Raw genomic sequence first — 57,671 nt, forward strand, 5'->3', positions numbered from 1 at the left:
GGCGTGATGCGGCTGCCGGCCCAGTTCAAACGCAGGCCGCTCTCGCCATAGGCTACGTTGTAGTTGCCACTGTAGTCGGTGGATACGCCCTGCGTGCCCGTGCCCAGCAGCAGCTGGCGGCTGACGTCCTGCTGGAAGTAGCCGAAGCCGATGCGCCCCTGCGTGTACCAGTCGCCATTGCGCCAGCCGGCATACACCATGCCTTCCGTACTGCGGCTGTGGTTGCGGTCAAAACTCTGATCGAGCTGCTGTCGACCCTGGCTCTGGCCGAAAGCGAAACCCGCCACGCCGGAACTGCCGATCTGCCGATCGTTGCCGACCAGCCATCCGTTCAACTGGAAGCCGACACCGTCATAGCCGGCGCGGGCCATATCGCCACCCACGTTGACGTCGTGCGTCCACATGCCGAAACCGGAATTCTTGCCCAGCAGATCGTCGAAGCGATCCGCCAGCGCACGGCTGGATGCATCGATGGCCTCGAAAGTCATCGCCGCGCTCGCGGCGTGCAACTGGCCAGAGAGGCTTTGCAACGATGTTTGTGCCGCCTGCAGGGTCGGCGCCTGCTGGAACTCACCGGCGGCCTGCACGAAGCCACTCGGCACGCTCGAGAGATTGCCCGCGGCGATCTTGCTGTCCAGCTGGGTGAATGCGCCCTGCACGCGTTGCGCGCTGACGAACGAAGATGGCGTGTAGGACACGCCATTGCCGGCAGCGGCGGTCGTCACGTTGAGGCCGGTGGTATCCAGCCACACGCTATTGGCGTCGTAGTTGATGGTGGTTGCCGTGAACACCACGCCGGCGTCCTTGACCAGCTGGCCGAAGGTGCCGGTCAGGCCACCGGTTGCGGTAAGGACATTCGTGTGCGCGTTGCCGACGTAGCCGCTGTCGGCGCCAGTGATTTCGAGCGTGCCTCCGTTGAGCGCAGCTGTTCCGCTGACTGCAAGCTTGCTGCCGAGGCTGACTGCCAGGGTGCCAGTGGCTGGCTGGCTGTAATTGCCGCCCACGTTCGTATCGCCGCCATGGACGGCGATCTTGCCGGCGTTGGTGAGATTGCCGCCAATGCCGGGTACGCCAGGATGCAGCGATGCGCCCGAGTAACCGTCGAGGGTGCCCGCCGGGTTGATGGTTACATCGCCAGGCAAGGCATTCATGGACATGACCGAACCGCTATTGATCGTCATGCCGCCCGTGTAAGTGTTGAGCCCCGCAAGGATCAGTTCGGACGAGCCATTCTGCGTGACGGATCCTGTTCCGGTAATGGTCCCGCCGAAAATGGCCAGCGAGCTATCGAATACGAGGGAGCCGTTGTTCAGGATATCTGACCCAAAAAACGTACTGCTGATCGGACTACCGGGCAGGTTGCCTGTGTTGTCGATCTGCAACGTACCGCTCTGGATCACGATGTGCGAGGGACTGATGTTGGCCCCCGACAGCGGTAAGGTGAGGGTGCCCGCGCCGGCTTGCACCAGCGTGCCGTCGTACGCTTCCGAGTTGTAGCTCGTAATCGTGCCGCTGAACGTCACGTCGTCGCTGCGGTCAAATACCAGGCTGCCGTGGTAGAGGCTGATAAGAGTGCCCTGGCCAATGGAGCCCGTCGTACCTCCGTTGCCAATCTGCAGGGTGCCGCCGCTGATGGTGACCATGCGCGGGCTGAGATCGTCGTTGTCGATGATCCAGGTGCCGCTGGTGGGGCCCCCCAAGAAGCCGGCGAACGTGGTTTTGCCGGTGACTGCCTGCGAATACAACTGCACGGTGCCTGGGCTGCTGTTCAACGTCAGGAGAGACGTGTCGTTCGAGCCGATGTCGAGGTCGCCATGAATGGAGCCACCGGGCGAGAGCGTCACGTAGTTGACTGCGGTGGGATTCATTTGCACATTGCCGACGATGGTGCCCGCATTTGTCAGCGTCAGCGCTCTACTCATGCCCCCGGCAGTCTGGCTGTCCGGGACCACAAAAATGGCGCAATCGCCGGCACCCGCGCAGTCCCCTGCCGTTGTCCCGGTGGTTTCGATGGTGGAACCGGCAGCGTTTGTCACGCTGCCTCCCTGCTGCAGGTAGAGAGCTGTCGTCGCCCCCGAAATGGTTGCGCCCCCGGTATTTTTTACCACCGCGCTGTCGCCGCTCACACGGATGGCAAAACCGTTTGCGGAACGGATCGAGCTGCCGACGCCGTCATTGGTGATGCTGCCGCCGTATTGCAGGTCGATCGCGCCCGCGCCACCTGCAATGGCGCCGCCTCCCGTATTTTTAACGCTGCCCGCCGTCAGCAGCGTCCGGATCGCGATGCCGCCGACGGAGCGAATGTTGCTGCCGGGACCATCGTTGGCGATCGAGCCGCCATAGCCTGAGTCGATGCCGATGTCCCCGCCTTCTATCAGTCCGCCGCTGCTGTTTTGGACGGTAGCCACATAACCATAAAGCGCGATGCCAGCATGATTTCCCTGAATGATGCCGCCGTCATGGTTCTGCACCGCAGGGGTGTCGAAATAGGCGCCTCCGGCATCCACGGCAACGCTCGTGTTGCCACCTAGCACGCCCGCATTGTCCAGGCCCCCGCGACCTTGCAGCGCGATGTGGTTCGACAGCGAGGCCCCTTGATCTACCTGCAAGGTGGAGGTGGGACCATATGACACATTGCTGATGCCAACGGTGATGTCACCGGCCCCCAGCGCTGCTCCCGCAGCAACCTCCAGGGTGCCGGTGTTCACCATCGTGCCGCCTGCATAGGTATTGGCGCCGGTCAGGGTCAGCTTCCCCATGCCGAGTTGGGTCAATGCGCCGCTGCCACTGACGATGCCGCTGAACGCCAGGTTGTCACTGCGGTTGAACGCCAGCGACGCATTGTCCGTCACATTGCCAAGGATCGAACCGGTGGCGCTGCCGTTGCCGATCTGCAAAACGCCGCCGCTGATGATGGTGCCGCCGCTATAGGTGTTGTTGCCGCCCAGCACCAGCGTGCCGGCGTCGGTCTTGACCAGCGCGGTGCTACCGTCGAGCACGCTGTTGATGGTGGCCTTGAAGCCTGCGCCGGCCGAGGTTCCGTCACCGACCCGGAGAATGGACTGCGTCGTATCGTCAACGCTGCCGACGAGGTTTATCGCATCACCCTGGATAACGTAACCGTCGCTGGCGAACTGCATGCCTTGCGCATGGACGATGCCGTTGCCATCGTTCACGGTCACCGTGCCCGGTGCACCCTGGAACACGGCAAAAGAGCTGTCGCTGAAAGGCGCGTTGATGGCACCATCAGCGCCGGTCCAGTTGTTGTTCGTGCCGCCTATCGCCCAGGTGCCATTGCCACCATTGATGACATTGTCTCCCTTGGGACCGGCATCGCCGTCCCAGAAACTGAAGACCATGCCCTTGGTGTCCACCAGATTGACCTCATGGGCAACGCCGGTCTGCACCGCCCAGCCCGTGGATGGCATGACGCCGAGCGTCAGGCCGTTGTCGACCAGGGACCCGTCGTAGTTGAACAGGCGGTGCACGCCGGGGCCCAGGTCGCCGCCCGACGCGACGTCGATATTGAGCACGCCATCCAGAGTCAGGTTGCCTTTGACGTTGATCAGGTCGCCGGGCTGGGTGCCGCCCGTGGCTTGTCCAAAGCCGAAATTGAGCAACGAGCCGGAAGACAGGGTGAGATTGCCATTGACGGTGAGCGTGCCCGTGGCCCCCTTGTCACCTGGCGCCAGCGCCGCGCCATCGGCCACGAAGACATCGCCACCCAGCGTGCCATAGCCGCCGAGCGTGGCACCGTTGAGAACGGTGGTCGCACCCGTTGCGGCGGACTGGTTACCGTTCACGTAAAGTGCGCCGGCATCGATCTGCGTGGTGCCGGTATAGCTATTGGTGCCGGTGAGAAAGAGAGCGCCGATGCCGGCCTGGATGAACCCGCCGGTGCCCGTGATCGCATGGGTGAAGCTCACGTCGTCAGCGCGGTCGAAGGACAGCGTTCCGTTGTTGAGGACGTCGCCGATGATCGATCCGGTCGTGCCGCCACCGCCGATCCGCAGGAGGCCGCTGCTGATCGTGGTGCCGCCGGTATAGGTGTTGGCGCCGGTGAGGATAAGTGCGCCGTTGCCGGCCTGCACCAGTGCGCCGCTGCCGCTGACGATGCCATTGAACGTGATGTCGTCACTGCGATTGAACACCAGCAGCGCGTTGTCCACCACATCGCCGGTGATCGAGCCGGTCCAGCTGCCATTGCCGATCTGCAGGACGCCCTGGTTGATCGTGGTGCCCCCGGTATAAGTATTGGTGCCGGTCAGCGTCAGAGTACCTGCGCCGCCTTTGACCAGATTGATCGAACCGCTCAGGTTGTCCGGCCATACGGTGACGGTGTTGGCGCCCACGTCGATGTTGCCGCCGGTGAAGCCGGTTGGAGCTACGGGGGGAGACGTTGGCTGCGTGGGTTTGACGTTGCCGCCGCCACCGCCACCGCCACCGCCGCAGCCTGACAACCCAACTGCCACGGCCACAGCCAATGCGCATGGCCTGACCCACACACGCACGATCCTACGACCGGGTGCATCTGCACCGCGCCATGCTTCCATGTTTTCCCCCCCCTGTGGTCGCAGCATCTTGCCGCAAGAATGGTCGGTGGGCCAGTACGGCCAGTCCGGGCTTCCCAGGTCGCCAGAAAAAGGGGGGCGCGAACAAGACGCGCGAAAACGGGCATGCGCATGTACCTCGCTGCTGCGCCTGGACCGCCAGCACTCGCGTACGCAAACGGGCCGCGCCCGCCTGCTCGACGTCGAGTAGTGAACCTGGCCCGCTTGTCGATGGCTGCGCGTTGCGCAGGGCCTGAAAAGGAAATGGGCGGCGCTTTCACCACCGTCCATCTGGATCCACCCAGCGATGCTCATTGACTGGTGGCACTCCGTCAGCATGGCGGTCGCTCACTCTCGTCAGTCGTCCAGCCGACTGGAGAGCAACTTCAGATTAGGTGGTCGACCGTTGGGTTCTATTTGGCGGACCCTAAGTAGGTTGTGAAAGCGGAAGGCCGAATCGCTCTTCGGGAGAAATTTGCCTGGCCTTCGACACGCGACGGGGCCGGTGCGGAAGTGGGGTCGGAGTGCACTTTTCTTGAAAGCGAGCTCTGGCTCCGACTGTTCGCGAATCCAAGACGATAGACGCCGAAAAGTCGGTCCTACATCCTTCACTTCGCAGACAGAGCGATCGCTGTGGCTAGGTTGGTGAGGTTGTGCAGCACAAGACTGCTTAGCAGGCTGCCCGTCCGCAGGCGGACATACATAAATCCGCATGCACCGACGGCTATGTACGCGAATGTGCCCCAGGAGAAGACGAAATGCTCGCCATGGAAACGCCACGCGTGCATGAGCGCAAAGGCCATGGTGGGTATGGAGAAGGCCAGAAGTGCGTTTGCTTTCCGGGTTTTTTCCGGTGATTTGTCCTGCGTACTCAGGAGTGAGGGCATGAGCCCTCTGAACACGACTTCTTCATCCGAGCCGGACACAAGCGCCATGAAGAGCACTTTGTTCAGCGAGAGCTCCTGGTGGATCGGGATGAAGTGAGTTGCACCCAGGTCCATCATCAGAAGGACGGCAAATACCACCAGGGTCGGCCACCAGCTATTTGATCGTGGTGCGCATAACCCGATGTCTACGCGGCTGGATCGATTGAGGGCTGCTTTGACGAAGAAGCCCAGTCCGGCCAGGGCCAGCATCTTTCCAATCCATGGTGTGGCTGGATTGCCGTAGTGTCGATCCAGAATCATCCCGGCAGCGAGGCAAGCGCACTCAACAAGCAGCACGCCAACCGCTAGAAGAATATTTCCGTACCCGGGAAGAATGCTCTTGAATGTCGTCTTCAACGCCAGAAGAAAGACGAGCATCATGGCGGCGATGCACAGTGACGGAACGACGAATGGCGGCACGAGGTGACCTTTGGATCCGTCATCTACTAGAAGAGTGGCGGCCCACCGAAGGGCCGCCATGCAGAACGCGGTCTTCAGCAGGCAAAGCAGAAGAATAGCCACAGCGCCGGCGATGGCCGTCAACCGTGCGACACATCTCAAGGCTACCGCTTGCCTGATCGATCTCGACCTGTTCCAGCTCGTCCATGTTGTATCTCCTTGCATCGTCAACGACGGAGCGTCTCCGTCAGGCAAACGCATGTGCGTTTGGAGTCATGGCGGACAACGGCGGCATCTTGCTCCCAGGTTCAGCGAATCGGCGCTGATAGATCAGGCCGCGGCTTGGCATCATTGAAGTGGCGGTCCGGGGATTGCTATCGGCGGGCATCGCGCGATGTCCGCTGATTTGACCCTCTTGAACGTACGAAACTCGCCTCGGCGATAGCTGAAGAGTGCTAACCCTCCATCAGAAACGGGCATTCGGCCAAGGTGAGTCGTCGAGCCTGGCATCCGGGACGGATTGGAAGGCCGCGCCAATCCCTTTACCATCCAGCTCGGGGACGTATTCCTGAGCTGTAACCCGTTAAACCCGGGTCGCACAGCATTCGCCGCACGTTCGCTAGCCAACATCCAGAAAGGGCATTGCCATGGTCGCTGTCCTGCGTCGTCGTGTTATTCCTTTGGCTGTACTCATGGGTCTTTCGTCGCTGGCGGCGGCGCACGACGTGGTGATCCGAAACGGCATGATCTACGACGGCTCTGGCAGCAAGCCTTATGCCGGCGAAGTGGCGATCGACGGCGACCGCATTACCTATGTGGGTCCGGCGCGCAAGGACACGAGCCGCAGCAAGGACAAGACCGTCATCGATGCGCATGGCCAGGCGATTGCACCCGGCTTCATCAATATGCTGTCGCATCCGGAAGACTCGCTGTTCGTCGACGGGCGTGCGCTTAGCGACCTGACACAGGGCGTGACGCTGGAGGTCATGGGCGAGATGTCGATGGGGCCCTTGAACCCCGCCATGCAGCACCTGATGGCCGAGCGTCAGATCGACATCAAGTATCCGGTGACGTGGACGACGCTGGGCCAGTATCTGACGCAGCTCGAACACAAGGGGATTTCGCCGAACATTGCATCGTTTGTCGGTGAAGGCACGGTACGCACCAACGTGCTTGGCGAACGAAACGTGGAGCCTGATGCCGCGCAGCTTGCCACCATGCGTGCGCTGGTACGGCAAAGCATGGAGGAGGGCGCGTTGGGTGTTACCACGGCCCTGATCTATTCGCCCGAGACCTATGCCAAGACGCCGGAGCTGATCGCCATGGCGCAGGAGTCAGCTCGCTGCGGCGGCATCTACTCGGCCCACATGCGCAGCGAAGGCGACCGTATCGAGGGCGCCATCGACGAGATGATTGCCATCGCCAAAGCCAGCGGAGCACCGGTCGAGATCTACCACCTGAAACTGGCGGGCAAGGACAACTGGCGCAAGATCGACAAGGTGATCGGCACCATCGAGCAGCAGCGCGCCCAAGGCGTGCGCATCACCGCCGACATGTACACCTACACGGCAGGCGCTACAGGACTGGATGCGGCCATGCCCTCCTGGGTGCAGGAGGGCGGCCTGGAGGCATGGATCGCGCGCCTGCGCGACCCGGTCGTGCGCAAGAAGGTGCTGGCGGAAATGCGCAATCCGCACCCGGACAACTGGGAAAACCTGCTAGCCGCCGCGGGGGCGGAGAACACGGTGCTTCTGCAATTCAAGAATCCCGCGCTCAAGAACCTCATCGGCAAAAGCCTGGCGGAAGTCGCGCGCGAACGTGGTGTGAGTCCGGAAGATGCGGCAATCGACCTGGTGATTGAAGACGGCTCGCGCGTCGGCATCGCCTATACGCTGATGAGCGAAGAGAATGTGCGCCGCATGGTCGCGCTGCCGTGGGTGAGCTTCGACTCCGACGAAACAGGCGCGGCACCGGAAGGCGTGTTCCTGAAATCATCCCCGCACCCACGCGCCTATGGCAGCTTTGCCCGCGTGTTCGCGCAGTACGTGCGCCAGGATCATGTCCTGACCGTGGAACAGGCGGTACGCAAACTGAGCACACTGCCAGCCGACGTCCTGTCACTGCCTGATCGCGGCCGCCTGAAGGCAGGCGCCTATGCCGACGTGGTGGTGTTCGACCCCGCAACGATCCAGGACCACGCCACCTACGCCAAACCGCACCAACTGACGACCGGTGTCCAGCAAGTACTGGTGAACGGCCAATTCGCCATCCGCGACGGCAAGGCCACCGGCGCGCCTACCGGCCGCTTCGTCCGGGGCCGCGCCGCCAAATCACTTGGCGGCAGCTGCAAGGATGCGGCTAGCGAATGGACTTGGGCGTGGACGAAGTAGAGCGCGTGCAACCCCGAGTCACATGCGGTGAGCGGAGCTGACATCTTGTCTGCCTGACACCATGACTGCGCATGGCCGAGCCGAGAGCCATCTGCCCGGTCTGACAAGCGATGCCCACTCGTTCCGCCAAGAAATTGGGCGGGGCGTGGGTCGGCGTGCACCAATTCGGAAAGTCGACTCGGACCTTTGCTTTCGCATTGGAAGCTTGAGGCCACTTCGCTCATCGATGTGAGCATCGGTCTCCACGTGTAGGTGAACTTCGCGGGCAGCCGTGGGTGGCTGAAGTCAATGGATATAAGCGTCTAGCGCTTCATTCGAATCTCCGCAAATGTTGACCGGTCTTTAACTTGAGGTGCCATCCCATCGGGGGGCGCAATGCCTGCGCCTGTCCCGGGGCAATCCAGTCATCGATGCTTTCAAGCGTGCCCGGGCCGTATCCCGTACTGACGTGCCGTATCGAGCACGCCAGCCCGGCGCATCACCAAATAGGGAGATCGAGCCATGAACCTCAAGTTGAAGATCGTTGCCGCCTGCGCCCTTGCCTCGCTCGCATTCACTGTTCCAGCAGCCGAGACGCCGCAGCACACATCCACCGTTTCCGCAAAGGCACAGAACGTCGATTTGGTAGCGACGGTGGCCCGCCAACATCAACTCGACTTCATCGCAGCGCCCATCAAGTCATCGAGCGATCTGCAGTCGTATCTGACCTTGATGCCCAAGGCGTTATCGCCGATTGAGAAGCTGTCGCCCGGTGCAAAGAGGCGATTTCTCGCGAGCCTGGTGTTCAATGAGAACGGCCTCGTTGGCTATGACTACTCCGACATTACGGCGGAACTACCTGCATCCGACGTGTACCGCCTTATGAGCCTTTTTGGCGCCCAGCGCACCGTTCATCTCATCGATGGGCTAAGGGTCGAAGGGGAGTCGGACAAAGTCGTGGAGGAGACGTCCGATATGCCCATGGCAGATCATAAGGACTTTCGCTGCGTCGGTGGGCACAACTGCGCTCATTACACCAGCATGATTTGCATGTCTGGCTGCTGACCATCCATGGGTGCGGCCGTATGTTCGTTGGTCGCGCCCATTCCTCTGCTTATCACGATGGGACCGCGAGTTATGTCCAGATGGCTATTCTTGCTCGTCGCTTCATGGTCAGCCACAACGGATGCCGCAGAGATTTTGGGTAGCATCATTGAGGCAGGCTACGACAAGGTCTATGCGTTGAATCTTGCCGACACAGGTACGGACATTGATCAGAAGAGGCGGAAGATCAGTGAGTACTACGATGCCCATTTAGCCCGCTTTCAAGCGCCATCTGCGCTGGCGGGTCGCGCGAGTGCCGAAGTGGATCTCCTGTTTCGATCCGCTTACTTGGCGGGTTCCTATACATTTGATGCGAAGTACCTTTCCGATATGCGTAGGGATATCGCTGCGCTAGAGCGCCGAGGCGTTGCGTCGCAACGTAGCCTGAGCGACTTCTACCATTCGCTGGTCGCCTATCGCCGTTTTGATGAGGCTTCCAGCTTTCTGCGCGCGCATCCCCTGACTGGTGTACCGCCGCTACCGAGGGTCGAGGATGAAGTTCCGGACGGCTATTCGGGGCCATCTGCGCTTTACTTGGTCGACGCGAGTGGCGGCCCAATCCTTCATCGAAGAGCATCGCCCCTTGCCGTCGTGTCGCCACAGATCGTCGTCGTTTCCCATCCGAACTGCCACTTCTCGCGTAACGCTTCGGATGCCATTGAACGTAGCGACGTGCTGCTCCCTATCTTCCAGGCCCACTCGACATGGATCACTCCCCAGGACGGATTCATTAAGATCACTAGCCTGGCCCGCTGGAATCAGGCCAGCAAGTTGCCTCCAACTGCCGTGGCTTACCGCCAAAGCGAGTGGCCCATGTTCAAAAACTGGGCAACCCCGACGTTCTACTTTTTCAAGGGCGGAAAGTTGGTGCGCGAGGTAAGTGGGTGGCCACCCGAGGGAAATGAAGAAGCGCTCAAGGCTGCGATGCGAGAGGTAGGCCTCCTTGATTAACAAGCATGACGGCGTAGCGATTTCCGGCGTCGAGCGGAAAGTTGGATGGAAATATGACCTTCAACGTCGGCGCGCTTGTGGTGGCGGGCCTACTTTCCTCCGAGAAGAGGCCTGACTGTTCAGATCTGGAGGCGGATTTGAAAAATGAGGGGGTCTGAACTTGTCAGATGCCGCGGAGCCTTCCTCATGCGTCGCCACCTGATTTACCTGCTTCTGCTTGTGTCCATTTTCGCTCATGCCGCGACGTCGCTGCGGGTCGGCAACAAGGTGCTCACGGTTGGCGACAGTGCGGCGCGGGTGCTTCAGTTGATGGGCGAGCCGTCGATCCGCGCGTTCAAGCAGTTTCAGGTTGGCGGGATGCCAGATAACCAGCTTGCCAACGGAGAAGAATGGCAATACCTGCAGGACGGTAAAACGATCATCGTTACCGTCGTAGGCGGCAGGGTTGTCAATTTTGAAACGGTCTACGATTGATTGCGTGAGGGGTGCGGCCTCTTTCCGGGAGGGGCTGCAAGGACAATCTGGCCAGGTGAAACGTCAATGCGTCGACGCTGTTTCCAGCTCTGGCGTGGACTTCTCCAGAATCTTCATTGCCTCGCGATGCCACTTCGAAGAACCGGTCCAGGTCCACTTCTTTTGAGGGCGAAGTAGACCTGGCGGCGCTTGCTGGATCAATTAGGCATCATTCCGCGTCTAGTGGTGTGGTAAGAGCGAGCCGGTGATCGACGGGTTGCAGGGTGCCGGCGGGCAGCGCGTCATTGTCCATCTCCGGCTTTTCATAGCCATATTTGGCGAGCCATGCGGCGTCTTCCTTTGGGCCAGGCACATAGACGAGCCACTTGCCTACGTTTGCGTCTGGTTTGCCAAACTCCTGCATGGCAAAGGTGGCGGGTATCCGTACAACCCAGGCGCCATCCGGCTGATTGCTCAGCCGGTGCACCGTAAACGTCCACGACTTGGCCGCTCTGACAGAGCTTTCGGCGAATTGCTTCCTGATCTGCTTGATGACTGATTCGGTGGCAACGGTGTCGAGATCAACTTCTTCGGAAGTTACATCTGTCACGACGCCATTTCGATCTACTCGTACGAGCAAATGAACAGTGCCTTGGATCCTGTTCCATATCGCATAAGGAGGGTACTGAGGTCGTTGTATGCTCTTGGCTTCGAGATCTTCATCTGACGCGTGTGACCCGAAACTTGCTGCGACGATCCTTGTCTTGTAGGTGCCGTCCGTTTGATGCCTCGCGACGATCCGCAACGTCATGTCTGTATGACGCGCGGTCGGGCTCTTGGTCAAATCTTCCTGGAAATGCCAGCGCGCGGCGGCTCGGTCGACCAGGTCTGCCACGATGGCCGGAAGCTTGTCGCGGTGATCCAGAGTATGCGACGTCACCGTGCCATCGGGCGAAATGTCGACGGTGCCCGTTACTACCATGCTGGACTCGGCTCTCCGCTGCATCTCGGAAACCGTTTCTGCACCGGCATCAAGGGTGATTGCCCACGCGAGTAGGCAAAAGACGAGCTTGGTCATATCAATTCCCTGCTGGGTTTGAATGAAGTGTTCTTGATCGAAGGCGACTACTTCGAGATGTCCGCGAAAGGGGTGTTCTTCGAGTCCATGGATAAATGGTGGGCGGGATCATTTCATTCGAGTTGAGGGTTGCACATCGGGCTCATCCCTTGTGACTGCTCGTGCACTTCAATGCGTCGGCGCCGTCTCCAGCTCCGGTGTGGTCTTTTCCAGGATCTTCATAGCCTCGCGATTTCGCTTCTCCCACTCGCGTTGCTCTTCGTTCGACATGGGCGGATCCGCTTGGTAGGTCTTCTGATTTGGCGATGCAGTTGCCTGGAGTGGAGTGGGCGGTATCCGTATCACTGGGGCGTCTTGCGTGGCAGCACCGCTTTGAATTGGCGCAGGGGAGGGTGCCAATGAGGCACCCGGCACGTTGGCAGGATGCCCTGGGTACTGCTTAGGCAGTGCAGCTGCAACCAGCAGGCAGGCCAACACGCCGCTAGCGAAGAACAAAGGATTGTCCAATGCGAGCTCAGGCTCTTTCCTCGCCTGAATGCTCCTGACGGTAGCAAGCAACGCGCTGCCGTCGACCAGCTCGATACGCTTGCCGCGAGCGAATGCGGCGGCATCGAGCGTGTAGCCGCCGAGGGCGACGATTTTCACGGCGATGGCGCCCCTATCCACCAGAATGCCGAACATCTCGCGGACGGTCTGCACGCCTACGCTTTGCGAGCGCCACTGCTTGCATTGAACCAATGTGATCTGGCCCTCTTTGTGCAGCTCTAGATCGACACCCCCGTCAGCGCCTCCCTGGCCGGTCTCCTTCACAACGTAGCCTTGACGTCGAAAGGCTTCGCCGACCAATCGCTCGAATGAACGCCAATCCATGCTGCGAAGGCTATCCATGCGTGTCTGGGATTCCAGTAGGTGTCGACGCTTGCGTCGTCCGAGGAATGAAGCCAGCGCCGCGATGCAGCAGCCCACAAGGGCGAGCCATGCCAATGGCGCGTAGATACCTGTCGATGAAACCCTGGCGAAGGCCGACAGAAACGGATTACTGCTGGATCCCCACAGCCAGCCGATGCCGTACTCGATGCCGATGAAGCCGATCAGTCCGAGAACCAGACATGCTGGCCAGGGCATCGACGCCAGAACGTCGAAACCGCTTTCCTTGCGCTTTCCCATGTATCCCCCTGAGTAACGGCCATCCCGGCATGCCGGGGCGGCGGTATGCCCGAAGGCTATCGCTGCGTGGATATCTGCGCCAGAGCCATAGGGGGGAGGGGCCAGGCAGGGGCACTTTCCAGAACGCAAATCGGAACCTGGTTTTGGGCGAGCCAGATAATTCGTGGCCTGTCTAGGTGCCTCCGCCGCCAACAGCTATGCTGGGCCTGCTCGGCGCGGGGGCGCCGATCTTCAAAACAGGGGAAATAGATGACGACACGATCCAATGGACCGTCGGCTGGCTGGGGCTGGCTGACGAATGGTTTCAGTGTGGGCTTCCGCCATCCGAAGCCATTGCTGGGCGGGGCGGCGATGCTGATGGTGGCGTGCCTGTTGCCGTCGCTGGTCACGCTGCCGATGCAGTACTACGCGGTGTCCACTGGTACGCCACAGAGCCCGGCAACCGTTGCCTGGATCATGGGCTTCTCCATGCTGGCCGGTCTGCTCACCGTGCCGCTCTATGCGGGCTATTTGCAGGTAGTTGATGCGGCCGAGCGCGGGATGCCAGCCCGTGCCATGGACACCTTCAATCCTTATCGGAATGGCGAAGCTCTGCGCGTGATGGGCTTCGGGCTGGCGAACCTGGCGCTCTACGTCCTGTTGATCGGTATCGTCGTCGTGCTGACAGGCGGTGGCATAGCCAGTTGGTACATGCAGACGCTGGCGGCACAGGCCGCCCATCAGGCGCCGCCGGGACTGCCGGCGGGTTTTGGAACCATCATGGCACTCTTCTTGGTGGTGGGCCTTTTCATGATGGGTTTCTACGCGATCAGCCTGGGCCAGGTCGCGCTGAGCCAGCGCAGCGTGTTCGGCGCCATCGGAGATGGCATGGTGGGCGCCCTGAAGAACCTGCTGCCGTTGCTGGTGTTTTTGGTGAGCAGCGTGCTCGCTTCGATCGTGGTTTTGATCGGTTTCCTGGTCGTGGGTCTGCTGCTGGTTTTTCTGGGCAAGCTACTTACTCCATGGCTGATCCTCGTGCTGATCGTTCCGCTCTATATCGCATTGTTCCTGGTGATGTTCACGGTGATGTTCGGCGTGATGTATCACCTGTGGCGTGATGTATGTGGCGATGACAGCATGACGGACATGGTCGCTGCGACCGCGGCCTGACCGGCATCAGCCGACAAACCGTCGTTCAAACAGGGGCCAGGTTGGACTTTTCAACGAAGTCGACTCTGGCCCTGTTTTTTTGGGCAGTGCTTCCATGCGCGCATAGATGCGAAACAAGGGGCAGGCGAATGTTCCAGGGTGGATAGGGGTTTTGCTTCTCCTTTCGATCCGAAATGGAAAGCCTCAAGTGCGCCAGTCCCCGTCCTGGCTCACAATAGTCGCCAACGGGGCGACGCGAGCCTGAGCCCCTTGCACAGGTAGCCCCATGATCGTCCGTCCCCACAAAGCCCACTCGGCGCCGACACTGCTGTTGGCGTGGCGCGGATCCATCGTGCCCATCATCTGGCCGAGCGTGCTGTACACCATGCTGCTCTCGCTCGCGGTGGTGGTGGCGGAGCGGAATGGCATCGCCGTGTCGTTCACCCTGAACTCGGCGCCGTTGACGTTGCTTGGCCTGACGCTGGCGATCTTCCTGCAGTTTCGAAACAGCGTGGCTTACCAGCGGTGGTGGGAAGGGCGGACGTTGTGGGGTGATCTCATCATCGCGGTGAGGAATATCGCTCGACAGACCGATTCGTACATGCCCAATCTTCCCGCCGATCAGCGGCGCGCGCTGGTCTTTGGCCTGATCGGTTTTGTGCATGCGTTGCGACATCGCTTGCGCGGTACGCCTTCCGATGAATCACTGAAGGGTTGGTTGAAGCAGGATGTACTCGATCGAGCGGCGACAGCACCGAACCCGCCGAATCTGATCCTGGGTTTCCTGGGAAAGGCTTACGTTGATGCGGCGCGCGAAACGGGTCTGGACAGCATCCTGCTGGCCCAGATAGAAAATGAGCTCAGTGCTCTGGGGCGCGTGCTGGCTGGTTGCGAGCGGCTCAACAACACGCCGATCCCGTTTGCGTACATCCTGCTTCTGCACCGTACGGTGCACGTGTATTGCCTGATGTTGCCGTTCTGCCTCATTGGTCCGCTGGGTTGGTTCACGCCTGTCGTGGTTGGTGTCATCGCGTATACGTTCTTCGGGCTCGACGCGATCGGTGGGCAGATCGAGGATCCATTCGATGATCTGCCCAACAGCCTGCCGCTGATGGCCATGAGCAGGAATATCGAGATCGAAATGCTGAGCCTGCTGGGTGAGAGCGAGATCCCTGCGCCCATCGAGCCGGACAATTTCGTCTTGCTTTGACGCTGAAACGAGGGCGGGAAACCGCTTTCGAGGTCAACAGAATCGGGCCTGGCGCGTTCTACCTCTCTTCTTCGCAAAAAGGCAGTCTGGCCCTCCCTCCTTTCCTCTCCCTCTTGCCATCGAGCAGGAGCTGCGCGGCACACCCCTTTCTGGGTTGCCGACAAGGGGAACCCGGAACGAAAGAACCTGTCTACCGTGGCTCGCCTCAACACGCGCCGACGGCAGGCGCCGGTTTCGCAGGGGGTCATGGGTTTGCATGAGGCAGTGTGGTGGAACGTTCTGGGCAGGTCCGACATCGACAGGAAGGCGATAGTGCTCGCGGCCTGGTTTGGCTCGACAGCGAAACGCGCGAGAGCCTGGGTCGCAGGCGCTGGCGACAGCCGCCGCTGACGCGCCCAGTGCTGGCGCTCGCGCTGGTTTTTGTCTTCGTACTGCATGCCTTGTTTGCGCTGGCGCTGTGGTACGAGATGCAGCCCCAGTCGCGGCATCCGGAGCTGGCGCAAGTCGATAACGATCGAGCCTTGATCGTGCGTCTGATCGACCACCCCGCCAAGCCACGCGTTGCGCAGCCGCCCGAGCCTGCTGCGTTGCCCGAGAAGCCGGTAGCGTCGCCGCAAGTGGCGCCCCCGCCGGTGCCGGTGACGCACGAGAAGCCGCGTCATGACGCCATGGTCGTGCAGGATCATCAGGCGGCGCCTGCGCCTGCGGCCTCCGCGGCCTCCGCGGCTACGCCGCCCGACATCCATCTGTACGGACTGCACCTGCCGTCCTCGACGACGCCTGCACCTGCCACGGCAAACACCAAGGCCGAGCCGGCCAAGCCGGCGGATGATCGCCAGATCATGCAGCACGACAGCAACCGCATGCAGTACAAGGCCACGCGCTTCGAAAAGTATTTCCCACCGCCGAATGAGACGGCCGGCGGTGCGATGGGGCGCCATATCGGCGATGCGCTCAAGGCGATCGCCAAGAGCGTGTGCGATCCCGACAAGAAGAGCACGGCCTCCAATCCGTTGTGCGCCGCGCCTCCGCCGCCCGCTTCGCCGATGGATCGCGACGGGCGCCTCAACCTGCCGCCGGCGCCGCTGGCCAACAATCCGGATGCGCCCAAGGGGCCGTCCATCGAGAGCTGTATCGCCGAGTACAAGTCGGAAAAGCCGCTGTCGGCTGGCTGCCCCGCGAACACGCCGGATCTCGCTTTCAAGGCGGAGATGCGTGAATGCATCGATCTGTTCCGCGCGGGCAAGCGTCTCAAGTCCTGGTGCCCGGCCGACACGCCGCAGCGTGCAGCGGCCGAGGCGTCGACGCCGGCAGCCTCGGCGAGCGCGGGTTCGCCCTGAGCACGATCGGCAACACCAGACGGTTTAGGCACGGGATCAGGCTTGCGTCGTTCGCGTGCGGAAAGGGCCTGACCCGCTGTGGTTAATCAATGTTGTCGCGTCTTCACAGGATCGTAGCGGTTCGCTCAGCGTTGTCGCCGAACAATGCAGTGGCCCGGCAATGGGCCAGCTACAGCTTCTGGAGAGCGGTCATGACCAGCAAAGACACATTCGGCGGTTCGGACGCGAAAGCGAAGGGCCGCGGCACAGCGAGCCAGGACGACAAGGCGAAGACGCGCCTTGAGCAACCACACGAGATGGAAGCCGGCTCATCCGTTCACCATGTCGCCAACCAGGGTGCGCCGGGTGGCACCTGCGATGACGACGGCGACAGCGACAATCAGCAGGATCCCACTCGCCGCGCTTCGCATCACTCTGACCACGAGTAGGGCCTACGGCGGCCGTCCTCCGCGCTCGGAGCCCGCGAGAGCGGGGGCGGGTTTGCCGTCAAGCGGCTAAGTAGGAGCGCCAGCCCGCAGCCCCGGCATCACGCCACGAAGGCGGCTCCGTCCGTTATTCACGCCGTCACCCCGTGCCCGGGTTCATGGTTGCGGGCCAGGACAACCCAGGGCCTGAGGGGTGACTCGCATGGCATCGGAGAGAACGACTGTCCAGGTGACCGTTTCCAGGGACGGTCCGTATCTGGTGGTGGGTGATATCTCGCTGGCGACCCAGACCGTAGTCGCTGATGGCGAGGGCGGTTCGGAAGACTGGCAGGAAGGGCCGCCCATCGATCACCCGGCAAGCTATGCGCTGTGCCGGTGTGGCATGTCACAGTCGAAGCCGTTCTGCGATGGCTCGCACAAGAAGGTCGGTTTCGACGGCACCGAGACGGCGAGTCGGCAGCCTTACCTCGATGAGGCGCAGGCCTTGAACGGCCCCGTGCATACCCTGACGGACACAGAAAGCCTTTGTGCGTTTGCCCGGTTCTGCGATCCCCATGGGCAGGTCTGGAGCCAGGTGGAAGAGACTGACGATCCGCAGGTACGGGCCATGTTCCTCCGTCAGGTGAACCGGTGCCCGTCCGGGCGCCTGGTGGCGTGGGACAGGTCAACGGGGGAGCCCATCGAAGATGCGCTGCCGGTTTCCATCGGCCTCGTCGAAGATCCGGTGGAAGCATGCAGTGGCCCGCTGTGGCTGCGTGGTGGCATCCCCGTCATTTCTGCCGACGGCTTCCGCTACGAAGTGCGCAACCGCGTCACGCTGTGCCGATGCGGCCAGTCAAAAAACAAACCCTTCTGCGATGGCACCCATGCGGCGGTCCATTTCAGGGACGATTGAGCGGCTCCGATACACGAAGAAAAGCGCGCTCCAACCGCTGTTTTCCCCAGTGTGCTGACGTGGGTAACTCCTATGGGCCTTTTCAGCTTTGGCGCACCCATTCCGAAGATGACCGAACGTGCGCGGCAGGATCGCTGCACGGATGAACTCATCGGCATATGCAGAGGCGTGATTGCCGATGGCAGCGTCAACGTGCAGGAGGCACGCTTCCTGTTGAACTGGCTGGAACGGCACCGCGAATTTCTCGGTATCTATCCCTTCGACATCCTGCACCGGCGCATCCAGGACGCGATGTTCGACGGCGTGCTCGACAGTGATGAGGAAAGGGACCTGCTCGACGTGCTCTCACGAACCGTCGGCGGCGAATCCCACGCCGCAGGCAGCTCCACCAGCCTGTCCACGGCGCTGCCCTTTGACGTGCCGCCTCCTGTCATCACGTTCCCCGGACAGGTCTTTGCCGTGACCGGCATATTCACCTTTGGGCAGCGCACCGCCGTGGTGGAGGCCATCCAGGGCCGAGGCGGCGTCGTGAAACCAGCCATGTCCAAAAAGGTGCGTTTCCTCGTGGTCGGCGAGATCGGCTCGCGTGACTGGAACCACTCGTCCTTTGGACGAAAGATCGAAGAGGCCGTTGCGCTAAGGGCTGGCGGTGAAAATCTGTCGATCGTGTCCGAGGAGCTTTGGGCGAAGTCGCTTGGGTAATGGCACGCTTTGCGGAAGCCAGCGTCGGGTTCACTTTCATCGTCCGGAAGCGAACCGGACACCGGCCATCTCGGACCGAAGCCATGTAACCAAGGCTGCGGGCGCATCAGCTCGATGCCCGGTCAGGGCATGATCGCTGAATGCAGATAATTCGTGCGCCGCACATGCACCCTCACACCCACGACAGGCTCGAAGCCTTGCCCTTGCTGTCGCCAGAGACCGACCAGCCAGTCGTCGCCGACGCGCCAGCCGAGACCATCGCGGCTGATCTTGCCCAGCAGAAGTTCGCCATGCCAATGCAAGGGGAAAGTCGGGCCGCTCGAGAAATCCGGATACCCGCTGGTGGCGGTTTGGCCGAACGTGGGAAACGTGCTGTCCTGTGTTTTGAAGGTCGCCTGCATGGTGCCGAACCTCGACTTCTCCGAGTCGGGTAGCGAGGTACCGATCAACAGCTCCGGAATGCGGCTACGGTCATAACGCGTGACATAGCCGTTGGCGAGCGCGGTGAGTTCGGCGCAGTCCGGGTTGTTCTTCGCGCAGTAACCTTGCGGGCTCTGCAACTCATAGTCGTAGCGCACCAGCAGTCGCGTCGGTGCGCTCCACTTGCCGTCAACCCATGCCTGCGTCTGGATGTTGGAGCTGGTTATCTCGCGCTGGATCGACAACGCCTGCAACTTGCCCTGGAACGCGACGAGGGTTCCCCAGGTGGTCCAGCAGTTCTGCTGCAGGATCGTCGGCGTTTCCAGGGGCTGGATGGTGCGGTTGCGCCACGTGAAGAGCGACCAGGTGACGCAGTGAAGCGTCCCCCCTGCCTGGTTCATGCCTCCCGCACCCATGTCCGGAAGCATCGCGAGATTGACTGGTGAAACATCGTCGGTGCTGAAGAGCGTATGGATCACCTGCGTCAGCGCCTTTCCTGCGTCGACGGGAATCTTCGATCCAACGTTCTTTATATCGGTGTCTTCTTCCGCCGGTGCGACGAACACAGAGCCGTCGCCACCCAATGACTTCCACACATCGCTCGAATCGCCGCGATCCGTACTCTTCGACAGCTTGTCCGCAATGCCGGTCAGCAACGGCGAGCTTCCCGGCTCGCTGCGGAACACATGGTCGAGATAGGTGATGCGTTCCTGATACAGGTGGACCAGGGGCTTTTCCACCCGGTCTTCCTTGGCTGGAGTCGGGGCGGACTCGGTCAGCGAGGCGATCAGCTCATTGCGTTCCGCCAGCCAGTGACGCTGGTCGTGCAATAGCTTGTCCTGCGCGACACCGGCGCGCTGCGCGGCTTTCGCATACGCTCGGCCCATCTGCACATCGAGAGCGGGAAGCGCTTGGCTATGGCAGATGGCAAGGTCGATCGAATTCGTGGCCTTGTCACAGTTGATACCCGACGCCGCTGCCAGGCCGCTGCCGCTGCAGATCACCAACGCTGCCATCCGTCGAAGCCACATAGCCATATCCCTCGTGTGGAAGCGCAAGTGTGGCATCGCGAAAGCAGGGTGGGGAAGGCGGTGCTGCGCTGGGGTCAGGGCTATTTTGGGCAGTGCGTGTGGCAGTTCTGCGTAGATGGGCAGAGGAGGGCAGCACAAGGACATGATCCACCTCGTTCTGCAATCGGCACCACCGCCCTCTATTGGCTGGCGTTGCAGGCAAGGTACGATCTGGAGATCCAGTGGCGAAGACGCTGCGTCATGCGTCTGCCGGTCGAGTAGCGCCAAGACGAAACCCGAACGACTTCAACTCAAGGGAATGAGCGTGAGCATCGAGAAGAAGAATTCTGCCGACCTCGTATCCCTGAGTGGCAGCCCGATCTATCAACACAGCGAAGAACGCCCGTGGGCCGCACCCGAAGGCGAGGAATTCATCGAGCAGATCTCCGGTCATATCGAAGCCCATCTCGGCCCGGTGGACACGGTGTTCCATGAGTTCATGTCCGATACCGTCCATGTCGACGTGCATGTGGTCAAGCCGACCGCTGATTTCCCCTATGTTCGACTGGTGACCTCGGGGATGAGCGATCTCCCCATGGCCACGCCGGATGATCCGCGGATATCGACTCACCTCGAACTCATGATCACCTTGCCCGCCCACTGGCGGTTGGACATGGAGTCGTTCGAGGATGAGCGGTGGTATTGGCCGATGCGCTTGCTCAAGTATCTGGCCAGATTTCCGCACAAGTACGGAACATGGCTCGGGTGGGGTCACACGATTCCGAACGGCGACCCTGCGGAGCCCTACGCGCAGGGCATGAAGTTCAATGGTGCCATCCTGTTGCCCTCCGTCAACGTGCCCGAAGCGTTTCATTCGCTGGTGATCGAAGGCGTCAAGACAGTTTCCTTCTATGCCGTCGTACCGCTTTATCAGGCCGAAATGGACCTTAAGCTCCGTTCGGGTTCGGACGAATTGCTCAAGAGATTCGACAAGAGGAATGTCTCGGACATCGTCGATCTGGGCCGCCCCAATGTGGCCGTGAAGCGCTTCGGTCTCTGGTAAAGGTTCCAAGGGACGAATCACCCTGAAGACGCGGCGCCAGGCCCGAGCCGGGCCTGAGGGCGGAGTACTGGAAGGTCCCCCGGCACTTCTTCACGGCAGCACGAGAGTCGCCGGGGGAGAATCCCGCGGCCAGCACACCCGCCCAGGGCGGAAACAAGGCCGGGTCGGCGGCAAGGCGGTCACGGCTGCATGTCCGTGCTTCACCCGACATGACCGACGCGGCCGGTTCCCATGGGGCGTAGTTGAGCGTCGTTGGGGGAAGGTCATGCAGACATCGAAACGGCATGTGGCAGGTATCGCTGCAGTGGTGGTCACGTTGGCGTCGGTGGGCGCCTTGGCGTTGCCTTTGGCAGCAGATAACGAGGCCACGCCACCGCATTGGTCGTACTCGGGCGAATCGGGGCCGGCCCACTGGTCGACCCTGGACGCGAAATTCGCCGCCTGTGGCAACGGCATGGCGCAGTCGCCTATCGATCTGGAGTCGCACGATGCGAAGCCGGGCAAGGCCGGCGAGTTCCATATCGACTACGAGAAGGGCGACGTGGCGCTGGTGAACAACGGCCACACGGTGCAGGCCAATGTCGCCGATGCCAAGGACACCGTGGTGTTCGACGGCGATACCTATCACCTGGCCCAGTTCCACTTCCACTCGCCCAGCGAACACACGACGGACCAGAAGCGGTTTCCGTTGGAGATCCACTTCGTCAATCAGGATGGCGCCAAGCACATCCTGGTCGTGGGCGTGATGGTCAAGCTGGGTGACGAGAACCCGACTCTCGCACCTGTCTTTCGCAGTCTCCCGCCCGCATCGAGTCGCGCGTCGGTCACCGCCGCGGCCCCCATTCCGGTGGACCTCGCCTCCGTGCTCCCCAAGAACCACGAGGCCTATGTCTACAACGGCTCGCTCACCACGCCGCCGTGCACGGAGGGCGTGCGCTGGGTCGTGCTGTCACATCCCATCGAGATGTCCAAGGATCAGGTTGCGTCGTTCTCCAGGATGTTCCCGGACAACCACCGGCCCCTGCAGAAGGTCAATGGCCGGGAGATTGACGACGACACGGATTGAAGGCCTGCGGCCGCCGCGGAGCGAGCGCCTGGGCATGGCCTGGGCGCTCGCTTCGTGAGCGCTTCACGCCGGGCATCGGTGGCCAAAGTGGCGGAGACGCTTTGCAAGGCGCTCACCAGGGGCGATCATGCCGTTTCGACTCCAGGTAGCACGCCATGAATCACTCCGACGACGACTTCGACACCGAGCGCCACAATCACGACCACGACGATGACGACAGCGGTTTGGAGGCGTCGGTCTGGCAACTGCTGCTGATGATCAACCCTGGCGACGACGATGCTGCGTTCCAGCAATTCGCGGCGTATCGCGATGCCGTGGGCGATACGCCCGAGGATGAGGTCGACGTGGCGCAGGTGGTGGGACAGGTGGCCGACTGGCGCTCGACCTTCCACGTGGATGCCGAGGACACGCGCGCGCTGGTGCAGGCCATCAATGAGCTGACAGCTCGCTGGAATATCGCGATTGACTGGGACGGCGACGCGGATGAGGACGAGTTCCATGCCGACGCCGATGCGGGCGAACTGCTTGCCACCGCGTACGACAGCCTTGCCCCGCACGGTTACACCTTGTGGGTGCTCGACACCGACGACGATTACTACGCCGGCTGGATGACCTTGTCGCGTGACGTCGAGCCGATGCGCGAGCTGGCGACGGAGCTGGGCCTTCACCTTCGGCTCGGCAGCGAGATGGGCTGATGTACTGGCTGGCTGACGGATCGTTCCGGCAATCGGCACACGCCATGTTGGCCCTGACGGATCCGGTTTTCTCATGACTGCAACCATGCACTTTCCCTATGCCGGCCTGCTCGCGCGGCTGGAGTCATCCAGCGGCGAAGGTTCGCCGGATGCGGCTGCTGTGCTGCCTCCATCGCTCGAGCGCGCATTGTCTGCGAGTGATGCGTCAAAGAGCGACGTGGTCGCAGCGCTCGCCGTGCTCTTGAAGGCGCGCAAGGCGACATTGCAGGCAGCATTCGACACCACGCTCGCCGCCGACGAGCTGCGCCGTTACCAGAAGTTCGCCAAGCCGGGAAAGCCATCGGCGCACATCGTGCAGTTGCGCCAGAAGCAGGCCGCTGCACGCCAGGCGACCAGCATTGCGCGTCAGTCGCTGATCAAGGCAGCCGCCGCTTTCGTGCGCGATGCAGGTATCGATGTGCCGGCGCGTACGCCGCTGGACGTGTTCATCATCGACTGGATCGATGTGCACGTTCCCAGGGAACCCGCCTGACTCGCGGCGCGGGCTCACGCTCAAAATATGTTCTTTAACATAAATTGACGAGGCGTAAGCTCGACGATCGGTAGCGTCACGCACCGCAGGCAGGGCCGCCTCTTGGCTTGCCTGCCGACATCGGACACGTGTAGCGAGGAGAGCACCATGAAGAACTATCTGGCGGTTTATCTCGGCGACGAAGCGTCACACAAAGCATCCGGCTGGGATGCCTTGAGCGAGGATGATCGAAAGAAGCGCGAGCAGGAAGGCATCCAGGCCTGGGGCAAGTGGGTGCAGGATCACCAGGACGCCATAGTCGACATCGGTGCACCGCTGGGCAAGACGCTGCGGTCCTCCAAGGCCGGTATCGAAAGCGTGCGCAACAACCTCACGGGTTACACCGTGGTGCGTGCCGAATCGCAGGAAGCGGCCGCGAAAATGTTCGTAGGCCATCCGCATTTCATGATCTTCCCCGGCGCCGCCATTGAAATCATGGATTGCCTGCCGATTCCCGGATAACGGCGGCGCTTGCTTTCCTTCCCGGGTGACCCATTGGTTGAAGAGACGCCTGGAGAGGGAGCGACATGAAAGCACTGCTGGCCGCATGGCTCCTGTTCGCTGCCGTAGCCGGGCCATCGGCGCCCGTGCAATGCCTGGTCGATTCGACGGCCACCGATTTCCATCTGCATGGTGCGCAGGGAGCGGTCCAGTTTCGCGATGTACGCCTGGGGCATGTCGGCACGCCCGGTGGCTCCAGGCAGTATTTCCTTTGCGGCGAATTCTCGCGGTCGTCTTCGCAAGGGAAGGCCGAATCGGGCCCTTTCATCACCATCAAGACCTCAGGCCACGAGACCTGGTTGGGCGAGCAGGCCAGAAGCATGTGCGAGCGCGCATCCAATCAGTGGGACAAGTCGGGCCCGGAGCTATCAAGCGTGCTGCAGCAGCGGTTTGATGCAGGGCAGTCGGCCAGATAGACGGGGAGGCCGTGTGCCCGATGATGGTGTGGCACCGGGCGTGGGTCAGATCGCCGCGATCAGGAAGGCTTCGCCCCGCGGCACTTCCAGTCCATCGGATCGATCGGCGAAGTAGCGCGCATTGAGATCGTCGTTGGATACGTAGCGGGCGGTGTCGAAGCCCGCCTCGCGTGCGAGCGTCATCACTTCTTCGGGAGCGAAGAAGCTGATGAACGGCGTGCCGGACGCGCGGGCGCGCTCGTGCAGCATCTGGTGCAAAGGGCGTTCGGCCGGATCGATGAGGTCCAGCGGCAGCAGGAACGTCATCGCGAAACTGGAGCCGGGAGCGAGTACGGCGACCTGGCGCAGCGTGGCCAGGTTGGCCTCGTGGCTGAGGTACATGGAGACGCCGGTGGAGACCACCACGGCGGGCGCGCGCGTATCGAAGCCGGCGGCCACCAGCTTCTCCCACCAGGACTGGCCGGCCTCGAAGTCCACCGGGACGAAGTGCAGCCAAGAGGGTATGCCAAGGCCCAGCTCGACCAGCCGCTCGCGCTTCCACAGCTGGGCTCCCGGCTGATCCACTTCGAAGATGCGCATGCGCGAAGCGAGGTCGGGGCGACGTTGCGCGAACGTATCCAGGCCGGCGCCGAGCAGTACGTATTGCGTCACGCCGTGCGCGAGCTGTTCCTCCACCAGTTCTTCGATGAAGCGTGCACGTGCAACCACGCCGGCCCGGAAGCCTCGCGTGCCTTGCGGGTCCATGTCCGGCCGCTGGCGCCAGCTCTCGTTGGGCGCCACCAGCTGCAGTCCGACCACGTCGTCGAACACATGCGGTGGGGAATCGATCTGGACGTGCATGGCGCGCCACAGGGCGACGCGTACGGCGGTCTTTTCCGGCTCGATCTGCATGGGCGGCATCCGGTTGTCGAGGGAACTGGGCCGTGTCGACGAGGCAAGGGCGCCACGGACGGGGGAGCCTAGAGTTACCGCCGATGCGGGCGGCGGGCAAGTCCCGGAGGGCTGGTACGGTCTAAGGCCGGCGATTTGTATCCATTTGTATCCGACGGTCAGTGGATACAAAACGATGCAAAGGGGCGGCGCCGCTTACACAGTGAGGACACATGGGGATGGTCTTCTATAGCGGCACACCCATCAGCCGGGAGAGGGCACATGTCGGACCGTATCGATCAGCGCAGGCGCAAGTTTCTGGGCACCGCCGCCCTGGGTTTGGCGGCCACGCAAGTGGGCTGGATGTCCTTGGCCCAGGCACAGGCGGGCATGCCCGCGGCGTCTAGCCCTGGCAAGGCATCAGCAAGGACGGGGCACACGTCGTTTTCGTCGATCAAGCACGTGAAGACGGATGTGCTCGACATCGCCTACGCCGAGGAAGGCCCGGCCAACGGCAAGCCCGTGCTGCTGCTGCACGGCTGGCCGTATGACATCTACAGCTTCGTCGACGTGGCCCCGATCCTGGCGGCCGCCGGCTATCGCGTGATCATTCCCTACCTGCGCGGCTATGGCGATACGCGCTTCCTCTCTGCCGATACGCCACGCAACGGCCAGCAGGCCGCGCTGGCGGCCGATGGTCTCGCGCTACTGGATGCATTGCACATCAAGCAGGCCATCGTGGCCGGCTTCGACTGGGGTGCGCGCACCGCCGACATCATGGCCGCGCTGTGGCCGGAACGCTGCAAGGCGCTGGTGTCGGTGAGCGGCTATCTGATCGGCAGCCAGGAACTCAATCGTGCGCCGCTGCCGCCAAAGGCCGAGCAGCAATGGTGGTACCAGTACTACTTCACCACCGAGCGCGGCCAGGCAGGCTACGCGAAATACACGCATGATTTCGCGCGGCTGATCTGGGAAACCGCGTCGCCGAAGTGGACGTTCGATGACGCTACCTTCAATCGCTCGGCGGCCGCACTGGACAACCCGGACCAGGTAGCGGTGGCAATCCACAATTATCGCTGGCGCCTGGGGCTGGCAGAGGGCGAGGCCAAGTACGACGCCTTTGAGAAAAGGCTCGCCACGTTGCCCGCCATCACCATTCCCACCATCACGATGGAAGGCGACGCAAACGGTGCGCCGCATCCCGACCCGAGTGCGTATGCCAAAAAGTTCACCGGGAAGTACGAGCATCGCCTGATCACTGGCGGCATCGGCCACAACCTGCCGCAGGAAGCGCCCGAAGCGTTCGCCAAGGCTGTCATCGACGTGGACAAGTTCTGATGAGGCGTTGAGAGCTTGCGAAGCGGCACAAGCGTGGCTTCAAGGCAAAAAGAAAGGGGCGCACGGCGCCCCTTTTCCTTGTCATCTGCTGTTGATGCGGTGCGCGACGCTTTACATGTTCTCGACGGGCAGCACGCGACGGCGCGAGCGCTCGCGTAGCGAGCAATCGCGCAGGGTATCGGCCATGGCTTCCAGGTCGGGGATGCCATAGAGACGAACCATGGACATGTCGCGATCGGAGGAGTGCATGCAGAGCAGGCATTGCCCCAGCAAGCGCATGCCGAGCGGCTTCTCCAGGTCGAAATGGTCGACGCGGAACAGCTCCAGATTGTCCTGCGTCTTCGACAGCAGGCCATGTTCCACGCGGATGCGCTGGGTGGTGATGGTGTAGGTGACCGAGACGCTGCGCATCCAGTAGACCAGCGCGCCGATGCCCAGTGTCAGCACGGCAATCACGTACTGGCCGAAACTGTAGAACGTGGCCGGATGCCCCTGGAACAGCACCTTCTCGACGGTGGATTCGCGCGCGGCCTGGAAGGCCTCGAGATCCGTGCCACAGAACCGGCATTTCTTGGCGATGGCCATGATGGACTCGCCACACACCGGACACGGCTTGCGCTCTTCGGTTGCTTCGGACATGGCCTCTCCCTTGGAATTGATGCGTGCTGCTGACTGCGTAAAGTCTGCCTGATTTTGGCATGGGCAGGGGTTTGCGAGGTGGCTGCTGTTCACGCTGAGGGAGGTGGGCTTTCGTACCGCTGCCGCGACCAGGGGCACTTTCTCCTTGCGTAGTCATCCCTTGTAGGAGCGCACCCAGTGCGCGATCGCGGCGTTACGGCGTCATCGCTCCGTTGGCTTTTCGCGCACTGGGTGCGCTCCTACAGAGGTAGGCAGACGATCGAAGCGCCCACTGCATCCCATGTGGACTTACTTAGGTCGCAGGCGGCTACCGGGCAACCCTAATCCTGCTTCAACAAAGCCAGCGCCTGATGCCTTGCCGACTGTCGCAACGACTTGCGCAGCACCGGATCATTGGTCGTGCGCGCCAGCACCATGCCACCTACGCACAGCGCCACGATGGCTTCCGCACGACGATCCGCATCGCGAACGCCCGTGAGCGCGCAGCGATAGATGTGGCGCATGCCGCGCATGAGGTCGGTGTAGGCCTGCTGCGGCTCCAGCCCCGCGCGTGCGACATCGGACGGCAGCGCATACAGAGGGCAGTGCAGGTCGATGTTCTCCAGCACTTCGTCGCTCAGGTAGAGATCCACCAGCATGCGCGCCATGCGCTTGGGATCATCGATGGCCTCGGCGCCGTGGGCCGTGGCGAACGGATTGCAGGTTTCGAAGCTGGCGACGGCAGCGGCGTACAGATCGTCCTTGCTGTCGAAGTGGTGATAGAAGGCGCCGCGCGTGAGTCCGGCCGACGCCATGACCTGGTCGATAGTGACCTGCTCGAAGCCGTGGCGATTGAACAGGCGGCGGGCGGATTCGACGACGCGTGCGCGCGTCTGCACTTTGTGTCCGGGACTGTATGGCATGACTGCGACCCTCCGGGGACAGGTATAGCAGGCCGTCAAAATATGTTCTTTAACATATTTTGCGCCGGCGTAAGCTCGGATGCCGATAGCGGACCAGGCACCGGAGGACGGACATGAAGATCTACTGGATCAGGGCCCAGGCGCCGCGCCGCGTGCTGGCGCTGCTGAAGTATCTCGGCATCGACGCCGACTGCATCGAGGTCGAGGCGAAACAGGGCGGTCTCAGGGCGCCCGAGTACCTGGCACTCAATCCGAACGGCAAGGCGCCGACCCTGGTAGATGGCGACGTCGTGCTGTGGGAGTCGTCGGCCATCAATGCCTATCTGTGCATCAAGCAAGGCTCGGACATGTGGCCGGCGCACAACCCGGCCGAGCAGGTCGAGGTGATTCGCTGGTTGTCATGGAACGACAACCATTGGGCTCGCGCGGTCGGGCCGTTCTATTTCGAGTTCGTGGTGAAGGCGACCTTCCAGATCGGCCCACCGGATCGCACGGGCTTGGCGGCCGCGACACCCGAGCTGAAGAAGCTGGCCGCGGTGCTGGACGGTCATCTCGAAGGCCGCGATTTCGTGGCGTGCGGCCGGCTCACCATCGCCGACTTCCAGCTGGCGGCGATGGCGTGCGACTGGCGCCAGTCGGAAATGCCGTTCGCCGAATTTCCCAACATCGTGCGCTGGCTCGATAGGCTGCATCGCATTCCGGCATGGGCCGACCCGTGGCCAGTCAACACGAAGCAGAAACACGTGGCGGCACCAAGCGTGGCCTGAGCGGTACCGAATCGCGTCGTGATAGCGAATGGAGGCATGCATGACCGAGCTTGTCCTCACCACCTTCAACTGGGTTCCCGAGGTGCCACGTGGCTACGTACGCGACCTGCGCGTGCGTTGGGCGCTGGAGGAGGCTGGGTTGCCTTATCGCGTCGAGAGCGTGCCGTTTGATGCACGCGGCGCCGAACACTTCGAGCACCAGCCATTCGGGCAGGTTCCGTGGCTGACCGATGGTGGCATTTCCATCTTCGAGAGCGGCGCCATCCTGCTGCACCTTGGCCTTCGCAGCGAGGCGTTGATGCCCAGCGATCCGCGTGGTCGCAGCAAGGCCACGGAGTGGCTGTTTGCGGCGCTCAATTCCGTCGAGATGGCGAGCGTACCGTGGTCGATCTTCGTGTTCTCAGGCATCAGCGAAGAAACACCGGGACGGAAACGCCTGGATGATTTCCTCCGCGCACGACTCGGGCACATGGAGCCGATCCTGGCCGGACGAGAGTGGCTGGCAGGCGCGTTTTCCGTGGCCGACATCGTCATGGCGGACGTGTTGCGCCTGGTCGACCGTTTCGACGGACTGGCGACCTTTCCGGCCTGCCGAGCCTACGTGGCGCGTGCCACCGCGCGGCCGTCCTTCAAGAAGGCGCATGCCGACCAGATGGCGCACTTCGCGGCCGCGGACGAGGCAAACTCATCGCGAGGCGTGGGCTAGCCCCTGGCCGGGCCGTCACGACGCGCGGGCGCGGATGATCCAGCAGGCGGCGTTGTAACGCACTTCGTCGCCGTGCACGTAGGGATCGAACGCAGGCCGGATGGCGGCGGCGACGCTGGCGAGGGTCGCTTCGTCCGCCTGCTGCAACGCGACGCCCACGGGGCCGAGGCGTGTGAAGTAGCTGACCAGTGCGCTTTCGGGAAATGCACAGGTGACATCGAGTGGCTGGATGTCGACATGCAGCCAACCGCCGTCTCGCAGCATCGATGACGTGTGCTCCCAGTCGGCAAAACCGAATTGACCCGGCCCGGGCTGCCGCGCGGGGAGGTCGATGACGGCGGCGGCCACGCGCTCGGCTGTCGTCATGTACGGATTCTCCTCGGCGCTGCGCCATGCAATGAAGCACAACGACGCGTCGTTGCGCGCTGCGCGGCGCAGGTTTGCGAAGGCGACGACCGGTTGCTCGAAGAACATCACGCCAAAGCGTGAGATGAACATGTCGATGCTTTCCGGTGCGAAGACATAGGTCTGCGCGTTGTCGCAGACGAATCGCGCAGTGGAACCTTCGCTTCGTGCGCGCTCGATCGCGGCGTCCGTCATCGGCCGCGAGATGTCCAGGCCCATGCACTCGGCACCATTCCCCAGCGCCCGGGCCGCGGCCAGCGTAGTGCCGCCGGTACCGCAGCCGATGTCGAGCAGTTGGTGCGGTGAACGGGTGCGAACCTCCCGGATCAGCACCTCGGTGAGTGGCAGGAACATGCCGTCGAGCATGGGCTGCAGGTCGACCCAGCTGCGTCCGGAATGACCATTCCAGGCGTCGATGGGCGAGGGCGTGGTGGCCATGGGCGATTTCCCGGGCGGCAAGTCGGCGGCGGGCAGCCTGGGCCATAAGGGGTCGACTGGACGTCAAGGGTGAAAACGCCGCCCCGCAGGGCTCCGGCTCCTTGTAAGGCGCCCGGTCCGGGAGGCATAGTCACGCGGCAGCTGGGTACGGTCGGGAGAAGACATGCGGGTACGCCTCGAAGATGTAGCGCGCGCGACGGGCGTCTCGCCGAAGACGGTGTCCCGCGTCCTGAACGAGGAGCCCTCGGTCAAGGAATCCACGCGCCAGAAGGTGCTCGCGGCGATGGAGTCGATGAACTATCGGCCCAGCCCTTCCGCACGCGGACTGGCCGGCAGCCGCTCGTTCCTGGTGGCGATGTTGTATGACAACAACGACAACCCGGCCTCGACCTATCTGGCGGAAATCCAGGACGGCGTGCTCGACGCCTGCGACGCGCATCGCTACAGCATGATGGTGTGCCCGCTGCGGGTGCGCGATCAGGATTTCATCCGTCGCGTGGATGCGCTGGTGTCCGACCACCACATCGATGGCGTCATCGTCACGCCACCGCTCACCGATCACGCGCCGCTGCTGAAGCGGCTGCAGGAACACGGCGTGCCGCACGCAAGCATCTCGCCGGTGAACCACGAAGGCGTGATCGGCGTCTGCATGGACGAGCAGAAGGCGGCCAAGGCACTGGTCGATCACCTGCTGCAGGAAGGCCACCGCCGCATTGCCTACATCGCCGGTTTCGCCACGCATGGCGCCAGCCGCTGGCGACTCAACGGCTACAAGGACGCGATGATGGCGGCGGGCATCCCCTACGACCCGAAGTACGTGGTGCAGGGCGAATTCACTTTCGGCTCCGGCGTGCTTGCGGCGCGCCAGCTGTTTTCGCTGGCTGAACCGCCCACGGCGATCTTCGCCGCGAACGACGACATGGCCGCCGGTGTCATGTGGGCCGCGAACGAGCGTGGCCTGAAAGTGCCGCGCGACCTTTCCGTCTGCGGGTTCGACGACACGCCGCTCGCCACGCAGCTGTGGCCGCCGCTCACCACGGTGCGCCAGCCGAGCCGCGACATGGGCAAGCTCGCCGCGTTGCAGTTGATGGAATTGCTGCGCGGCCGAGGCAATGGCTTGCTGGTGCAGGTGCCGTACTCGCTGCAGCTGCGTGAATCGACGGCGCCCGCGCCGCGCGAAGCGCCGGCCAAGGGCAAGCGCAAGACGCGCGCCAGCGGTTGAAGTCATGCGATCGCGAGCGACGATGGATGCGTCGTCGTTCTGTCATGACTAACGCAACGTGCAGCACTTGCATGTGCTGCATCACGTGGCTACTCTGCGCCTCCCATCAACCCCACCAACAGGAGGAATAGAACAATGATTGTTGTAGCAGCAGCCTCCGCCGGGTCGACGCGCTTCTGATTGTCTGGCCAGCTTTCCAGCTGGCGCGCTTCATCTCTCCGCTTCGCACCCTGGCGATTCGTTCGGCCCCGTTTCGGTTGGCCGTCGTTCCCTTTGTCTGCAGGGTGCTTCCATGTCTTTGATGTTTTCCCTCCACCAGCTCGGCTGGCGGCCTGAATATGCGCAACATTTGACGCTCGACGACTTCGAGGCGGGTTATCCCGCGCGCGTCGCGGCGGTGCATCGTGGTGGTCTCGATCTGCTCTCCTCGCGTGGGCCCGGTTCGGCCGTGGTGCCGCGCCATGTCGAGGCCGATGCCGGTATCGCCGCGGGCGACTGGGTACTGGTGGAGCATGAGGCGGATCGCGTGATCCGCTTGCTGGATCGCCAGTCGCTGCTCGTTCGCATGGCGGCAGGTGCAGATCATCGCCGCCAGTCGATCGCGGCCAACCTTGATGCGTTGTTCATCGTGACCTCGTGCAACGACGACTTCAATGCGTCGCGCCTCGAGCGTTACCTGGCCCTGGCGTTCGATGCATCGGTCACGCCCGTATTAGTGCTTACCAAGGCTGACCTTTGCGCCGATGTGGGTGGCTACGTCTCGCTGGCTGAGCGGCTCGCGCCGTCGGTGCCCGTCGTGGCACTCGATGCCACCCACCCCGAATCAGTGGAGCAGCTGTCGCCCTGGCTATCGCCCGGCAAGACGGTGGCGTTTGTCGGTTCTTCGGGCGTGGGCAAATCCACCCTGGCCAACAGCGTGATCGGCGACGTCGTGCAGCGCACGAGGGACATCCGTGAGGATGATGCGCGTGGCCGGCATACCACCACGGCACGCGAGATGTTTGCCACGGCCAGTGGCGCGTGGGTGATCGACACGCCGGGCATGCGCGAGTTGCGGTTGGGCACGGCGGCGCCTGACCTCGGCGCGGTGTTCGATGACGTGGAGCAGTACGCCATGCAATGCCGTTTCCGCGATTGCCTGCATGAGGATGATGCGGGTTGCGCCGTGGCGCGCGCCGTCGCTGAGGGTGCATTGGATGCGCGACGCCTGGAGAACTATCGCAAGCTGCAGCGAGAGGCGGCTCACGTCCAGCGCAGTGTGCGGGAGGAGCGTGAGCATGGCCGGCAGTTCGGCAAGCTGGTTCGCGAGGCCGTTCGTACGAAGCGCAAACGCCTGGAGCGCTGAGGGGCAGCCATGAAAGCGAGGAAGAGCGGGACGATAGAGGCCGTGAAGAACGGCCTCTATCGTCGATGTGCTTACTTGCTGGAGGCCTTGTAGGTCAGGTCGCTGCTGTAGCTGTCCACGTGCGATGAACTGCTTTCAGTGGCGTCGTTGAGCGACTTGCGCATCGCCTGAGCGTCCTGCTGGCCATACACGTTGGCAACCATCGTCCATAGCGGTGTTTCCGGATCCTTGCCCAGGTCTTCCCACGACTTGGCGGGAATGATCACGACGAAGTCCGGTGAATCGGCACCGGCATGCTGCATCTCGCCGATCATGTAGTTGTTGGGCCACTTGGCCTTGTCTGCGGCTGCGGCGATCTTCTTGATCACGTCGACAAAGGCCTCATGCGGCTCGTGACCGTTCTTAAGCTTGAAGTCGACGACCTGGATGAACGGCGACGACAGCTGCATGCCCTTGGGCATGTGGCTCAGGTCCACGCGTGCCACGACGAACCCGCTCACTTCGCTCTTGAGGTGCGGATTGACGCTTGTGCGGTAGATCTGGTCGCACGCCTTGCTCGTCTCGTGCATCGCGTCGAAGGCTGACCACGGCACCGCATCGGTGGTGTAGGAGTACGCATAGGTGTCGCCGGTTTCGTGCGACCAGGCGGTCCATGTGTACTTGAAGCCATGCTCGCTCAGGCACTGGTTGTAGCTCTTGATACCGGTTTCATAGGCCTGCTGGTCGGCCGGGGCGACATAGTCGGTGTAATCACGGATGAGCATGGGCTTGGGCGCGTCGGCAGCAACGACAGCGCTGATGCAGCAGCAGGCGGCCACGCAGGCCAGCCAGAGCGTCGATGATTTCATGGTGTTCTCCCTTGAGGCGGCAGCCTCGTTGGTGGTTGCGGTCGCGTTATGGAGCGAAAGCGCGAAAACGATCGATCACGAAGGCAACAGCGTGGAATGAGACGTCTGCCATACGGGGATGGGGTGAAAAGCAGGAACGCCGGACACGACGTGTCGGCAACACGTTGTGGGTAGGGGTGACGCAACGCCTTGTGGCGTCGTCGTGCCCGGCGTGTCGGAAAGGGAGAATGGTGAGCTATCGAGCATGGCGCGTCCCGACTTGGTCGAAGGGGCAGACTTCACGTGAAACCGATCGTCGAACGATGTGTGACGTGAAGCGTCTGCCAGAAGCAAAGCCGGGCGGCGAGATGAATGTGGCGCTGGCTGCGAAGAGCGGGAATACCCCAAAAAGCATAGGCCGCCCACGAGGGGCGGCCCGTTGATTCCATCAGTGCTTTCTTACGTTTCGTGGTGAAACGCCAGATGGTTCTTCTTCGGCTCAGGGCTTGGCGTTTGTCCAGGACAGGTCGGTCACGACAGGGAAGTGGTCGGACGGATAGCGGCCGTTTTCCTGCGTGGTGACGGTGGCGTAATGCGTCGGTGTAAAGCCACGCGTAAGGATGAAATCGATGCGTTGGTCCGGGTTGCCGGTGAAATTGTGGAAGGTTTTTTCAGGGCCTTCGACCTTGGGCGAAGCCGCGCGGGCATCCTGCAGGGTTTTCGTCAGCAAGGCGTAAGTCGGGCTGCTGGGCGTGGTGTTCAGATCACCGGTGAGAATGAACGGCACATCCTTGGGCAGCGTCGCGATGCGCGCGATGATTTCCTTGGCGCCCTTTACGCGGATCGGCTCGTCCTGGTCGCGGTAGGGGAGATGCGTGTTGTAGTAGTAGAACGTCCGCCCCGTGTGGATGTCTTCGAACAGCGCCCAGGTCACCATGCGCGGGAAGATGTTGCCCCAGGTGATGCTGCCGGGCTTGTCGGGTGTATCGGAAAGCCAGAAGTTGCCCGAGTCCTTCAGGCGCAGTACGTCCTTCCGATAGAACACGCCCATGTGCTCATCGGCATGGCCACCGAAGCGATCGATACCGAACCAGGTGTATTCGGGCAGCTTGCTCACGACGTAGTCGCCCTGTTCCTTGTGCAGCTCCTGCGTACCGATCAGGTCGGGATGCTGTTCGCGGATGGTGTCCACGAAGATGTCGCGCCGGGCTTCCCAGCGATTGGGACCATCGGCCTCGACGGGGACGCGCACGTTGAAGCTCATCACGCGCAGGGTCTGGGCGGCGAGCGGATGGCTGGCGAAGCCAAAGACGACGAGCAACAGAGCCATCAACCAGGGGCGGAATGAAGTCACGTGGGGAGGGTCCTTGCGATGAAGAGCCCCGACCGTAACACGGTGTGTCGCCCTGATGACAGGCACATGCGGTATGGTTTGCGCGAACTGCGCGGTAGTTGGGGAGCGCGCGTGGCGTCGCGATCGTCGATGGCGATGCGTGCCGTATCGGGTTTCCCATGGCGGCGTGCCACGCACAGGTGTTCACCACTCCAGGGTTTCGAGCCATGCCCCAGCGCGTCGCCACTTGCAGTTGTCGTCAGCTGATGTTGCGTACGACGGAAGAACCGTTGCGCGTTTCCATTTGTCATTGCCATGCGTGCCAGCGACGGACCGGCAGCGTGTTCGCCGTGCAGGCGCGCTTCCGCGAAGGGAGCGTGGTCGTCCGTGGCAACGCCACGCAGTACGTTCGCAAGGGCGATACCGGTCAGGACGCCACGTTCCATTTCTGCCCGGTGTGCGGTTCCACGTTGTACTACCAGCTGGATTCCGTGGACGGCCTGATTGGCGTGCCCGTGGGTGCCTTTGCCAACCCGGATTTTCCCGCACCGAACATTTCCGTGTTCGAGGAGTGCATGCATTCGTGGGTGGTGTTGCCGGAAGGCATCGAGCACATGGATTGATTGGCCATCCGCCGTGACGGCTGGAAAATGCGCCCCGGTCTCACGCGATTTGCAACGCAAAAACTTGCACTTCAAGGATGTATAGGGGGCGCCGATACCTGTCATGGGGGGATAATCGTCCCTGGCAGGGGTTTGTCATGCGCTTTACCGTTCGTCTGAAAATCATTGCGGCCATGGGCATTGCCCTGGCCATAGCGGTCGTCGTGGGTGTGGTCGGGCTTTATGGCGTACGCGCCACGTACCGGCTGGTCGACGATATGTATCGCTCCAACGTGCTCGCGATCGTCGCCGTCAGTGACGTGCGCACGGCCATCATCAATGATCGGCTCGCACTCAATCGTTCGATCATCGATCCCAGCCAGCGCACTCTTGGGAAGAAGGTCGCGGCCGACAAGGTGCGGCTGGACGCGGCGTGGCATCGCTATTACCCCGCCATGGTGTCCACGGATGAAGAGCGCCGCGTGGCCGAGCAATTCGAAGCCGCCCGCAAGGAAACCCTTCCCGTGATGGATCACGAGGTCGAGTTGCTGGACGCAGGCAAGACCGACGAAGGTCGTGCGCTGCACATCGGCAAGGTGGGTGATGGCATGAGCCGCGAAACGGCCGCCATCGACCAGTTGGTCGGCATCAACGAGAAGCAGGCGGAAAATTCTGCGGCGGACGCGGCTGCGCATTTCGCGCGCACGTGGAAGGTCTCCATCGCCATGCTAGTGCTGGGTGTGCTGGTCCTGCTGGCGGTTGCCATGGCGCTGATCCGGGCCGTGACGCGACCGCTGAACCAGGCCCGCTTGCTTGCCAGCGCGATCCAGCAAGGACGGCTCAACAACACGACCGCCATCACCGGCAACGACGAATTCAGCGACACGCTGCATTCGCTGGACGACATGGATCGCCAGCTCACCGCCATCGTCACCCAGGTGCGTGACGTGGCCGAGCAGGTCAATCATGCCGCGCGCGATCTTTCCCAGGGCAACGACGACCTGTCCCAGCGCACGCAGGAACAGGCCAGCTCGCTTGAGGAAACCGCGGCCTCGATGGAAGAGCTGGCCACCACGGTGAAGCAGAATGCCGAGGGTGCGGGCCAGGCGCGCGAGATGGCGCTGCGCATGCGCCGACGCGCCGAAGAGGGTCGTGACGTCGCGGTCACTGCCGTCGACGCGATGCAGGCGATCACCCAGGCCAGCAAGGAAGTGGGTGAGATCGTGGGCATGATCGATGAGATCGCCTTCCAGACCAATCTGCTGGCCTTGAATGCCGCGGTGGAAGCGGCGCGCGCGGGCGAGCAGGGGCGCGGCTTCTCGGTGGTGGCCACCGAGGTGCGCAATCTCGCCCAGCGCAGCAGCGTGGCGGCCAAGAGCATCAAGTCGCTGATCCAGGACACCACGTTCAAGGTGTCCGAAGGCGCAGGCCTGGTGCAACGTACCGGCCAGGCTCTCAACGACATCGCCGGCGACGTGCGTGAAGTGAGCACGATCATCGAAGTGATCGCCGCGGCGTCCGAAGAACAGTCCGCCGGCATCGGCCAGGTGAACAACGCGGTGATGACGCTGGATGACGTGACCCAGCAGAACGCCGCCCTGGTCGAGGAAGCCAGCGCGGCCAGCCGCAATACGCTAGACCTGTCACAGGTACTGATGAAGCAGGTGGCTTACTTCACCCTGCAGGGCGAAACGGTCGTGGCGAAGCCGGCCATCGAACCTGCGGCCGTTCGACCGCCGGTCGGTCCGGCCCGGTCCCTCAAGCGCGCCGCCAGTGCCGAACTTGCCGTGGCCGGAGATGCCTGGACGGAATTCTGAGCGACTTCTCGGAATGGCATTCAACCCATGGCGCGCTCGGACGTTCCATGCATGGGCCATCATCCTGATGGCGGCGAAGCAAGAGGAACCTATGCAGTCAGGAGAGTCCGATCGTTGGGCAAGGACGCGCGAGCGTGGCATGTGGCGCTTTGTGCTGCGCAGCGGTGTGCTGTTCTATGGCCTGCCGATGTTTTTCATCATGACCTACCTCATCCCCCATCCGCGATTGACGACACCGCAGTCCGCCGTGTTGTGGCTGATTGGCGGCGCGGGCTACGGCCTGGCCATGTGGATGGTGCAGGAACGCCGATTCAGAAAGGTGACTCGACGCCCATCGTGATTTTCCCTTCACGAAAAGGCGAATCGCTTTTCATCTGGTCTTTCGGTCTGCTGGCGCAGTGTCTCGTGAGACCGCGGTCGGGCGGTTTGTGGCTGCGGTGGGTCGGTGTGTACGTGTGCCTGCATCACGGGCGGCGTGACAACCGGGAGGCTTCAGCAAGTTCCGCCTGACGTAGGGGGCGGGGTCTCTCGGCATGCAGCTTGCCCACGCTATGCGGGCGCGCGCACGCATGAAGCCAACAAAAGGAGACCAGACCATGGCACGCCAAATTACCTACGTCGTTCGTGCATTCGCTGGTGCAATGATCGTCGCGCTCTGCGGCTGCTCTGACTTCGTCAAGAAGACCGATTACGACGCCGCCATCACCGAACTGCGCGGCAACGATCAGAAGCAACAGCAGGAAATCGATTCGATCAAGCAGGACATGCAGCAGAAGTTCGCGCAGTACGATTCGCAGATCACCGCCATGCAGGGGCGCATCAGCGTCAATACGATCGCGCACTTCGATACCAATCAATCGACGATCCGCGACGACGACAAGAAGCAGCTCGATGATTTCGCCAAGATCATCAAGGACCATCATTCCAATGCCGTCATCACCGCCGAAGGGTTCGCCGACCCGTCGGGCAGCGCAGGCTACAACCGCCGTCTTGCCCAGAAAAGGGCTGACGCCGTACGCGACTACCTGATCCAGACCGGCGGCCTCAATGCCGAACAGGTCCGCGCCGTCGGCTACGGCGAAGTGAAGAACCGCCAGGTCGTGAAAGGCGCCCATGGCGACGAAGGCCAGCCGAACCGCCGCGTGACCCTGGTGACGGATTTCACCGGTAGTACCTGAGGCTTCTTTGGTCAGCGTGCCATTCCATATGGCACGGAGCTGGTTGTAGCTAAACGACAAACGCCGCCCCACGGGGCGGCGTTTGTGCTTTCCGGCAAAACGCTCGGGATCAGGATTTCATCGAACTGAAGAGTTCGTGATCGGCCGTCATTGGTTGAACCTTCCAAATGAGCCTTCTCACTTGCGGTCGATCGACAGCGGTCTTGCTTGAAACTTACAAACCGTGACAGTAATGTTATCACTACGTCAGCTTGGCGTAAGTTTTTGCGCAAGGGCGTGACGGACGCTCGAAACGACGATTTGTTTCTTGCTCGGGGGCTGCCGCGTGAACAGAAGTGGATATCGCAGCGTGGCGAAGATTGCCATCGGCGTGCTCCTCGTCGCGTGTTTTGCCTGGGTGCTGGATCGCTGGTCGCTGGGTGTCGCAACCGATGCCTATCTATTTTCTTATGGATTCTGGGTGCAGGCAGGGGTCGTTGCGCTGACGACACTTGCAGTCATTGCACTGACGTCACGTGTGTGGCTGGCGTGCTGGATGACTTCGGCACTGCTGGCTGCGCTTTACGTGGCCAATTACTTCAAGCTCCACTACCTGGCTTCACCGATCACGATCGAAGACTACTTTCTAGTCAAAGATCTCGATGCCGATGGGTTGTCCCTGTTCCTGCACTATCTGAACGTAGGTTGGTTACTGGTCTGTGCCCTCTTGTTCGCGGGAGTTGGCGGGGTGTTGTTCTGGAGGGAGGGGCGGCTGATCACCGGGCGGCGGTTACCGCGTGCCGTGATGTTTCTTCTCTCTTTTGCAATGCTGGCCGCGTGTGCCTCGGGTAGCACCGGAGAGCGCATCTTCGATGCCGACCGCCTTCGCGTCCTGCCGTTCAATCCTGTCGTTAGTCAGTTGCGTGCTGGGCTCGTAAGCCACCTCATGTATTCCGCCCGTTACATGGCTCGGGCGTTTGACGAACCTGTCGATCCGGAAGCCGTGCGGCGGTTGGTCGCGAGCGTTCGGTTCAATGCGGATCGGAAACCCGCAGACGAAAAACAGGGTTTGCCGCCGGATGTTGTGGTCATTCAAAGCGAGTCGTTCTTCAATCCAGATAGCATCAGGGAGGTTGGCGACACCTCCGACTTATTGCCCAACTTGCATCGCGCGATTACGCAAGGTGAGGGCGGCGCAATGATCGTGCCGACATTTGGTGGCGGAACGATTCGGACCGAATTCGAGGTGCTTACAGCTGTTCCGCTGCGGGCATACGCGAAGGTGCAATTTCCGTACCTTCAATTTGGGCAAGACAAGGTGCCGAGCATCGCGCGTGTTTTTTCTGGAGCAGGCTACGAATCTATTGCGATACATGGCAACAGCGGCACCTTCTGGAGTCGTAATCACGCCTTACGTGTGCTTGGGTTTGACCGCTTCCTGACTGAAAAAGACTTTGGGAAAGACGCGCAACGGGATGGCGCATTCCTGTCAGATCGGTCGATGACCGACAAGATCATCAACGAACTGGACAAGCCCGGACGACCGCGCTTTATCTTTGCCATCAGCATCGAAGCGCATGGTCCATATACCCAAGTACCCGTTTCGGATGAGTCGTCTCGAGAACTCATGGCGCACTCCTCGCCGTTTTCGGCCGACGCAGCGGACGAGTACTCGCACTATGCCTATCACATTGCGCACGCCGACCACGAATTCGGGCGCCTTTGGGATTACCTGAAAAGACGTGGGCGCCCATACCTCTTGGTTTTTTATGGCGACCATCTGCCTGGATTCCGCTACGTATATCAAAGCGCCACCTTCCGGAATGGGTTGTCCGCTCAGGATCAGCAGGTCCCTTGGGTGGCGGTTGGCTCCGATGTGCAGCAGTCCACGCAGAAGAGCATTTACTCTTGGATGTTGCCAGGCCACGTACTCGATTTGGCTGGCCTGAAGCAGCAGTCCTATATGGGTCTCGCAGAACTTATCGGCCGGAACTTGTTGGACGACAGCGCGGATGAAGAGGCGCAGCGAGCGGGGCTCTACTCAGCCGCTCGGCTGGACCTTCAAGGCAAGTTCGACAGTTCTGATGAATGGAGTGGGATCCAGTGATCCGTGAACGCCTGTTGGCTGTGCCCGGGAGGCTACGTTTGGTGGCGCTTGGGTTTGTCGCAGTTCTTGTTGCCTGCACCCTCAAAATACTCTTTTGGGGCGGGTTCGGCGTACTGATCATGACGCCCGACGAGGGAGATTTTTGCCGTTCACCCGAAGGCATCGCCGTGGAGTTGCGCTGGCTTGCCATTAATCGGAATGGGACGAAGTTTACTAACTACGGACCGGCGGGCACTCATCCTTTCCCTTGGCGTCAGGCCGGACGCATGGGAACTTTGCAAACCGGGCCGTGGTTTACTGAGGGCGTCAGCGTCGTGATGACCGATCCTGAGGGCCATGTGCTGGCGCGGAAAACGATGGCTGCCATCCGGTGCCCGAATACGTAATCCGGTCATGAGGCCTGCGTTACCCGGGATACAACCTGTGCTTACGCTTCATGCCCAAGCCAATAGGACATGCGAGACCATAAAAAAGCCGCCCAAAGGCGGCTTTTTTATGGATGAAACGCTGGCGATCAACGCTTCATCGAATTGAAGAACGCAGCGTTGGGCTTGGCTCAGTTGTTCTTGTTGAGCGTGAAATTCTCTCGTTCAACGAAGGGGCTGGCGTGCAAAGGAACGAGGTCTTGGAAAGCGGGTCTGGTACCGATTAGGAATTGGGCGACAAGGATCGTCTGGACTTCCGAATGGAAGTCTACACACCGCGTTTAGGGTGCAGCATCGGGAAACCAGCGGCGTAGGTGGCGCTTAAGGGCCAAAGCGGGCGCCTCCACAACATGCCAGGAACACCAGCCGAGCAGGACTGTTCCGGCCATGGCGATGGCAGTTGTCGCGATATAGGTGGAAGTGGCCGGCCAAACGTGCACCGTCAGCTGCTGCACGAAATAGGCATACAGATAGATGCCGTAGGAAAGGTCGCCAAACCGGGCTGCTGAACGCAGGCCCGGTGTACTTTTCGCGCCAAGCCACAGGGTAAAGGGTGACATGGCTGCCCAGGCGACGACTTGTGCCTGTTGTTTCAGTACGCCGAAAACAACGCAAGTTACACCTGCACAAAGCAGTAGCCAACGATAGCGACGAATCTCCAGCGGGAATTGCCGCGCGCAAACGCCGATAAAGAAAAAGGCGCTATAGAAATAGCAAAGATTGTCGAAGCTGTTGGCCATTGGGTGGCCCGGCAAGGTCCGCACGTACATGGCGGCAACGGCCACGAGGGCTAGTAGTGTGAACAGCCGTCGCCGCATGCCAAGGGCGCCGAGTATGGCGACGTAGGCATAACACTTGGCCTCCACGGGTATCGTCCACCAGCTGCCGTTGACTGCGGAAAGCGCAGGGGAGGCGGAGGCGTTGGTGAAGACGCCGGGCAGGGCATAGATGGGCCGCAATTGAAGATTGAAGGAAACGAAGCGGCGCAGATCGCGGCCCAGATAGTCGTGCAGGGGCAGCGACGTGATGGCGGCACACGCAAGTGCAACGACCAGCGTGGCCACTGCCAGCGCCGGCCATATGCGCAGAAATCGTCGCATGGCAAAACGCACGAGGTGTGGATCGTGATACCAGCTCTCCGTCACCAGGTAGCCGCTCATCACGAAGAACATGGCTACGGCGATACTGCCCAGTGTCAGTCCGCCGATGGAAGGCTCTGGCAAGGAGAGCAGTACGAACTGATGGGAAATCAACACCATCAAGGAAGCCGCAAGACGCAAGCCGTCGTAGTTGTTGCCGAGTTCGCCAGGTGTCGGCGCGCCGTCAGTGGCGATCGATAAACGTCCTTGTGGAGATTTCAAGCAAACCCCTGGTCGCCAGACATTGCTGTTGCTGGGCATAAGAAAAGGGCCGGTAAGACCGGCCCTTTCAATCAACGCTTCATCGAATTGAAGAACTCGTCGTTGGACTTGGTGTTCTTCATCTTGTCGAGCATGAACTCCATCGCGGCCAGCTCGTCCATCGGATGCAGCAGCTTGCGCAGGATCCAGATCTTGGAGAGCAGGTCCGGCTCGATCAGCAGGTCCTCGCGGCGGGTGCCGGAGCGGTTGATGTCGATGGCCGGGTAGACGCGCTTCTCGGAGATGCGGCGGCTCAGGTGCACTTCCATGTTGCCGGTGCCCTTGAACTCTTCGTAGATCACCTCGTCCATCTTGCTGCCGGTGTCGGTCAGCGCGGTGGCGATGATGGTCAGGCTGCCACCTTCCTCGACGTTACGAGCGGCACCGAAGAAGCGCTTCGGGCGCTGCAGCGCGTTCGCGTCCACACCACCGGTGAGTACCTTGCCGGAGCTGGGCACCACGGTGTTGTAGGCACGGGCGAGGCGGGTGATGGAGTCGAGCAGGATCACCACGTCCTTCTTGTGCTCGACCAGGCGCTTGGCGCGCTCGATCACCATTTCGGCGACCTGCACGTGGCGCACGGCCGGCTCGTCGAAGGTCGAGGAGATCACTTCCGCACGCACGGTGCGGGCGATTTCCGTCACTTCTTCCGGACGCTCGTCGATCAACAGCATGATCAAGTGGACATCGGGATGGTTGTACTGGATGGCCTGCGCGATGTTCTGCAGCATCATCGTCTTGCCGGACTTCGGCTGCGACACGATGAGGCCACGCTGGCCGCGGCCGATCGGCGCCACCAGGTCCAGGATGCGGCCGGTGATGTCTTCGGTCGAACCGTTGCCGCGCTCGAGCTTGAACGCCTTGCGCGGGAACAGCGGCGTCAGGTTCTCGAACAGCATCTTGTTCTTCGACGCCTCCGGCGGATCGCCGTTGATGTCGTCGACCTTGAGCATCGCGAAGTAACGCTCGCCTTCCTTCGGATGGCGCACGCGTCCGGTGATGTAGTCGCCGGTGCGCAGATTGAAGCGGCGGATCTGGCTGGGCGACACGTAGATGTCGTCCGGACCGGCGAGGTAGGACTCGTCGGCCGAGCGCAGGAAGCCGAAGCCGTCCTGCAGGATTTCCAGCACACCCTCGGCCCAGATGCCGCCGCCGGAGCGGGCGTGGGCCTTGAGGATGTTGAACACCACGTCCTGCTTGCGGGCACGCGCCACGCCTTCCTGCACACCCAGCGACTCGGCGAATTCCAGCAACTGGATCGCGTTCTTGCGCTTGAGTTCGGTGAGGTTGATCAGGCGGTCGTTGCTGCCGGCATCGGCGTAGTCGTCGTCAACCGGCAGGCCGTTGTTGCTGCGCTGATGCTGCTGGTTGCCACCACCGCCACCACCACCTTGGCCACCCGGGCCACGTTGCTGATTGCGCTCGTGGCGACGGCGACGACCGCGGCCATCGCGATCATTGCGGTTGAACGGCTGGTTGCCGTTGCCGCCACCCTGCTGCTGGCCGCCCTCACGGGCTTCCTGCGGCTGGCGCTGGCCGCCTTCGTTCTGCGAAGGAGCGCCAGAGGATTCGGCGGCAGGTGCGGGAGCAGATGCCGGCGCTTCAGCAGGCGGAGCAACGCGTTCGGCGCGCTCGACCGGCGGAGGTGGTGGCATGTCCAGCTGGGCCTGCTTTTCCGCCTTGGCTTCCGCAGCGGCTGCGGCAGCGGCGGCGGATCGGCGAGGTGCGCGCGTGCGGGTTTCAGCCACAGGCTTGGCGTCGGCGCTCTTGGCGTCGTGGGTTTCTTTGCTTTCGATATCAGACACGGGCAAACCTCTGTGGGGCGCCGTTGATGAACAGGAGGGAAGGGTTGCGTTGCGCGGACGGCGCGGGGGACAGGACAGTCCCGACGGACGCTTGAAATCTAGCACTGGGATCGCGGCGGCGTAAAGCGCCGCGATCCAGGAAATTCAGAAAACTTAGATGGCCTTGTCGATCAGCTGGGTGAGCTGACCCTTGCTGACAGCGCCGATCTGGGTGGCTTCGACCTTGCCGTTCTTGAACACCATCAGGGTCGGGATGCCACGGACGCCGTAGTTGCGGGGCGTCTTCTGGTTGTGGTCGATATTGATCTTGGCGATGCGCAGCTTGCCCTCGTACTGCTGGGCCAGCTCGTCCAGGATCGGCGCGATGGCCTTGCACGGGCCGCACCATTCGGCCCAGAAGTCGAGCAGCACGGGCGTATCGGAATTGAGCACTTCCTGTTCGAAGGCGTCATCGCTTACATGGGTAATCAGATCGCTCACCGGGGTCTCCGAAGGTAGGCGGGTAAGGGCTTTCACGACCGCGCGCCCAGCATCGGCTACACTGGGCCGCCCATGAAGCGCGGGGTCGTACCGGATAGGAAGGCTGGTGCCGTTGCGGCAAGCCTCCATTCCAACGTAACTCGGGGCACGATTCAAGCGATTCAAGGGCGGCCACGGACGGCTCCGTTGACATAGGTGAAAGGGTTTTCCTTGCAGGACAAGCCCTTACGTGGGTGCAGTCCTTTGACCTATGCCAGCGGAGCTGTCGGATGACCACCGCTCCCTCCGGCGCCCACCAAGGCAAGTGTCGCCGGCACGCGCAATCTCACGATTCCGCCTGCCGCCGTGCCCTCTGGCTGCGCCGATCATCCACCTGTTCCTTGTAGCGTCTCACCGGCAAGGAGCCGGGCGGCCGCCGCTGATGGCGCTGCCCGTACCAGAGTCTCCAAAAGCAATGTCTCAAACCGTACTCACTGATACTTTTTTCACCAACTTCGATCTCCATCCGCTGCTCCAGCAAGGTCTCGACGAGGCCGGCTTCACCCGCTGCACGCCGATCCAGGCGCTGACCCTCCCGGTCGCCCTTACCGGTCGTGACGTGGCTGGCCAGGCCCAGACCGGCACAGGCAAGACCTGCGCGTTCCTGGTCGCGATGATGAATCGCCTGCTCACCACGCCGGCCGTGGCCGAGCGCAAGGACAGCGACCCGCGCGCCCTGGTGATCGCGCCGACCCGCGAGCTGGCCATCCAGATCGAGAAGGACGCCAAGGCCATCGGCCGTCACACCGGCCTGCGCACCGCGCTGATCTACGGCGGCGTCGACTACGACAAGCAGCGCCAGCAGCTCAAGGACGGTTGCGACATCATCATCGCCACCCCGGGCCGCCTGCTGGATTACTTCAAGCAGCACGTGTTCAGCCTGGACGCCGTCGAAGTGATGGTGATCGACGAGGCGGACCGCATGTTCGACCTCGGCTTCATCAAGGACGTGCGCTTCATCTTCCGCCGCCTGCCGGCGCGCGAGCAGCGCCAGGTGCTGCTGTTCTCCGCCACGCTGAGCCATCGCGTGCTGGAGCTGGCGTATGAGCACATGCACAACGCCGAGAAGCTCGAGGTGGAGACGGAGAACGTCACCGCCGACCGCGTGCGCCAGGTCGTCTACTTCCCCGCCAAGGAAGAGAAGATGCCGCTGCTGCTCAACCTGCTTGAGCGCACCACGCCCACGCGCAGCATCATCTTCGTCAACACCAAGGCTGCGGCCGAGAAGATCACTGACCGTCTCAAGCGCCAGGGCTACCGCGTTGGCGCGCTCTCCGGCGACGTGCCGCAGCTGAAGCGCCAGAAGCTGCTGCAGCGCTTCCAGGAAAGCCAGCTCGACATCCTGGTGTGCACCGATGTCGCTGCGCGCGGCCTGCACATCCCGGCGGTCAGCCACGTGTTCAACTACGACCTGCCGCAGGACGCCGAAGACTACGTGCACCGCATCGGCCGTACCGCGCGCCTGGGCGCCGAGGGCGACGCGATCAGCTTCGCCTGCGACCTGTACGCGATGAGCCTGCCGGACATCGAGACCTACATCGGTCAGCGCATCCCGGTGGCAAACATCGAAGCCGACATGCTGGTGATGCCGAAGCCGCGCGAGCAGGACGCCCAGTTCGTGGCCGATTCGGCCGAGGACAGCGCCGCGTTTGGCGACAAGGTCGAGTCGCGCGAGAAGGAAGGCGGGTCGCGCAAGCCGCGTGAGCGCAGCCGTGGTGGCCGCGATGGCGATCGCCCGCGCAGCGACAAACCGCGCGAGCCGCGCAAGCCGCGTGCGGAGCACGGCGAGGCAGCTGCCGCGCCGGTCGAGGCAGCTGCTGCACCGGCTTCCGCGCCGGCGGGTGAGTCTGCCGATGGCGTGGAGCGCAAGCGGCGCCGTCGTCGCGGCGGTCGCAACCGCCGTCGCGATGGCGAGGCTCCGGTGACGGAGGCCGCTGGCGCCGGCACGGGCGAGGCCAGCCGCGCCCCGCGCGGCGAGCGTCGTCCGCCGCGTGAGCGTGGAGGCGCCGAGGGTGGCAATGGCCACACGCGCCCGTCGCGCCAGGTGGCGATCACTTCAGGCAAGGCGGCCGAGCAGAGCGCGCCGCAGAAGGTCGGTTTCTTCCGCCGGCTGAGCAAGTTCTTCACCGGTCGCTGAGCGTTCCTTCCTTGCTCGTCATCCCGGCGAAAGCCGGGATCCAGCGCCTTTGCTGTGCGCCCTGAAGACACTGGATTCCGGCCTACGCCGGAATGACGAACAAGCGGTGGCGGGATCCACTCCCGCCGCGTCCTGAACCCGCGACAGGCGAACCGCACAAAGCGCCTGACCTTCGGGCGAGCATCCCTTATCCTTGCGACATCCAGGATCGGGGACACGCGGTGATCCGCTTCGACCAAGTCAGCAAGCGCTATGAAGGCGGCCACGAGGCCCTGTCGCAGCTTTCCTTTGAAGTGGCGGCGGGCGAGATGGCTTTCGTCACCGGCCACTCGGGCGCGGGCAAGAGCACGTTGCTCAAGTTGCTCGGCCTGATCGAGCGCCAGTCGCACGGCGTCATCACGCTGGACGGACAGAATCTTGCCAAGGTGGGGCGCGCGGGTATCCCCAAGCTGCGCCGCCGCCTCGGCATGGTGTTCCAGGACCATCGCCTGCTGATGGACCGCACGGTGGCTGCCAACGTCGAACTGCCGCTGATGATCGGCGGCATGGCACCCGGCGAACGCAACAAGCGCGTGCGCGCCGCCCTGGAAAAGGTCGGTCTGCTTGCCTATGAGCGCCAGCTGCCTGCCACTTTGTCTGCCGGCGAGCAGCAGCGCGTGGGCATTGCGCGCGCCATCGTGGCCAAGCCGATGCTGCTGATCGCCGACGAGCCCACCGGCAACCTCGATCCGGCGCTGGCCGTCGAGATCATGGATCTGTTCGCAGAGTTCCAGCAGGTGGGCACCACGGTGCTGATCGCCAGCCACGACCTGCCACTGATCAAGAAGATGAAGAAGCGTGTGATCGTGCTGGATCACGGTCGCCTCGTCGCCGACGTGGCTGCCCAGGAGGTGCTATGAGCACGCAGCCGGAATTCCCGATGGAGAGCCCGCTGCTCTCCGACCAGACGCGCGGCGTCCGCTCGAAGCCACGCCCGGTCGCTAGCTGGCGCGAACATCACGGCTGGAGCGCGGCGGCGAGCCTGCGCCGGCTGATGTCACGCCCGGTCGGAACGCTGCTCACGGTTGCCGTGATGGCGATCGCGCTGGCCTTGCCGCTCACTTTCTATCTTCTGCTCGGCAACGTGCAGAAGATGGGTGAGGCGCTGGGCCAGAACCAGACCATCAACGTGTTCCTGCAGCCCGGCCAGAGCGCCGCCTCAGCCGACATGGCCGCCAAGAAGCTGCGCGACCACGCCAGCGTCGCCGCGGTGACGGTCAAGACGCCTCAGCAGGGCATGGACGAGCTGGCCAAGATGCAGGGCTTCTCCGGCGCGCTGCACACGCTGGATGCGAACCCGCTGCCCTTCGTGCTGGAAGTGCTGCCCAAGCCGGATGTCACCGCCGACAACGTCGACCGTCTGGTGGCTGACATGCGTGGCATGCAGGGCGTGGACCAGGTGCAGGATGGCGGTACCTGGCGGCAGCGTCTGGAAGCCCTGCTTGGCGTAGGCGAGCGCGCGGTGCTGATCCTTGCGGTGCTGCTCGCCGTGGCGGTGCTGCTGGTGGTGGGCAACACGGTGCGCGTGGATATCGCCAGCCGCAGTGAGGAAATCGGCGTGCTGATGCTGGTGGGCGCGAGCCGCGCCTTCGTGCGTCGCCCTTATCTGTATGCCGGCATCTGGTATGGCCTGTTCGGTGGCCTGCTGGCGGCGGGTTTCGCCGTGCTGGTGGAGTGGGCGCTGGCCGAGCCGGTCGCCCGCCTGGGCCAGGTCTACGCCGGCAAGCTGCAGATCAATGTCCTGCCGGTATGGTTGCTGGCCGCCGTGCCGGTGGCCGCCGCTGTACTGGGCTGGCTCGGTGCCCGCCTGGTAAGCGCCTGGCAGCTGCGCAAAGCGGCCTGAATCGTGCGCGGGCTCACGTCCGCGCCGGGTTCGTAATGCGCACGATGGGTTACCGGTGCAAGATACTGGTTAGGGGGCGCGGTGCCGGAGGGATGCACCCATAGTTCGCTGGTAGGGAATCCCAGCCAATACGTGGATGACAGGGGATGAGCACGAGTTTCAGCAGTCGAGTGGTGGGAACGGCGCCAAGGGTGCTGGTAGTGGACGGCTCCAAGGTGGTGCGCCAGCTCATTGCCCGCGTGCTGAAGGCCGAACTGCCGGAATCCGAGGTCGTCGGCGCAGGCACGGGTGCGGAAGCGAAGGAGCTGCTCGAAGGCGGCGCGTTCGACTTCATCACCGTGGCATTGCGCCTGCCCGACGTGGATGGACTCGAGCTGGCTCGCCATGTGCGCGAGTCGGCCGCGCAGGCGTATGTCCCCATCGTGGCGGTGTCCGGCGACGTCGATGACCGCCTGCACAACCGCACGCTGGGCGAACACGTCACCGACTATTTCGACAAATCGCTGGGTTTCCAGGCCCTGGCGGAATTCATCCGTGGCTACGTACGCCCGGCCGAATCGGCCGAGGGCGAAGTGCTGTACGTGGAAGACAGCCGCGTGGTGGCGCTGGCCACCCGCCGCATCCTGGAAAAGCATGGTTTGACCGTGCGCCACGTCATCAGCGCCGAAGATGCACTCGCGCTGCTGGAGACCGCGCGCGAGCAGGGCAAGGTGGGCGCCGACATCGTGCTTACCGACGTCAGCCTCAAGGGCGAACTCACCGGCGGCGACCTGCTCGAGCGCATCCGTCGCGAATACGGCTATGGCAAGGGACGCCTGCCCGTGCTGGTGATGACCGGCGACGAGAACCCGGTGAATCAGGCGGCCTTGCTGCGCACCGGCGCCAACGACCTGGTCGAGAAGCCCATCGAGGAAAAGCTGCTGATCACCAAGCTGCTGTTCCAGTTGCGCGTTTCGCAGCACATGCGCGAACACGACGAGGCGGCATGACCGAGGACCGCGTGAAGCTGGAGCCGTCCTGGAAGGAAAGGATCGGCGACTACCTCGGCCGGCCGGACATGCAGGCGCTGGCGACCTTCATCCGTTCGGAGAAGCAGGCGGGCAAGGTGGTTTACCCGCCCGGCCCGGAAATCTTCGCGGCCTTCGACCACACCCCGTTCGATGCCGTGCGGGTGGTGATCCTGGGCCAGGATCCGTACCACGGCCCGGACCAGGCCCATGGCCTGTGCTTCTCGGTGCGCCCCGGCGTGCCGCCGCCGCCCTCGCTGCAGAACATCTTCAAGGAAATCCAGCGCGACCTGGGCATCGCGCGGCCGGATCACGGCTGCCTCACGCCCTGGGCCGACCGTGGCGTGCTGCTGCTCAACGCGGTACTGACCGTGCAGCAAGGGCTGGCCGCCTCCCACCAGGGCAAGGGCTGGGAAGGCTTCACCGATGCCGCCATCGACGCCCTCAACCGGGAGCGGGAAGGGCTGGTCTTCATGCTCTGGGGTTCCTACGCGCAGCGGAAGGGCCAGCTGATCGACTCCCGCCGCCATTGCATTCTGAAGTCGGTGCACCCATCTCCTTTGTCAGCGCACCGGGGCTTCCTGGGGTGTGGGCACTTCTCGGCGGCCAACCATTATCTGGAAAGCCGGGGCGTGGCCCCCATCGACTGGTCGTTGCCGCCCCGCGCCGCACTTGGCTGAACGGGCCTTTCACCCCTCCTGAACCGTTCGGTCGGCATAGTGGCACCTCCCCTGGGATGCCCCACTGGACGAGCGTCCCAAATTCCTGTACTATTCAGTTCATCAAAGGTCCCGGAACCTTTCGGGGCCTTTAGCACTCTCCCTATCCGAGTGCTAAGCTGATCCCCTATTCAGGAGGTTCCACCCATGTCTCAAGCTTTGGTGACCGCCAACCTTCCGGTGCCGAGTGTCGTCGGCAGTCTGGATGCCTATATCTCGGCGGTCCATCGGATTCCGGTGCTCAGCCAGGATGAAGAGCAGGCGCTGTCGCGCCATTACAACGAAGAAGCCGACCTGGAGTCGGCTCGCAAGCTGGTGATGTCCCACCTTCGTTTCGTGGTGCACGTCGCCCGCGGCTATAGCGGCTACGGCCTGCAGCTGTCCGACCTTATTCAGGAAGGCAACATCGGCCTGATGAAGGCCGTGAAGCGCTTCGACCCGGATCAGGGCGTGCGCCTCGTCAGCTTCGCGGTGCACTGGATCCGCGCCGAGATGCACGAGTTCATCCTGCGCAACTGGCGCATCGTGAAGGTCGCCACCACCAAGGCGCAGCGCAAGCTGTTCTTCAACCTGCGCAAGAGCAAGAAGCGCCTGGGTTGGATGAATGCCGAGGAAGTGCGCACCGTGGCCAAGGATCTGGGCGTGCCCGAAGCGACCGTGCGCGAGATGGAATCGCGCCTGTCGGGCCGTGACATCGGTTTCGAAGCCCCGGCGGATGCCGAGGAAGATGCCAAGCCGGCACCGGAAGCGTTCCTGATCGACGAGGGCGCGGACCCGTACGAGAACGTGGCCGACGCCGACCAGGTGGACAACCAGCTCAACACGTTGTCGGCCGCGCTGCAGAATCTGGACGAGCGTTCGCGCGACATCATCCAGCGCCGCTGGTTGAACGAAGAGAAGGCCACGCTGCAGGATCTGGCCGATGAGTACGGCGTTTCCGCCGAACGCATCCGTCAGGTCGAGGCCAACGCCATGAAGAAGATGCGCGGGCTCTTTGCCGCGTAATTCCATCGAACGGCGTAACATGCCAACGGCCCCGCTCGGGGCCGTTGGCTTTTGCGGAGACAGGGAACGCTCCGTATCCCCTGGATTGGAATTGCCCGACCTTCCCGCCATGCCCCGAGTGCTGGTCATCGAAGACGACGAAACCACGGCGCGAGAAATCGTCGCCGAGCTCAGCGTGCACGGCATGGCCACCGAGTGGGTGGCCAACGGGCGCGAAGGGCTGGAGCGGGCGCGCCTGGGCGACTACGACCTCATTACCCTCGATCGCATGCTGCCCGGCATGGACGGCATCGACGTAGTGGCCGAATTGCGCCGTGCGCAGGTCGATACCCCGGTGCTGATGATCAGCGCGCTGAGCGACGTCGACGAACGCGTGCGCGGCCTGCGCGCCGGCGGCGACGACTACCTCACCAAACCGTTCGCCCCCGACGAGATGGCCGCGCGCGCCGAGGTACTGCTGCGCCGGCGCCAGCCGCAGACTGCCGTGCAGCGCCTGCGCGTGGCAAACCTCGAGCTGGACCTGGTGAGTCATGTCGCCTACCGCGACGGCCAGCCGCTCACGCTGCTGCCCACCGAATACCGTCTGCTGGAGTTCCTGATGCGCAACTCCGGCCAGGTGGTTACGCGCACGATGATCTTCGAAACGGTGTGGGGCTTTCACTTCGACCCCGGCACCAACGTGATCGACGTGCACATCGGGCGCTTGCGCCGCAAGATCGACTCGGCGGCACAACCGCCGCTCATCCACACCGTGCGCGGCACCGGCTACATGCTGGCGACCGCGCAGGAAACCGCAGCGGTGACGCCATGAACGCGCGGCCCAACGCCTGGCATTCGGCCACTTCGCGCCTGATCCTGATCTATGGCGCGCTGTTCGCGCTATGGGGCTTCGTACTGGTCGGCGTGATCCAGTGGGAAACCACGCGCTATCTCAACAACGTGATCGACCAGATGCTGCTGCAGCGCATGCACTACATCGGGTCGACCGAATCCGACCGCCTGCCGGCCACGGTGGATGCGGCAAGCAAGATCGACCCGCACGGCATCATGTCGGTGGGCCTCTTCGACCACGAGCATCGCCCGCTGGCCGGCAACATCGACAACCTGCCACGCGCGTTGCCGCGCGATGGGCAGGTGCATCAGCTGGCGCACGGACTGCCGCGACCCGATCGCGATGCCGAGCGCGTGCGTGCCCGTGGCCTGGCGTCGGAGCTGCCCAATGGCGACATCCTGGTGATCGCGAAAGACACCAGCACCATCGACGGCATCGGCGCGATCATCCGCCGTGCGCTGCTGTGGGGCGTATCGCTGACCATCATTCCTGGCCTGCTGGGCGGTTTCCTGCTGCGGCGTGGACCGGAGAAGCGCATCCGTGCCCTGCAGGAGGCCACCGATCCGATTCGCCAGGGCGATCTGTCCAAGCGCCTGCCGGTGAGCCGGCGTGGCGATGAAGTGGATCAGCTCGCCGGCATCGTGAACACGATGCTGAGCGAGATCGAGCGCCTGATGAACGAGGTGAAGGGCGTGTGCGACAACATCGCGCATGACCTGCGCACGCCGCTCACGCGCCTGCGCGCTCGGCTGTATCGCACCCAGCAGCAACTGGAAGGCCAGCCCGAAGCGCCGCTGGTCGAGGCGTGCATGGTCGATATCGATGCGGTGCTGACGCGGTTCCGCGCGTTGTTGCGCGTGTCCGAGCTGGAGGATCGCAATCGCGCCGCCTGTTTCGACGAAGTGGATGTCGGGCAGGTCCTGCGGCAGGTGCATGAGTTCTACGCGCCGGTAGCCGAGGATCGCGGGCAGCCGTTCGAGCTGGAGATCCAGGCGCTGACGCCGATTCGTGCGGATGCGCATCTGCTGTTCGAAGCGCTGGCCAATCTGGTCGGCAACGCCATCAAGTTCACGCCGGCGGGCGGCCGGGTAAGTCTGCGGGCAAGCATGGACAAGCGCGGCCCGCGCGTGGACATCATCGACAGCGGCCCGGGCATTCCCGCCGACGAGCGCGACGCGGTGACCCGCCGCTTCTATCGCGGCGACAACAGCCGCACCACGGCCGGCTCCGGGCTGGGCCTGAGCATCGTGAGCGCGATCGTGCGCCTGCACGGTTATGCGTTGGATATCGGCGACGCCAGCAGCGGCGCGCGTCTCACGCTGTACTGCTATCCACTGGCACCCGGCGAAATGCCTGGTACGTGCCTGTCGCGATCCGTGCCGGAAGTCACGCCAGCGGTCGTGTGACCGAGCCGTTGCAGGCAACATGAAATTATCTTCATGCGCCCGGATGATCCGGGCGCATGACGTGCGTGCGAAAATTTGCCGCGACGCATCATTCGCGCACGGAAGTCCCCCGCATGCTTGGCATCGTCCGGATCGCGCTCACGCGGCCCTACACCTTTGTTGTTCTCGCGCTGACCATTTTCATCTTCGGCGCCATGGCGGCGATACGCACGCCGACCGATATCTTCCCGGACATCGACATTCCGGTGATCGCGGTGTCGTGGACGTTTACCGGCATGACGCCCGACCAGATGGCGGGCCGCATGAATACGCCGTTCGAGCGCGTGCTTACCACCACGGTGAACGACATCGAGCACATCGAGTCGGAATCGCTCAACGGCATGGGCATCACCAAGATCTACTTCCAGCCCGGTGTGAACATCGCAACGGCGAACGCGCAGGTGACCGCCGTCGCGCAGACGCTGCTCAAGCAGATGCCGCCCGGTGCCACGCCACCGCTGATCGTCAACTACAACGCCTCCACCGTGCCGATCCTGCAGCTCGCGTTGTCGGGCAAGGGCCTGAGCGAGCAGCAGCTCGGTGATCTTGGTCTCAACCTGTTGCGTCCGCAGCTGGTGACGGTGCCCGGCGCGGCGATTCCCTATCCGTTCGGCGGCAAGACTCGCCAGATCCAGCTCGACGTCGATCCCGCTGCGCTGCAGGCGCGCGGACTCTCGACGCAGGACGTGGCCAACGCCCTGGCCGCGCAGCAGCAGATCAGTCCGATTGGCACGCAGAAGATCGGTCGCTACGAATATGTGATGCTGTTGAACAATGCAGCCGAGCGCGTGGCGGAGCTGGAAAACCTGCCGATCAAGAACGTCAACGGCGCGACCATCTACATCCGCGACGTGGCCCATGTTCGCGACGGCGCACCTCCGCAGACCAACATCGTCCACGTCGACGGCGTGCGCTCCACGCTGCTGTCGGTTCTGAAGAACGGCTCGACTTCCACGCTCGCCATCGTGGCCGGTGTGCGCGATCGCGTGGCCAACATGAAGGACGCGCTGCCTGACAACCTCACCATCACGCCGATCGGCGACCAGTCGATATTCGTGCGCGCCTCGATCAATGGCGTGATCCGCGAAGGCGTGATCGCCGCGGCGCTGACCAGCCTGATGATCCTGCTGTTCCTGGGCAGCTGGCGCTCGACGCTGATCATCGCGACCTCGATCCCGCTCGCCGTGCTCGGCTCGGTGTTCACCCTGTCGGCCATCGGCCAGACGCTCAACATCATGACGCTGGGTGGCCTGGCGCTGGCGGTGGGCATCCTCGTGGACGAAGCCACGGTGACCATCGAAAACATCAACTGGCATCTGGAGCAAGGCAAGGACGTGATCACGGCGATCGTCGACGGTTCGTCGCAGATCATCGTGCCGGCCTTCGTCTCCCTGCTGTGCATCTGCATCGTATTCGTGCCGATGTTCTTCCTGCCGGGTGTTGCGCGTTACCTGTTCGTGCCGATGGCCGAGGCGGTGATCTTCGCGATGATCTTTTCGTTCATCCTGTCGCGCACACTGGTGCTGACGATGGCGAAGTACCTGCTGCACGAGCACCCGCCGACGGTGGACGAGCACGGTCAGCACCTGCCGTTGCCGCCGCCGAAGTCGGCCCTGGGTCGCTTCCAGCGTGGTTTCGTGGATCGCTTCGAGGTCTTCCGCGCAGGCTACAGCGGCATGCTCAACCTAGCGCTGCAGCACCGCAAGGTGTTTGTGACGGGCTTCCTCGGCTTCGTGCTGCTGTCATTCCTGCTGTTGCCGGGGCTGGGCAGCAACTTCTTCCCGGACGTGGATGGCGGCCAGATCCTGGTGCACGCTCGCGTGCCGGTGGGGTCGCGTGTGGAAGTGACGGCGGCCGAGTTCGCTGACATCCAGAAAGCCATTCGCCAGGTGATCCCGCCGAACGAACTGGAAGCGATGGTCGACAACATCGGCCAGTACGCCAGTTCGATCAATACCATCTACAACAACACCGGCCAGATCGGCGAACAGGATGGAGACATCCAGATCTCGCTGAAGGAAGGCCATCGCCCGAGCGCCGAGTACGTGAAGGTTCTGCGCGAGAAGCTGCCGCGCCTGTTTCCGGGTACGACGTTCTCGTTCCCGCCGGCGGACATCGTGAGCCAGATTCTCAACTTCGGCTCGCCGGCGCCGATCGATCTGCAGATCCGTGGATTCCACCTCGACCAGAACTTCGAGTACGCCAACCTGCTGCTCAACCGCATCCGCAAGATTCCCGGCGTGGTGGATGCGCGCATCCAGCAGTCGCAGGCGACGCCCGCGTTCCGCGTCGACGTGGATCGCACGCGAGCCGGGCTGTTGGGCCTGACCGAGCAGGACGTCACCAGCAGCCTTTTGGCCGATCTTTCGGGTACCTCGCAGGTATCGCCGACGTTCTGGCTCAACCCCGATAACAACGTCACTTATCCGATCTCGGCGCAGGTGCCGCAGTACCGGCTGGACTCGCTGGCATCGCTGGCGAACCTGCCGATCACGGCCAAGAGCGGCGGCAATCCGCAGGTGCTCGGCGCGCTGGCCGACGTGTCGCGTACGCACAGCAACATGGTCGTGAGCCAGTACAACATCCAGTCGCTGGTGGAGATCTTTGCCACCACGCAGGGACGGGACCTCGGCGCCGTTGCGGGCGATATCCAGCAGATCCTGAAAGACACGGCGAAGTCCAAGCCCAAGGGCGCCAACATCGCGCTGCTCGGCCAGGTGCAGACCATGAACGACTCGTACTCGGGCCTGCTGCTCGGCCTGCTGGGCTCGGGTGTGCTGGTCTACCTGCTGATCGTTGTGAACTTCCAGTCGTGGACCGATCCGTTCGTGATCATCACCGCGCTGCCTGCCGCACTGGCCGGTATCGTGTGGATGCTATTCGTCACGCGGACCACGTTGTCGGTGCCCGCTTTGACCGGCGCGATCATGTGCATGGGCGTGGCGACTGCCAACTCGGTGCTGGTGGTGAGCTTCTGCCGCGAGCGCCTGGCCTTCCATGGCGACGCCACCCTGGCGGCGCGCGAGGCTGGCTTCGTGCGCTTCCGCCCCGTGCTGATGACCGCGCTGGCCATGATCATCGGCATGGTGCCGATGGCGCTTGGCCTGGGCGATGGCGGCGAGCAGAACGCGCCGCTCGGCCGCGCCGTGATCGGTGGCCTGCTGTTCGCCACCACCGCCACCCTGATCTTCGTCCCCGTCGTCTTTTCCATCGTGCATGCGCGACGCGGTCGCGCCTCCGATTCGGCCCCTGTTGCCGGAGAACCTGTCCATGTCTGAGCACCTCACTTCGCTTCCCGAGTCGACGCCCTCGCCGCGTCGCCTGCGCCTGGCTGCACTGATCGGAGCGGTCATCTTCGGCTCGATCGTCGTGGTCGGCGTGGCGGTGCGCATCTCCGATGCGCGCAGCCTGCACCAGTGGACCGACGAGCAGGCCATTCCTACCGTCGTCGTCACCACGCCCGAGGCGGGCAACGGCAAGTCGCCGCTGGAGTTGCCTGCGCAGATGGACGCCTTTACGAACGCGCCCATCTATGCGCGCACCAGTGGTTATCTGAAGTCCTGGAACAAGGACATCGGCGC

Annotated in this window: 51 protein-coding genes (2 of these 51 only partly in view); 37 read left to right on the forward strand and 14 right to left on the reverse strand. The window is 62.8% G+C overall.

From position 1 onward, the window contains the following. A protein-coding gene (locus tag EPB08_RS02305; RefSeq protein ID WP_165418366.1) for an autotransporter-associated beta strand repeat-containing protein crosses the window boundary here: on the reverse strand, positions 1-4,472 show its 5' portion. The gene continues 415 nt to the left of window position 1, outside the view; the window shows 4,472 of its 4,887 coding nt (coding positions 1-4,472); it begins with the start codon at positions 4,470-4,472; its stop codon lies off the left edge, out of view. Between the two features lie 686 nt (positions 4,473-5,158). Beyond that, a complete protein-coding gene (locus tag EPB08_RS02310; protein ID WP_165418367.1) occupies positions 5,159-6,019 on the reverse strand; it encodes a CPBP family intramembrane glutamic endopeptidase in 861 nt (286 codons plus the stop codon). A 503-nt stretch (positions 6,020-6,522) separates the two neighbouring features. On the opposite strand from EPB08_RS02310, the gene EPB08_RS02315 reads away from it, so the two are divergent. From EPB08_RS02315 to EPB08_RS02330, 4 genes are all read left to right on the forward strand, one after another. Continuing rightward, positions 6,523-8,265 (forward strand): N-acyl-D-amino-acid deacylase family protein, encoded by a 1,743-nt coding sequence (locus EPB08_RS02315; RefSeq protein ID WP_130617440.1) that lies wholly within the window; start codon positions 6,523-6,525, stop codon positions 8,263-8,265. Between the two features lie 501 nt (positions 8,266-8,766). Beyond that, positions 8,767-9,309: a hypothetical protein gene (locus EPB08_RS02320; protein ID WP_130617441.1), complete on the forward strand. Its 543-nt coding sequence runs from the start codon at positions 8,767-8,769 to the stop codon at positions 9,307-9,309. 90 nt (positions 9,310-9,399) lie between these two features. Then, complete coding sequence (locus EPB08_RS02325; RefSeq protein ID WP_130617442.1) at positions 9,400-10,299, forward strand: hypothetical protein; 900 nt, start codon at positions 9,400-9,402, stop codon at positions 10,297-10,299. Positions 10,300-10,485: 186 nt separating this feature from the next. Beyond that, a complete protein-coding gene (locus tag EPB08_RS02330; RefSeq protein ID WP_130617443.1) occupies positions 10,486-10,773 on the forward strand; it encodes a DUF2845 domain-containing protein in 288 nt (95 codons plus the stop codon). A gap of 208 nt (positions 10,774-10,981) precedes the next feature. Here EPB08_RS02330 and EPB08_RS02335 read toward each other — a convergent pair whose 3' ends face one another. Both EPB08_RS02335 and EPB08_RS02340 read right to left on the reverse strand, forming a co-directional pair. Beyond that, positions 10,982-11,830: an energy transducer TonB gene (locus EPB08_RS02335; protein WP_130617444.1), complete on the reverse strand. Its 849-nt coding sequence runs from the start codon at positions 11,828-11,830 to the stop codon at positions 10,982-10,984. A gap of 168 nt (positions 11,831-11,998) precedes the next feature. Continuing rightward, positions 11,999-12,997 (reverse strand): restriction endonuclease, encoded by a 999-nt coding sequence (locus EPB08_RS02340; RefSeq protein WP_130617445.1) that lies wholly within the window; start codon positions 12,995-12,997, stop codon positions 11,999-12,001. A 249-nt stretch (positions 12,998-13,246) separates the two neighbouring features. Between EPB08_RS02340 and EPB08_RS02345 the strand changes: the two genes are divergently transcribed. The 6 genes from EPB08_RS02345 to EPB08_RS02370 all read left to right on the forward strand — a co-directional run bounded on the left by EPB08_RS02345 (position 13,247) and on the right by EPB08_RS02370 (position 18,697). Then, entirely contained in the window at positions 13,247-14,146 is a 900-nt protein-coding gene (locus EPB08_RS02345; RefSeq protein WP_130617446.1) for a hypothetical protein, read from the forward strand. A gap of 265 nt (positions 14,147-14,411) precedes the next feature. Then, entirely contained in the window at positions 14,412-15,335 is a 924-nt protein-coding gene (locus tag EPB08_RS02350; RefSeq protein ID WP_130617447.1) for a bestrophin family protein, read from the forward strand. Positions 15,336-15,601: 266 nt separating this feature from the next. Continuing rightward, positions 15,602-16,675: a hypothetical protein gene (locus EPB08_RS02355; RefSeq protein ID WP_229238183.1), complete on the forward strand. Its 1,074-nt coding sequence runs from the start codon at positions 15,602-15,604 to the stop codon at positions 16,673-16,675. 191 nt (positions 16,676-16,866) lie between these two features. Continuing rightward, positions 16,867-17,103, forward strand: coding sequence for a hypothetical protein (locus EPB08_RS02360; RefSeq protein ID WP_130617448.1), 237 nt, complete (start codon positions 16,867-16,869; stop codon positions 17,101-17,103). Positions 17,104-17,302: 199 nt separating this feature from the next. Then, the gene (locus EPB08_RS02365) at positions 17,303-17,995 is read left to right on the forward strand and encodes a CDGSH iron-sulfur domain-containing protein (RefSeq protein ID WP_130617875.1); all 693 of its coding nucleotides are present in this window, start codon (positions 17,303-17,305) and stop codon (positions 17,993-17,995) included. Between the two features lie 72 nt (positions 17,996-18,067). Beyond that, complete coding sequence (locus EPB08_RS02370) at positions 18,068-18,697, forward strand: BRCT domain-containing protein (RefSeq protein WP_130617449.1); 630 nt, start codon at positions 18,068-18,070, stop codon at positions 18,695-18,697. A 122-nt stretch (positions 18,698-18,819) separates the two neighbouring features. Here EPB08_RS02370 and EPB08_RS02375 read toward each other — a convergent pair whose 3' ends face one another. Beyond that, entirely contained in the window at positions 18,820-20,175 is a 1,356-nt protein-coding gene (locus tag EPB08_RS02375; RefSeq protein WP_165418369.1) for a lysozyme inhibitor LprI family protein, read from the reverse strand. Positions 20,176-20,446: 271 nt separating this feature from the next. Between EPB08_RS02375 and EPB08_RS02380 the strand changes: the two genes are divergently transcribed. From EPB08_RS02380 to EPB08_RS02405, 6 genes are all read left to right on the forward strand, one after another. Next, on the forward strand, positions 20,447-21,190 hold the full coding sequence (locus tag EPB08_RS02380) for a suppressor of fused domain protein (protein WP_130617876.1): 744 nt from the start codon (positions 20,447-20,449) through the stop codon (positions 21,188-21,190). 265 nt (positions 21,191-21,455) lie between these two features. Further along, positions 21,456-22,256: a carbonic anhydrase gene (locus EPB08_RS02385; RefSeq protein ID WP_130617451.1), complete on the forward strand. Its 801-nt coding sequence runs from the start codon at positions 21,456-21,458 to the stop codon at positions 22,254-22,256. A gap of 155 nt (positions 22,257-22,411) precedes the next feature. Beyond that, positions 22,412-22,951: a DUF6630 family protein gene (locus EPB08_RS02390; RefSeq protein WP_130617452.1), complete on the forward strand. Its 540-nt coding sequence runs from the start codon at positions 22,412-22,414 to the stop codon at positions 22,949-22,951. A gap of 73 nt (positions 22,952-23,024) precedes the next feature. Continuing rightward, positions 23,025-23,483: a hypothetical protein gene (locus EPB08_RS02395; protein WP_130617453.1), complete on the forward strand. Its 459-nt coding sequence runs from the start codon at positions 23,025-23,027 to the stop codon at positions 23,481-23,483. A gap of 147 nt (positions 23,484-23,630) precedes the next feature. Further along, positions 23,631-23,984 carry a YciI family protein gene (locus EPB08_RS02400; protein WP_130617454.1) on the forward strand — a complete coding sequence of 118 codons (354 nt, stop codon included), beginning with the start codon at positions 23,631-23,633 and terminating at the stop codon, positions 23,982-23,984. Between the two features lie 65 nt (positions 23,985-24,049). Then, positions 24,050-24,439, forward strand: a complete 390-nt coding sequence (locus EPB08_RS02405) for a hypothetical protein (protein ID WP_130617455.1) — start codon at positions 24,050-24,052, stop codon at positions 24,437-24,439. Between the two features lie 45 nt (positions 24,440-24,484). Here the strand turns inward: EPB08_RS02405 and EPB08_RS02410 are convergent, their stop codons facing one another. Then, the gene (locus tag EPB08_RS02410; protein WP_205746256.1) at positions 24,485-25,330 is read right to left on the reverse strand and encodes a class I SAM-dependent methyltransferase; all 846 of its coding nucleotides are present in this window, start codon (positions 25,328-25,330) and stop codon (positions 24,485-24,487) included. Positions 25,331-25,591: 261 nt separating this feature from the next. Between EPB08_RS02410 and EPB08_RS02415 the strand changes: the two genes are divergently transcribed. After that, a complete protein-coding gene (locus EPB08_RS02415; RefSeq protein WP_130617457.1) occupies positions 25,592-26,647 on the forward strand; it encodes an alpha/beta fold hydrolase in 1,056 nt (351 codons plus the stop codon). Between the two features lie 111 nt (positions 26,648-26,758). On the opposite strand, the gene EPB08_RS02420 is transcribed toward EPB08_RS02415, so the two are convergent. Beyond that, a complete protein-coding gene (locus EPB08_RS02420) occupies positions 26,759-27,286 on the reverse strand; it encodes a PH domain-containing protein (protein ID WP_130617458.1) in 528 nt (175 codons plus the stop codon). Between the two features lie 320 nt (positions 27,287-27,606). Then, positions 27,607-28,188, reverse strand: coding sequence for a TetR/AcrR family transcriptional regulator (locus EPB08_RS02425; RefSeq protein WP_130617459.1), 582 nt, complete (start codon positions 28,186-28,188; stop codon positions 27,607-27,609). A gap of 113 nt (positions 28,189-28,301) precedes the next feature. Here EPB08_RS02425 and EPB08_RS02430 point away from each other — a divergent pair, with 113 nt between their 5' ends. Both EPB08_RS02430 and EPB08_RS02435 read left to right on the forward strand, forming a co-directional pair. Next, positions 28,302-28,955: a glutathione S-transferase family protein gene (locus EPB08_RS02430; protein ID WP_130617460.1), complete on the forward strand. Its 654-nt coding sequence runs from the start codon at positions 28,302-28,304 to the stop codon at positions 28,953-28,955. Between the two features lie 40 nt (positions 28,956-28,995). Continuing rightward, complete coding sequence (locus EPB08_RS02435; RefSeq protein ID WP_130617461.1) at positions 28,996-29,661, forward strand: glutathione S-transferase family protein; 666 nt, start codon at positions 28,996-28,998, stop codon at positions 29,659-29,661. Between the two features lie 15 nt (positions 29,662-29,676). Here the strand turns inward: EPB08_RS02435 and EPB08_RS02440 are convergent, their stop codons facing one another. Continuing rightward, entirely contained in the window at positions 29,677-30,504 is an 828-nt protein-coding gene (locus tag EPB08_RS02440; RefSeq protein ID WP_130617462.1) for a class I SAM-dependent methyltransferase, read from the reverse strand. A 163-nt stretch (positions 30,505-30,667) separates the two neighbouring features. Between EPB08_RS02440 and EPB08_RS02445 the strand changes: the two genes are divergently transcribed. Together EPB08_RS02445 and rsgA are read left to right on the forward strand one after the other, a co-directional pair. Beyond that, positions 30,668-31,726, forward strand: coding sequence for a LacI family DNA-binding transcriptional regulator (locus EPB08_RS02445; protein WP_130617463.1), 1,059 nt, complete (start codon positions 30,668-30,670; stop codon positions 31,724-31,726). A 292-nt stretch (positions 31,727-32,018) separates the two neighbouring features. Then, on the forward strand, positions 32,019-33,071 hold the full coding sequence (gene rsgA / locus EPB08_RS02450; protein WP_130617464.1) for a ribosome small subunit-dependent GTPase A: 1,053 nt from the start codon (positions 32,019-32,021) through the stop codon (positions 33,069-33,071). 71 nt (positions 33,072-33,142) lie between these two features. On the opposite strand, the gene EPB08_RS02455 is transcribed toward rsgA, so the two are convergent. After that, positions 33,143-33,919: a hypothetical protein gene (locus tag EPB08_RS02455; protein WP_130617465.1), complete on the reverse strand. Its 777-nt coding sequence runs from the start codon at positions 33,917-33,919 to the stop codon at positions 33,143-33,145. A 478-nt stretch (positions 33,920-34,397) separates the two neighbouring features. Then, on the reverse strand, positions 34,398-35,228 hold the full coding sequence (locus EPB08_RS02460; protein WP_130617877.1) for an endonuclease/exonuclease/phosphatase family protein: 831 nt from the start codon (positions 35,226-35,228) through the stop codon (positions 34,398-34,400). A gap of 230 nt (positions 35,229-35,458) precedes the next feature. On the opposite strand from EPB08_RS02460, the gene EPB08_RS02465 reads away from it, so the two are divergent. From EPB08_RS02465 to EPB08_RS02490, 6 genes are all read left to right on the forward strand, one after another. Then, positions 35,459-35,854, forward strand: a complete 396-nt coding sequence (locus tag EPB08_RS02465; protein WP_130617466.1) for a GFA family protein — start codon at positions 35,459-35,461, stop codon at positions 35,852-35,854. A gap of 137 nt (positions 35,855-35,991) precedes the next feature. Beyond that, a complete protein-coding gene (locus tag EPB08_RS02470) occupies positions 35,992-37,650 on the forward strand; it encodes a methyl-accepting chemotaxis protein (RefSeq protein ID WP_165418370.1) in 1,659 nt (552 codons plus the stop codon). A gap of 139 nt (positions 37,651-37,789) precedes the next feature. Continuing rightward, the gene (locus EPB08_RS02475; RefSeq protein ID WP_130617468.1) at positions 37,790-37,990 is read left to right on the forward strand and encodes a hypothetical protein; all 201 of its coding nucleotides are present in this window, start codon (positions 37,790-37,792) and stop codon (positions 37,988-37,990) included. A 256-nt stretch (positions 37,991-38,246) separates the two neighbouring features. Continuing rightward, complete coding sequence (locus EPB08_RS02480; protein ID WP_130617469.1) at positions 38,247-38,828, forward strand: OmpA family protein; 582 nt, start codon at positions 38,247-38,249, stop codon at positions 38,826-38,828. A 349-nt stretch (positions 38,829-39,177) separates the two neighbouring features. Continuing rightward, positions 39,178-40,914 (forward strand): LTA synthase family protein, encoded by a 1,737-nt coding sequence (locus EPB08_RS02485; protein ID WP_130617470.1) that lies wholly within the window; start codon positions 39,178-39,180, stop codon positions 40,912-40,914. Further along, a complete protein-coding gene (locus EPB08_RS02490; RefSeq protein WP_130617471.1) occupies positions 40,911-41,300 on the forward strand; it encodes a hypothetical protein in 390 nt (129 codons plus the stop codon). The genes EPB08_RS02485 and EPB08_RS02490 overlap by 4 nt, the downstream gene beginning before the upstream one ends. Before the next feature lie 320 nt (positions 41,301-41,620). Here the strand turns inward: EPB08_RS02490 and EPB08_RS02495 are convergent, their stop codons facing one another. The 3 genes from EPB08_RS02495 to trxA all read right to left on the reverse strand — a co-directional run bounded on the left by EPB08_RS02495 (position 41,621) and on the right by trxA (position 45,024). Beyond that, positions 41,621-42,700, reverse strand: coding sequence for an acyltransferase family protein (locus tag EPB08_RS02495; protein ID WP_165418371.1), 1,080 nt, complete (start codon positions 42,698-42,700; stop codon positions 41,621-41,623). Between the two features lie 71 nt (positions 42,701-42,771). Beyond that, complete coding sequence (gene rho / locus EPB08_RS02500) at positions 42,772-44,544, reverse strand: transcription termination factor Rho (RefSeq protein WP_130617473.1); 1,773 nt, start codon at positions 44,542-44,544, stop codon at positions 42,772-42,774. Positions 44,545-44,697: 153 nt separating this feature from the next. After that, on the reverse strand, positions 44,698-45,024 hold the full coding sequence (gene trxA, locus EPB08_RS02505; RefSeq protein ID WP_038621456.1) for a thioredoxin TrxA: 327 nt from the start codon (positions 45,022-45,024) through the stop codon (positions 44,698-44,700). Positions 45,025-45,478: 454 nt separating this feature from the next. Here trxA and EPB08_RS02510 point away from each other — a divergent pair, with 454 nt between their 5' ends. The 10 genes from EPB08_RS02510 to EPB08_RS02555 all read left to right on the forward strand — a co-directional run. Then, positions 45,479-47,200, forward strand: coding sequence for a DEAD/DEAH box helicase (locus tag EPB08_RS02510; RefSeq protein ID WP_130617474.1), 1,722 nt, complete (start codon positions 45,479-45,481; stop codon positions 47,198-47,200). Between the two features lie 221 nt (positions 47,201-47,421). Further along, entirely contained in the window at positions 47,422-48,099 is a 678-nt protein-coding gene (gene ftsE / locus EPB08_RS02515; RefSeq protein ID WP_130617475.1) for a cell division ATP-binding protein FtsE, read from the forward strand. Next, the gene (ftsX, locus tag EPB08_RS02520; protein ID WP_130617476.1) at positions 48,096-49,082 is read left to right on the forward strand and encodes a permease-like cell division protein FtsX; all 987 of its coding nucleotides are present in this window, start codon (positions 48,096-48,098) and stop codon (positions 49,080-49,082) included. The genes ftsE and ftsX overlap by 4 nt, the downstream gene beginning before the upstream one ends. Before the next feature lie 146 nt (positions 49,083-49,228). Further along, positions 49,229-50,071 (forward strand): response regulator, encoded by an 843-nt coding sequence (locus EPB08_RS02525; protein WP_130617477.1) that lies wholly within the window; start codon positions 49,229-49,231, stop codon positions 50,069-50,071. Continuing rightward, positions 50,068-50,769 carry a uracil-DNA glycosylase gene (gene ung, locus EPB08_RS02530; protein ID WP_130617478.1) on the forward strand — a complete coding sequence of 234 codons (702 nt, stop codon included), beginning with the start codon at positions 50,068-50,070 and terminating at the stop codon, positions 50,767-50,769. Before EPB08_RS02525 ends, ung begins: the two co-directional genes overlap by 4 nt. A 186-nt stretch (positions 50,770-50,955) precedes the next feature. After that, positions 50,956-51,813 carry an RNA polymerase sigma factor RpoH gene (rpoH, locus tag EPB08_RS02535; protein WP_130617479.1) on the forward strand — a complete coding sequence of 286 codons (858 nt, stop codon included), beginning with the start codon at positions 50,956-50,958 and terminating at the stop codon, positions 51,811-51,813. Between the two features lie 109 nt (positions 51,814-51,922). Next, entirely contained in the window at positions 51,923-52,624 is a 702-nt protein-coding gene (locus EPB08_RS02540; protein ID WP_130617878.1) for a response regulator transcription factor, read from the forward strand. After that, on the forward strand, positions 52,621-54,051 hold the full coding sequence (locus EPB08_RS02545; protein WP_130617480.1) for a sensor histidine kinase: 1,431 nt from the start codon (positions 52,621-52,623) through the stop codon (positions 54,049-54,051). Before EPB08_RS02540 ends, EPB08_RS02545 begins: the two co-directional genes overlap by 4 nt. Positions 54,052-54,164: 113 nt before the next feature. Further along, positions 54,165-57,368 (forward strand): efflux RND transporter permease subunit, encoded by a 3,204-nt coding sequence (locus tag EPB08_RS02550; protein WP_130617481.1) that lies wholly within the window; start codon positions 54,165-54,167, stop codon positions 57,366-57,368. Further along, positions 57,361-57,671 carry the 5' end (the start) of an efflux RND transporter periplasmic adaptor subunit gene (locus EPB08_RS02555; RefSeq protein WP_130617482.1) on the forward strand. Its footprint extends 886 nt past the window's final position, so only the first 311 of its 1,197 coding nucleotides appear in the window; it begins with the start codon at positions 57,361-57,363; the stop codon falls past the right edge of the window. Before EPB08_RS02550 ends, EPB08_RS02555 begins: the two co-directional genes overlap by 8 nt.

Source organism: Dyella amyloliquefaciens, assembly GCF_004296575.1.
Lineage (GTDB): Bacteria > Pseudomonadota > Gammaproteobacteria > Xanthomonadales > Rhodanobacteraceae > Dyella > Dyella amyloliquefaciens.

Coding starts and splice junctions, on each gene's coding strand:
- EPB08_RS02315 (WP_130617440.1), top strand. CDS start 6,523: ATGGTCGCTGTCCTGCGTCGTCGTGTTATTCCTTTGGCTGTACTCATG.
- EPB08_RS02320 (WP_130617441.1), top strand. CDS start 8,767: ATGAACCTCAAGTTGAAGATCGTTGCCGCCTGCGCCCTTGCCTCGCTC.
- EPB08_RS02330 (WP_130617443.1), top strand. CDS start 10,486: ATGCGTCGCCACCTGATTTACCTGCTTCTGCTTGTGTCCATTTTCGCT.
- EPB08_RS02335 (WP_130617444.1), bottom strand. CDS start 11,830: ATGACCAAGCTCGTCTTTTGCCTACTCGCGTGGGCAATCACCCTTGAT.
- EPB08_RS02340 (WP_130617445.1), bottom strand. CDS start 12,997: ATGGGAAAGCGCAAGGAAAGCGGTTTCGACGTTCTGGCGTCGATGCCC.
- EPB08_RS02345 (WP_130617446.1), top strand. CDS start 13,247: ATGACGACACGATCCAATGGACCGTCGGCTGGCTGGGGCTGGCTGACG.
- EPB08_RS02350 (WP_130617447.1), top strand. CDS start 14,412: ATGATCGTCCGTCCCCACAAAGCCCACTCGGCGCCGACACTGCTGTTG.
- EPB08_RS02360 (WP_130617448.1), top strand. CDS start 16,867: ATGACCAGCAAAGACACATTCGGCGGTTCGGACGCGAAAGCGAAGGGC.
- EPB08_RS02365 (WP_130617875.1), top strand. CDS start 17,303: ATGGCATCGGAGAGAACGACTGTCCAGGTGACCGTTTCCAGGGACGGT.
- EPB08_RS02370 (WP_130617449.1), top strand. CDS start 18,068: ATGGGCCTTTTCAGCTTTGGCGCACCCATTCCGAAGATGACCGAACGT.
- EPB08_RS02380 (WP_130617876.1), top strand. CDS start 20,447: ATGAGCGTGAGCATCGAGAAGAAGAATTCTGCCGACCTCGTATCCCTG.
- EPB08_RS02385 (WP_130617451.1), top strand. CDS start 21,456: ATGCAGACATCGAAACGGCATGTGGCAGGTATCGCTGCAGTGGTGGTC.
- EPB08_RS02390 (WP_130617452.1), top strand. CDS start 22,412: ATGAATCACTCCGACGACGACTTCGACACCGAGCGCCACAATCACGAC.
- EPB08_RS02395 (WP_130617453.1), top strand. CDS start 23,025: ATGACTGCAACCATGCACTTTCCCTATGCCGGCCTGCTCGCGCGGCTG.
- EPB08_RS02400 (WP_130617454.1), top strand. CDS start 23,631: ATGAAGAACTATCTGGCGGTTTATCTCGGCGACGAAGCGTCACACAAA.
- EPB08_RS02405 (WP_130617455.1), top strand. CDS start 24,050: ATGAAAGCACTGCTGGCCGCATGGCTCCTGTTCGCTGCCGTAGCCGGG.
- EPB08_RS02410 (WP_205746256.1), bottom strand. CDS start 25,330: ATGCAGATCGAGCCGGAAAAGACCGCCGTACGCGTCGCCCTGTGGCGC.
- EPB08_RS02415 (WP_130617457.1), top strand. CDS start 25,592: ATGTCGGACCGTATCGATCAGCGCAGGCGCAAGTTTCTGGGCACCGCC.
- EPB08_RS02420 (WP_130617458.1), bottom strand. CDS start 27,286: ATGTCCGAAGCAACCGAAGAGCGCAAGCCGTGTCCGGTGTGTGGCGAG.
- EPB08_RS02425 (WP_130617459.1), bottom strand. CDS start 28,188: ATGCCATACAGTCCCGGACACAAAGTGCAGACGCGCGCACGCGTCGTC.
- EPB08_RS02430 (WP_130617460.1), top strand. CDS start 28,302: ATGAAGATCTACTGGATCAGGGCCCAGGCGCCGCGCCGCGTGCTGGCG.
- EPB08_RS02435 (WP_130617461.1), top strand. CDS start 28,996: ATGACCGAGCTTGTCCTCACCACCTTCAACTGGGTTCCCGAGGTGCCA.
- EPB08_RS02440 (WP_130617462.1), bottom strand. CDS start 30,504: ATGGCCACCACGCCCTCGCCCATCGACGCCTGGAATGGTCATTCCGGA.
- EPB08_RS02445 (WP_130617463.1), top strand. CDS start 30,668: ATGCGGGTACGCCTCGAAGATGTAGCGCGCGCGACGGGCGTCTCGCCG.
- rsgA (WP_130617464.1), top strand. CDS start 32,019: ATGTCTTTGATGTTTTCCCTCCACCAGCTCGGCTGGCGGCCTGAATAT.
- EPB08_RS02455 (WP_130617465.1), bottom strand. CDS start 33,919: ATGAAATCATCGACGCTCTGGCTGGCCTGCGTGGCCGCCTGCTGCTGC.
- EPB08_RS02460 (WP_130617877.1), bottom strand. CDS start 35,228: ATGGCTCTGTTGCTCGTCGTCTTTGGCTTCGCCAGCCATCCGCTCGCC.
- EPB08_RS02465 (WP_130617466.1), top strand. CDS start 35,459: ATGCCCCAGCGCGTCGCCACTTGCAGTTGTCGTCAGCTGATGTTGCGT.
- EPB08_RS02470 (WP_165418370.1), top strand. CDS start 35,992: ATGCGCTTTACCGTTCGTCTGAAAATCATTGCGGCCATGGGCATTGCC.
- EPB08_RS02475 (WP_130617468.1), top strand. CDS start 37,790: ATGTGGCGCTTTGTGCTGCGCAGCGGTGTGCTGTTCTATGGCCTGCCG.
- EPB08_RS02480 (WP_130617469.1), top strand. CDS start 38,247: ATGGCACGCCAAATTACCTACGTCGTTCGTGCATTCGCTGGTGCAATG.
- EPB08_RS02510 (WP_130617474.1), top strand. CDS start 45,479: ATGTCTCAAACCGTACTCACTGATACTTTTTTCACCAACTTCGATCTC.
- ftsX (WP_130617476.1), top strand. CDS start 48,096: ATGAGCACGCAGCCGGAATTCCCGATGGAGAGCCCGCTGCTCTCCGAC.
- EPB08_RS02525 (WP_130617477.1), top strand. CDS start 49,229: ATGAGCACGAGTTTCAGCAGTCGAGTGGTGGGAACGGCGCCAAGGGTG.
- ung (WP_130617478.1), top strand. CDS start 50,068: ATGACCGAGGACCGCGTGAAGCTGGAGCCGTCCTGGAAGGAAAGGATC.
- rpoH (WP_130617479.1), top strand. CDS start 50,956: ATGTCTCAAGCTTTGGTGACCGCCAACCTTCCGGTGCCGAGTGTCGTC.
- EPB08_RS02540 (WP_130617878.1), top strand. CDS start 51,923: ATGCCCCGAGTGCTGGTCATCGAAGACGACGAAACCACGGCGCGAGAA.
- EPB08_RS02545 (WP_130617480.1), top strand. CDS start 52,621: ATGAACGCGCGGCCCAACGCCTGGCATTCGGCCACTTCGCGCCTGATC.
- EPB08_RS02550 (WP_130617481.1), top strand. CDS start 54,165: ATGCTTGGCATCGTCCGGATCGCGCTCACGCGGCCCTACACCTTTGTT.